Source organism: uncultured Metabacillus sp., assembly GCF_947503125.1.
GTDB lineage: Bacteria > Bacillota > Bacilli > Bacillales > Bacillaceae > Metabacillus.
The window spans coordinates 1-55,518 of record NZ_CANNCR010000027.1; the positions used below are offsets into that span (position 1 = coordinate 1).

At 37.5% G+C, this 55,518-nt stretch carries 51 protein-coding genes, 1 tRNA gene and 1 other RNA gene; 9 read left to right on the top strand and 44 right to left on the bottom strand.

The window, feature by feature from the left end; genetic code table 11:
• Nucleotides 1-70 precede the first annotated feature (70 nt).
• From Q1B07_RS16490 to Q1B07_RS16535, 11 genes are all read right to left on the bottom strand, one after another.
• Entirely contained in the window at nt 71-913 is an 843-nt protein-coding gene (locus Q1B07_RS16490; protein WP_299095539.1) for an SMEK domain-containing protein, read from the bottom strand.
• A gap of 95 nt (nt 914-1,008) precedes the next feature.
• Nucleotides 1,009-3,048, bottom strand: coding sequence for a hypothetical protein (locus tag Q1B07_RS16495; RefSeq protein WP_299095536.1), 2,040 nt, complete (start codon nt 3,046-3,048; stop codon nt 1,009-1,011).
• The gene (locus Q1B07_RS16500; RefSeq protein ID WP_299095533.1) at nt 3,035-3,523 is read right to left on the bottom strand and encodes a hypothetical protein; all 489 of its coding nucleotides are present in this window, start codon (nt 3,521-3,523) and stop codon (nt 3,035-3,037) included. Before Q1B07_RS16500 ends, Q1B07_RS16495 begins: the two co-directional genes overlap by 14 nt.
• A 20-nt stretch (nt 3,524-3,543) precedes the next feature.
• Nucleotides 3,544-4,485 (bottom strand): hypothetical protein, encoded by a 942-nt coding sequence (locus Q1B07_RS16505; RefSeq protein WP_299095529.1) that lies wholly within the window; start codon nt 4,483-4,485, stop codon nt 3,544-3,546.
• Between the two features lie 527 nt (nt 4,486-5,012).
• The gene (locus tag Q1B07_RS27055) at nt 5,013-5,261 is read right to left on the bottom strand and encodes a type II toxin-antitoxin system PemK/MazF family toxin (RefSeq protein ID WP_366945213.1); all 249 of its coding nucleotides are present in this window, start codon (nt 5,259-5,261) and stop codon (nt 5,013-5,015) included.
• Nucleotides 5,262-6,479: 1,218 nt separating this feature from the next.
• Nucleotides 6,480-6,819: a transfer-messenger RNA gene (gene ssrA / locus Q1B07_RS16510) on the bottom strand.
• A gap of 152 nt (nt 6,820-6,971) precedes the next feature.
• Nucleotides 6,972-7,439, bottom strand: a complete 468-nt coding sequence (smpB, locus tag Q1B07_RS16515) for an SsrA-binding protein SmpB (protein WP_299092391.1) — start codon at nt 7,437-7,439, stop codon at nt 6,972-6,974.
• Nucleotides 7,440-7,779: 340 nt separating this feature from the next.
• Entirely contained in the window at nt 7,780-10,116 is a 2,337-nt protein-coding gene (gene rnr / locus Q1B07_RS16520) for a ribonuclease R (RefSeq protein WP_299092389.1), read from the bottom strand.
• Between the two features lie 15 nt (nt 10,117-10,131).
• The gene (locus Q1B07_RS16525; protein ID WP_299092387.1) at nt 10,132-10,872 is read right to left on the bottom strand and encodes a carboxylesterase; all 741 of its coding nucleotides are present in this window, start codon (nt 10,870-10,872) and stop codon (nt 10,132-10,134) included.
• Nucleotides 10,873-11,071: 199 nt separating this feature from the next.
• On the bottom strand, nt 11,072-11,305 hold the full coding sequence (secG, locus tag Q1B07_RS16530) for a preprotein translocase subunit SecG (RefSeq protein ID WP_046514102.1): 234 nt from the start codon (nt 11,303-11,305) through the stop codon (nt 11,072-11,074).
• Nucleotides 11,306-11,486: 181 nt separating this feature from the next.
• A complete protein-coding gene (locus tag Q1B07_RS16535; protein WP_299092382.1) occupies nt 11,487-11,735 on the bottom strand; it encodes a hypothetical protein in 249 nt (82 codons plus the stop codon).
• A gap of 308 nt (nt 11,736-12,043) precedes the next feature.
• Between Q1B07_RS16535 and Q1B07_RS16540 the strand changes: the two genes are divergently transcribed.
• The 3 genes from Q1B07_RS16540 to Q1B07_RS16550 all read left to right on the top strand — a co-directional run bounded on the left by Q1B07_RS16540 (nt 12,044) and on the right by Q1B07_RS16550 (nt 15,098).
• On the top strand, nt 12,044-12,748 hold the full coding sequence (locus tag Q1B07_RS16540; RefSeq protein ID WP_299092380.1) for a FadR/GntR family transcriptional regulator: 705 nt from the start codon (nt 12,044-12,046) through the stop codon (nt 12,746-12,748).
• A 181-nt stretch (nt 12,749-12,929) separates the two neighbouring features.
• Nucleotides 12,930-14,138, top strand: coding sequence for a CoA transferase (locus Q1B07_RS16545; RefSeq protein WP_299092379.1), 1,209 nt, complete (start codon nt 12,930-12,932; stop codon nt 14,136-14,138).
• Nucleotides 14,139-15,098 (top strand): hydroxymethylglutaryl-CoA lyase, encoded by a 960-nt coding sequence (locus Q1B07_RS16550; RefSeq protein ID WP_299092378.1) that lies wholly within the window; start codon nt 14,139-14,141, stop codon nt 15,096-15,098.
• Between the two features lie 123 nt (nt 15,099-15,221).
• On the opposite strand, the gene aroD is transcribed toward Q1B07_RS16550, so the two are convergent.
• The 6 genes from aroD to Q1B07_RS16580 all read right to left on the bottom strand — a co-directional run bounded on the left by aroD (nt 15,222) and on the right by Q1B07_RS16580 (nt 22,844).
• Nucleotides 15,222-15,971, bottom strand: a complete 750-nt coding sequence (aroD, locus tag Q1B07_RS16555) for a type I 3-dehydroquinate dehydratase (RefSeq protein WP_299833094.1) — start codon at nt 15,969-15,971, stop codon at nt 15,222-15,224.
• A 201-nt stretch (nt 15,972-16,172) separates the two neighbouring features.
• The gene (locus Q1B07_RS16560; protein WP_299092376.1) at nt 16,173-17,471 is read right to left on the bottom strand and encodes an MFS transporter; all 1,299 of its coding nucleotides are present in this window, start codon (nt 17,469-17,471) and stop codon (nt 16,173-16,175) included.
• A gap of 250 nt (nt 17,472-17,721) precedes the next feature.
• Nucleotides 17,722-18,552: a TIM barrel protein gene (locus tag Q1B07_RS16565; protein ID WP_299092374.1), complete on the bottom strand. Its 831-nt coding sequence runs from the start codon at nt 18,550-18,552 to the stop codon at nt 17,722-17,724.
• A gap of 29 nt (nt 18,553-18,581) precedes the next feature.
• Complete coding sequence (locus tag Q1B07_RS16570; RefSeq protein ID WP_299092372.1) at nt 18,582-20,345, bottom strand: thiamine pyrophosphate-binding protein; 1,764 nt, start codon at nt 20,343-20,345, stop codon at nt 18,582-18,584.
• Nucleotides 20,342-21,340: an alcohol dehydrogenase catalytic domain-containing protein gene (locus tag Q1B07_RS16575; RefSeq protein ID WP_299092370.1), complete on the bottom strand. Its 999-nt coding sequence runs from the start codon at nt 21,338-21,340 to the stop codon at nt 20,342-20,344. Before Q1B07_RS16575 ends, Q1B07_RS16570 begins: the two co-directional genes overlap by 4 nt.
• 64 nt (nt 21,341-21,404) lie before the next feature.
• Nucleotides 21,405-22,844: an aldehyde dehydrogenase family protein gene (locus Q1B07_RS16580; RefSeq protein ID WP_299092369.1), complete on the bottom strand. Its 1,440-nt coding sequence runs from the start codon at nt 22,842-22,844 to the stop codon at nt 21,405-21,407.
• A gap of 438 nt (nt 22,845-23,282) precedes the next feature.
• Here Q1B07_RS16580 and Q1B07_RS16585 point away from each other — a divergent pair, with 438 nt between their 5' ends.
• Nucleotides 23,283-24,629, top strand: coding sequence for a hypothetical protein (locus Q1B07_RS16585; protein ID WP_299092367.1), 1,347 nt, complete (start codon nt 23,283-23,285; stop codon nt 24,627-24,629).
• Nucleotides 24,630-24,756: 127 nt separating this feature from the next.
• Nucleotides 24,757-25,305, top strand: a complete 549-nt coding sequence (locus Q1B07_RS16590) for a shikimate kinase (protein ID WP_299092364.1) — start codon at nt 24,757-24,759, stop codon at nt 25,303-25,305.
• 25 nt (nt 25,306-25,330) lie between these two features.
• Here the strand turns inward: Q1B07_RS16590 and Q1B07_RS16595 are convergent, their stop codons facing one another.
• From Q1B07_RS16595 to Q1B07_RS16640, 10 genes are all read right to left on the bottom strand, one after another.
• Entirely contained in the window at nt 25,331-26,368 is a 1,038-nt protein-coding gene (locus Q1B07_RS16595; RefSeq protein ID WP_299092363.1) for a LacI family DNA-binding transcriptional regulator, read from the bottom strand.
• A 515-nt stretch (nt 26,369-26,883) separates the two neighbouring features.
• Complete coding sequence (eno, locus tag Q1B07_RS16600) at nt 26,884-28,176, bottom strand: phosphopyruvate hydratase (RefSeq protein ID WP_299092362.1); 1,293 nt, start codon at nt 28,174-28,176, stop codon at nt 26,884-26,886.
• A 126-nt stretch (nt 28,177-28,302) separates the two neighbouring features.
• Nucleotides 28,303-29,838, bottom strand: a complete 1,536-nt coding sequence (gpmI, locus tag Q1B07_RS16605) for a 2,3-bisphosphoglycerate-independent phosphoglycerate mutase (RefSeq protein ID WP_299092361.1) — start codon at nt 29,836-29,838, stop codon at nt 28,303-28,305.
• Nucleotides 29,831-30,592 (bottom strand): triose-phosphate isomerase, encoded by a 762-nt coding sequence (tpiA, locus tag Q1B07_RS16610; RefSeq protein ID WP_299092360.1) that lies wholly within the window; start codon nt 30,590-30,592, stop codon nt 29,831-29,833. The genes gpmI and tpiA overlap by 8 nt, the downstream gene beginning before the upstream one ends.
• A gap of 98 nt (nt 30,593-30,690) precedes the next feature.
• A complete protein-coding gene (locus Q1B07_RS16615) occupies nt 30,691-31,875 on the bottom strand; it encodes a phosphoglycerate kinase (protein WP_299092358.1) in 1,185 nt (394 codons plus the stop codon).
• Between the two features lie 262 nt (nt 31,876-32,137).
• Complete coding sequence (gene gap, locus Q1B07_RS16620) at nt 32,138-33,145, bottom strand: type I glyceraldehyde-3-phosphate dehydrogenase (protein ID WP_299092356.1); 1,008 nt, start codon at nt 33,143-33,145, stop codon at nt 32,138-32,140.
• 110 nt (nt 33,146-33,255) lie between these two features.
• Nucleotides 33,256-34,275, bottom strand: a complete 1,020-nt coding sequence (locus Q1B07_RS16625; protein WP_299092401.1) for a sugar-binding transcriptional regulator — start codon at nt 34,273-34,275, stop codon at nt 33,256-33,258.
• Between the two features lie 144 nt (nt 34,276-34,419).
• The gene (locus Q1B07_RS16630) at nt 34,420-34,653 is read right to left on the bottom strand and encodes a glutaredoxin family protein (RefSeq protein ID WP_299092354.1); all 234 of its coding nucleotides are present in this window, start codon (nt 34,651-34,653) and stop codon (nt 34,420-34,422) included.
• Nucleotides 34,654-34,800: 147 nt separating this feature from the next.
• On the bottom strand, nt 34,801-36,090 hold the full coding sequence (rpoN, locus tag Q1B07_RS16635; protein ID WP_299092353.1) for an RNA polymerase factor sigma-54: 1,290 nt from the start codon (nt 36,088-36,090) through the stop codon (nt 34,801-34,803).
• Nucleotides 36,091-36,591: 501 nt separating this feature from the next.
• The gene (locus Q1B07_RS16640) at nt 36,592-37,878 is read right to left on the bottom strand and encodes an EAL domain-containing protein (RefSeq protein ID WP_299092351.1); all 1,287 of its coding nucleotides are present in this window, start codon (nt 37,876-37,878) and stop codon (nt 36,592-36,594) included.
• Between the two features lie 27 nt (nt 37,879-37,905).
• On the opposite strand from Q1B07_RS16640, the gene Q1B07_RS16645 reads away from it, so the two are divergent.
• Nucleotides 37,906-38,085, top strand: coding sequence for a Fe3+ hydroxamate ABC transporter substrate-binding protein (locus tag Q1B07_RS16645; protein ID WP_299092399.1), 180 nt, complete (start codon nt 37,906-37,908; stop codon nt 38,083-38,085).
• 27 nt (nt 38,086-38,112) lie between these two features.
• Here the strand turns inward: Q1B07_RS16645 and Q1B07_RS16650 are convergent.
• Nucleotides 38,113-38,188: transfer RNA gene (locus Q1B07_RS16650), tRNA-Arg, on the bottom strand.
• A 362-nt stretch (nt 38,189-38,550) separates the two neighbouring features.
• Between Q1B07_RS16650 and clpP the strand changes: the two genes are divergently transcribed.
• On the top strand, nt 38,551-39,147 hold the full coding sequence (gene clpP / locus Q1B07_RS16655; RefSeq protein ID WP_299092350.1) for an ATP-dependent Clp endopeptidase proteolytic subunit ClpP: 597 nt from the start codon (nt 38,551-38,553) through the stop codon (nt 39,145-39,147).
• A gap of 534 nt (nt 39,148-39,681) precedes the next feature.
• Here clpP and Q1B07_RS16660 read toward each other — a convergent pair.
• The 7 genes from Q1B07_RS16660 to Q1B07_RS16690 all read right to left on the bottom strand — a co-directional run bounded on the left by Q1B07_RS16660 (nt 39,682) and on the right by Q1B07_RS16690 (nt 46,603).
• Nucleotides 39,682-39,939, bottom strand: coding sequence for an HPr family phosphocarrier protein (locus tag Q1B07_RS16660; RefSeq protein WP_299092349.1), 258 nt, complete (start codon nt 39,937-39,939; stop codon nt 39,682-39,684).
• A gap of 28 nt (nt 39,940-39,967) precedes the next feature.
• Nucleotides 39,968-40,918 carry a DNA-binding protein WhiA gene (gene whiA, locus Q1B07_RS16665; RefSeq protein WP_299092347.1) on the bottom strand — a complete coding sequence of 317 codons (951 nt, stop codon included), beginning with the start codon at nt 40,916-40,918 and terminating at the stop codon, nt 39,968-39,970.
• A gap of 29 nt (nt 40,919-40,947) precedes the next feature.
• The gene (locus Q1B07_RS16670; protein ID WP_299092345.1) at nt 40,948-41,916 is read right to left on the bottom strand and encodes a YvcK family protein; all 969 of its coding nucleotides are present in this window, start codon (nt 41,914-41,916) and stop codon (nt 40,948-40,950) included.
• Nucleotides 41,917-41,919: 3 nt separating this feature from the next.
• Nucleotides 41,920-42,825 carry an RNase adapter RapZ gene (rapZ, locus tag Q1B07_RS16675; RefSeq protein ID WP_299092344.1) on the bottom strand — a complete coding sequence of 302 codons (906 nt, stop codon included), beginning with the start codon at nt 42,823-42,825 and terminating at the stop codon, nt 41,920-41,922.
• Between the two features lie 70 nt (nt 42,826-42,895).
• Nucleotides 42,896-43,354: an 8-oxo-dGTP diphosphatase gene (locus Q1B07_RS16680; protein WP_299833107.1), complete on the bottom strand. Its 459-nt coding sequence runs from the start codon at nt 43,352-43,354 to the stop codon at nt 42,896-42,898.
• Between the two features lie 516 nt (nt 43,355-43,870).
• Nucleotides 43,871-44,821 (bottom strand): thioredoxin-disulfide reductase, encoded by a 951-nt coding sequence (gene trxB / locus Q1B07_RS16685; RefSeq protein WP_299092342.1) that lies wholly within the window; start codon nt 44,819-44,821, stop codon nt 43,871-43,873.
• 327 nt (nt 44,822-45,148) lie between these two features.
• On the bottom strand, nt 45,149-46,603 hold the full coding sequence (locus Q1B07_RS16690; protein WP_299092341.1) for a tetratricopeptide repeat protein: 1,455 nt from the start codon (nt 46,601-46,603) through the stop codon (nt 45,149-45,151).
• 301 nt (nt 46,604-46,904) lie between these two features.
• Here Q1B07_RS16690 and Q1B07_RS16695 point away from each other — a divergent pair, with 301 nt between their 5' ends.
• Nucleotides 46,905-47,588 (top strand): DUF421 domain-containing protein, encoded by a 684-nt coding sequence (locus Q1B07_RS16695; protein ID WP_299092395.1) that lies wholly within the window; start codon nt 46,905-46,907, stop codon nt 47,586-47,588.
• Between the two features lie 59 nt (nt 47,589-47,647).
• Here Q1B07_RS16695 and Q1B07_RS16700 read toward each other — a convergent pair whose 3' ends face one another.
• The 9 genes from Q1B07_RS16700 to Q1B07_RS16740 all read right to left on the bottom strand — a co-directional run bounded on the left by Q1B07_RS16700 (nt 47,648) and on the right by Q1B07_RS16740 (nt 53,971).
• Complete coding sequence (locus tag Q1B07_RS16700; RefSeq protein ID WP_299092340.1) at nt 47,648-48,052, bottom strand: nuclear transport factor 2 family protein; 405 nt, start codon at nt 48,050-48,052, stop codon at nt 47,648-47,650.
• Between the two features lie 86 nt (nt 48,053-48,138).
• Nucleotides 48,139-48,789, bottom strand: a complete 651-nt coding sequence (locus tag Q1B07_RS16705) for a hypothetical protein (RefSeq protein WP_299092339.1) — start codon at nt 48,787-48,789, stop codon at nt 48,139-48,141.
• A 376-nt stretch (nt 48,790-49,165) separates the two neighbouring features.
• A complete protein-coding gene (locus Q1B07_RS16710) occupies nt 49,166-49,729 on the bottom strand; it encodes a GNAT family N-acetyltransferase (RefSeq protein WP_299092338.1) in 564 nt (187 codons plus the stop codon).
• A gap of 203 nt (nt 49,730-49,932) precedes the next feature.
• On the bottom strand, nt 49,933-50,514 hold the full coding sequence (locus tag Q1B07_RS16715; protein ID WP_299092337.1) for a hypothetical protein: 582 nt from the start codon (nt 50,512-50,514) through the stop codon (nt 49,933-49,935).
• A gap of 15 nt (nt 50,515-50,529) precedes the next feature.
• Nucleotides 50,530-51,021, bottom strand: a complete 492-nt coding sequence (locus tag Q1B07_RS16720) for a matrixin family metalloprotease (protein ID WP_299092335.1) — start codon at nt 51,019-51,021, stop codon at nt 50,530-50,532.
• 238 nt (nt 51,022-51,259) lie between these two features.
• Nucleotides 51,260-51,913 carry a hypothetical protein gene (locus Q1B07_RS16725; RefSeq protein ID WP_299092334.1) on the bottom strand — a complete coding sequence of 218 codons (654 nt, stop codon included), beginning with the start codon at nt 51,911-51,913 and terminating at the stop codon, nt 51,260-51,262.
• A complete protein-coding gene (locus Q1B07_RS16730) occupies nt 51,900-52,430 on the bottom strand; it encodes a sigma-70 family RNA polymerase sigma factor (RefSeq protein ID WP_299092332.1) in 531 nt (176 codons plus the stop codon). The genes Q1B07_RS16725 and Q1B07_RS16730 overlap by 14 nt, the downstream gene beginning before the upstream one ends.
• A gap of 171 nt (nt 52,431-52,601) precedes the next feature.
• Nucleotides 52,602-52,964, bottom strand: a complete 363-nt coding sequence (locus tag Q1B07_RS16735; RefSeq protein WP_299092330.1) for a VOC family protein — start codon at nt 52,962-52,964, stop codon at nt 52,602-52,604.
• Nucleotides 52,965-53,038: 74 nt separating this feature from the next.
• Nucleotides 53,039-53,971: a 1,4-dihydroxy-2-naphthoate polyprenyltransferase gene (locus Q1B07_RS16740; protein WP_299092328.1), complete on the bottom strand. Its 933-nt coding sequence runs from the start codon at nt 53,969-53,971 to the stop codon at nt 53,039-53,041.
• Between the two features lie 394 nt (nt 53,972-54,365).
• Between Q1B07_RS16740 and Q1B07_RS16745 the strand changes: the two genes are divergently transcribed.
• Complete coding sequence (locus Q1B07_RS16745) at nt 54,366-55,082, top strand: vanadium-dependent haloperoxidase (RefSeq protein ID WP_299092327.1); 717 nt, start codon at nt 54,366-54,368, stop codon at nt 55,080-55,082.
• Nucleotides 55,083-55,518: the final 436 nt, after the last annotated feature.

Sequence of the window (55,518 nt, forward strand, 5' to 3'; positions counted from 1 at the left end):
CTAAGGGTTGATATACTTATTTCTCTATCAGTCTGCTAGCCCTTAATTTTTTTGTCCAGCTAAGTGTAACCTATCCATTAATAACCAAACTAGAATATAAATCTTCTCGTCCATACTGCTTAATTGCTAATCCAATTTTATTTTCAACTTTGATGGATTCTTCATTTGATTCCTCTCTATTCCTATTATAAATTAAGCTATACAATAGCTCTCGAGATGATTTATCTATACAACTTAATTTTTTAATTAGAATATTTATATCCTTTACAATATCCATTGCATTGGTTGAATTTAATGACTCCCCAAAATAATCTACTATAAACGTTTTTGCATTTTTAAACTTTTTTATCTCTTCTTTCTCTTCTTTAGGTAAATATCCTGTATTATATGCCAATTCGTTGAGGAAATGGCCATCTATATTAGCACCTATATATTCAACTACCTCTTCAATTAATTCTTCTTTACTATTAATAATTACACTTATTAGGTCATATATATCAATAATTTGTAGTCGATACTTTTTTTTAATCACACTATCAAAAGTTTTATATTCCTTTTTTTCACCGATAATAAATACGTATAGTATTTTATTGTATTTCTTGTACAGCTTTAAACTTTCATCTTCAAAAGCTGTTATAGTATCTATAATCTTTTTCCTTTTAGTACTAGAAGTAATTTGCATTGCTATCGAATTTTGTTCGTCACCTAGATCTATACCTTTGTGATCCTTTTTTATCTTTTCAAGTCTTATAAGATTACTCTGTAAAACAATATTAAATAAACCAGCAAAAAATTCTTCACAATCTTTATTAATGTCTGTATAACCCGCTGATTTATTACGACTTTTTACATAGTAGTGTATTAGAGTGAGATTCTTTATTATTTTATCCACTTTTTTATTTCTATTAAACACTTTTAGCATCTCCTACCGACATTTTATACTGCATAGAATATAGTTTTGTTTGCTTTCGAATAGAGAAATTTAAGCTTTACTCAAAAAGATTAAAGTTAATTTAGAGGTTTTATCGCCTTTTCATCTAACATAATAATCTTGCTATTATCTTTATCTAACGATTTGATAGTTTTCCTAGTTTCTTCATCTTTTATAGTGATACCAATAATAACCTGGCACTTCTCTTGAGAATCTATGATATTCTTGAAAAAGTTCTTCATATCATTTGTAATGATACTTTGTTGATCCGGTTCATCAAAGATTAGTAAATTTGAATGATTACCACCAAATTGATTTGATGTTTTCATTAAAGCTAGAGTGAATGCCCATATAGCCCTAATATTATCACTAGCTGAAGAGTCAAAAGTCATATTAAACCCATCACTCGAAGGTAATAAGCTATTCTCATCAATCTGTATAATTGATTTATCTATAATACTTTTATAGCCAAAACTATTCAAATTATTGACAAAGCTATTTCTCAAATCCTTTATAATTTTTCTATCATTAATTGAATATTTGTCATCAGGTAAACTATTCTTATTCTCCATTAACTCTCTCCACTTAATCGATAAATCTTTTATATCTTTTAATAATTTATATATTTCTTGCTCAACTTTAAATAGTTTGTCTAACTCGTTTTCTATCATTATTTTTTCACGTATAACTTTTTCTGAAAGCTCTTCATCATTTGAATAAATGTCATTAACTATCGACTTTATAATTTTTGTCAAACTTAATATTTTATTCTTATAGTAAGCAACTGTTTCTTGTGCCCTTTTTAATTCCTGTTTATTTGTATTTAGTCCATATTCCAACAATAACTTTTGTGACTCTAAGTGTTTTATGTTCTCCTCAATACTCATAAACTCATAATCCACTTTTTGAGGTAAAAGACTATCACTAATTTCCTGATGGCAAACCGGACATTGGTTGTCGCTAGTAAACCAGTCAGCAGAAGATCCCATTTTTTTAAGTTTTAAAATATCCTTATTATTTATAATATCGTTGTTAATTATATCCAAGCTATTTAACAAAGAATTAATACTTCCTTCTTTAAATATTAATTCATCTTGTGTGCTTGCTAGTTCAGATTCATATTTTGATACTAAACTTTGTAACTTAATAAGATCATTTTGCAACTCATCATTTATTTCTCCAATTTTAATATTTCTCTGCATATAGTTATTTAATTTATTTTTTGTGTTATTGATATAATCACCAAGTTTTAATTCTTTACCTTCATCATTAATTTTGTATATACTTACTTTCTTTATTAATTCATCTTCTAGGATTTTCGGTGAAGTGGGCACTCCATAAAGTTTACAATTTATCTCATATAGTTCTCTATTAATTAGTTTAAGTTTGTTTGTCCATAGATTAGTTATATAGTTTTCTGTCTCTTTATACTTAATTCTCAATTTCTCATTCTTTAATGAATCTAACCCTAAAAGAAACTCGATAACTCTTTTCTTTGGTTCTTTAATTTTAAAATATGTTGGTAATGTAGCTAATATATTAGACCATCCTCTTTTTTGTTCAATAAACATAGCTGAAAAAACTACTTGTAGATACAACTTTCTATCATTGTCTTCATACGATGGTACTAGAGGTAGAGACCAACCAAGAAATTCTTCCAAATAATAATGGAACCCTTTTAAATTTGTTGCCGAACCTGGTGAGTGTAAATACATATCATCCGATTTTACAAAAGTCTGTTCAATTTGCTTAATATCACCATAATATACAGTTACTAAATTTGAATCCACATTCGGTTTATTAGCTGATCTATTTATTGTTATGACCTTTCCTAACTCGTTTTCGACTTCTAAGTAAAAATTAGACTCTATTACTGCAATTTCCTTACCGTTATACTCAACTGCCTTTTTGAAAACAGGTTTTAAAGTTTTCTCCTTTCTCCCCCCAATTAGTTCCTCAAGCCCAAGACAGTAATAGATAGCCTCCAAACAAGAGCTTTTACCTTGGGTATTTTCATTACTTGCAATAAAAGTTACTTTTTTATCAAAGATCTCATCAACTCCATAGTTACCATCTACTGTAACAACTACGATTTTCAACCTATTAATTTTTAACATCAAAGTCACTCCACACTGTTTTAAGTTGTTCAATTTTCTCTTCAGTAAGTCTATCTGCAATTATATTAAGCTGTTTCTTCTCTAATAAAAAAATCTCTTTATCTTTTATAATTTCGTTTATAAATATTTTCCCTTTATTTGACAACTTGAAAAGACCATTCTTTTGCCTGTGAATTATTTTTTCAGCAATCGCAAAATCAATCCCCCTATTTACAGAAGGATCAAACCTTATAATGTCTAAGGGGGATTTTCCATCATTCAGGAACGTTATTAATTTTTCAAATTCCTTTCGGGAACTAATCGCAGTTGAAATTATCTGGACTTTTAATAGTGAACTGGCTCGTTTCCCACCACATATATGTAAAATTAAACTAATTTGTGAAATCATATATAAAATCCTATACTTATAGGGAACTGAAATAGCCCTTTTATTTATACGAATAATTTCTACATTCTTGGGTATAATAGAATCCATACTAATTTTATGCCTCCAATTCACCTAAATTCTAGTGGACAATCAGCTAGCCAGGCACTAACCAAGTTATTCTTTAATTCTGAGATTGAAGTAGCTGTAATTACCTCTCCAAAAGCTTCTTTTAACTTAAGTTCGAAATCAACTAGCAACTGCTGAAATAAGGTATTATTTAAAGTCCTACTAATATTTAAATCACACTTCATTTGTGCTTCGACTTGAAGTGTATGAGAAAATTGAATTATATTTTCATACAAAACAGGACTATTTATACGTAAATTATCAAGTGTTTCTATTCCTTTTGTATAAAAGCTAACATATAAATTCACTAGTCTCTTATAAGGCATCTCATCAACAGTTCCATCCTCTTTTATCAATATTGCTTTTAATTTTCTCTGTATGTTTTCTAACTTTTCAGATGGACATAAACTCCAATCAACTTCTCCAGTATGTCTAAAAGCAAAATCTAATTTATAGTCTTTTTTTAAGTTTAACAACATTGATAATTCCTCAAAAAAGTCAGCTTCAACTTTTATTAGTATTTCAAAATTGTCCGAAATATGGGTTAGACCTTTTTCAATTTTACTTTTTATAACATCCTTTTTCTTATTTGTTCGATGAATCAATATCCTTTTATCCCTATATTCCGGTATAACAAAGTGCCATTCTCTAACTTTATTTATCCCTATACTTCTTAATCCGTCACCATTGTTAATTAATTTATTTAGGTCATCCGTCATCTTTTTTCTTTGATGTTTATATAGATCATCATCATTATATTCTTTTTCTGGATAGTAACACTGGTATACTATACCACTACTAGTAAAACCTTCTATACCAAAATCCCCTTTATAATTAGCTGGAACTGTGTGGAATCCCTTGGACTGATATCTTTTTCTATAACACTCACTACATATATCTTCCCATAAGTTTGCATCTATCTTCTTATCTAGCAAATTTAACAATTAAGACACTCCTTAGAAAACTTCCCCAGTTTGTAATGCATTAGAAATGAATAAAATAAAAAAATTAAGGTAAACTAATAATATTATTAGTTTACCTTAATTTTACATCATAGTCATTCTTAACTATTACTTCATTTAGTTCTAAGTAATTATTTTTGGGAATTATTAATTTTAAGGGACATATAATTTGTATATTATGGTTATCATAGATAAGACTAGTTGTTAAGAAACCCGACTGCCAACGATCATCATTTGCCACAAAGAAAAATGGATTCACTGAGAATTTTTCAGTGTTCCTTTTTTCGTTTCAACTACTTTATATATCCTTTATTTTTTTCTTGTTATAAATGAAAAGTGTTACAATCTTACATTTTACAAGTTTATATTATAGATAGATAATTTATTTAATAAGGGGGCAACATCTTCTCTAAGAAATAAATACTTCCGCACCCCATCAACTGATGGGCCAGTAACAGGCATATTTACTATAATTTTAAGCGAAAACAAAGTTCTCAGTGTTTCTTTAACTATCCTGTATTCCTCATCCGTTTTTTTACAAATTTCCCCTCCAAAAATTCTCCATTAATTGTAGTTATTTGATCTAATAGCACAGAACCATCTTTAAATGGATATAAATCACCAGTCATATTAATATGAGTTGCTATAGGGCTATTAATTGATCTTAATGGTGCTACAATTACTGAATTATTATTCGATTGGTCGTTAGATAAAACTAAAAATGGTCTTTTACCCGATACACCTGTATTGTCAGGTATATTTCCCCAATATTGATAGCCTTGTTACTTCCAAACACCTCTTAAGTTTTATATTATTTTAGATACTATCAAACATTAGATCCAATTTTTATCAGTCTCACCATTAAAATTTACTGCGGTTAACTTATGTGCATTCCTTCTCAAAAACATTCAAAAGTAAAGAATCTTATTAATCAGTATGTGTCTACTACGTATTACAGTTTTCGACTAGCGTATGGTTTAAAGCACTGATAAGGATCACCATAACAATCCTTGTTCAACTATTCTGCTCCTATAGTTCAATAATTTCTATATGAATAGGCATTAACCATACTTGGATCAACGTACCCATTAGTAAGTATGGAAGGTCAACATCTTTTCCTCTTATTAATTACAGTAGAACCTGCTGCAATAAATAAAACCCTGTTTGTATTTCATTAATATATTAAAGTTTATTGAGGATGGATATCCTGGTTTCTTGATTAAGGAATGATATTTAATATAAAATAAAAATGAACGTTAGTGCTAGCTAACACTAAACGTTCATAATTTAATTAATCAGTATTTCACAAAACATTTCTGAAATTCTTTCAGCTTTTAGAACACACTAGTTGGAAAACAGAATATCAAACCTGGGTTGATATAAAAGAGGTTAAATGACTAAGGAAATATTAAAGGAACACATTGATATAACATTTAATGTTTTTTAGAAATTGAAAGCAGCTTTAACTCTTTGGAATCTCTCTTCCACGATTATGATTTTTGAATGAAGGCATCCAAAAATATAAGTACAGAATCCATTTTATGCCAATATGCTTATACGATAGTAAGAGAAGAGCGAAGAATTATTACGGATATTTAAAAGATTTTTAGGCACTATAAAGTGGCCAACCGGCCATTATATGGTAATAAGCATAAAAAACAACAACCACCAAATTATGTATTTGGTGGAGACGGTGGGACGTGCTATTCCATGCTTTCGTCATGGCACTGACTATATCTTGAACCTGATCGTCAGGTCCTTCGGCGTCTTATACGAAAAGTAGATTTACCTAAAAGCTTTGGCAGATTTTCGTATCCTAGTACTACCACAAGTCATGGCAGCCTATAAGTCGATACACGGCTGTTGGATTGCTCCACATACCGCTCGGCATTGCCCTATCACAGTTACTGTGACTTAGGTTTCACCGATAAAGCCGAATTTTCACTTATGTGTTGCCACATAAGGCGACTAATAATTAATCGAACCCACGTCCAGAAATATCGCCACTTAAGCATCTACGAGCGTAGTCGATATATTTGCGGTTTCGCTAACTCCTATGCCTATCGACAGGCGTCAGAACAGCTAGTCTGATTGGTCTCTTCCATCATCCCCAGACGGAGGAATTAGGCGTAGTCCACTATGAGTGAGTCCCTTACCCTACCACATGGACGATGGAGGGAGGAACAGCTAAGCAGTTATTAAGCTGCTACAGCTAAGTTATTGTTAGTTTTGCCAGTTATTATTGGCGTGACGTTTTAACGAAGACGATCCCTTCGGCCCGCAACCTAAGCTCGATCTACCCCTGTCGAATCCGTAACGTCCCCATGATAAGCCGTATATGCCATCTTTGGGAATACGGGAAGTTATAAAAGTTAGATAAGCTTAATTGCTTATGAAATTGTGTTGTGATGTCTTACAAAATCTATTATAACAGACTTGGACGAGATTGCAATTGTAAGGTTTTACCTTTAGATCTTTTGTCGTTCTCTAAAGGCGCGTTCAATGTCACGCTTCGCTTCTTTTTTCTTCAGATCCTCACGCTTATCGTATTTCTTTTTACCCTTTCCAAGACCAATTAAAACCTTGGCATAGCCATTTTTCAAATACATTTTCAATGGTACAAGCGCATATCCTTCCTCTTTTGTAGCTCCGATGAGTTTAACTATTTCCCGCTTATGCAAAAGAAGCTTTCTTGTCCGCAACGGATCGTGGTTGTATCGGTTTCCTTGTTCATACGGACTAATATGCATATTGTGCAAAAATACTTCACCGCGTTCAACACGTGCGAAGGAATCCTTTAATTGGACACGGCCATTTCGAACCGATTTGATTTCAGTACCTTGAAGGACAATGCCTGCTTCATATGTTTCCTCAATAGTGTAGTCATGATTCGCTTTTTTGTTTTGAGCGACTGTTTTTCCCATTCCTTTTGGCATTGCGTAAGCCTCCCTTCAATAGCTATTACGTATAGCGATAACTTCTATTTTAGCAAAAATTGGACTTCTTCTCAATAATTATGCGTATTTGAAGGATAAACAAGTGTGGCTAACCTGCTTCATCTTTTAAATTGCAGCTGACTTTCATCATCTTTTAACAAGTTAAATGGTTTATTTTGCAACTTTTGACTATTTTTTTGCAGCTTCCCTTGTTAATCTTGCAACTTTCTTCGATAATTTTGCAACTTTAGCTATTTATTTTGCAACTTAAATAGTTTGAGCGATTTATAAAATGGAAGAAACCGAAACGAGGGACTGTGCTAGTCCCTCGTTGTTAAGGTCATCGTTTTTTCTTCTTTTTCCGCTTTGCCTTCGGTGCATTTTCATAATGTTTTTTCTTCTTTTTCTTCGGTGGACGTGTTGACCATTCCTCGTCACCATTGCGTTTGCCCCGGTCATCCTTCTTGTCTGATTTTTTTCGGCCTTGTCCGGCTAAAATAATTTTCGGTGTTTCCTTGGCCGAACGTCTTCTTGTTCCTTTCATGCCAACAATTTCAAAGTCAATAGAGCGTTCTTCTTTATTGACATTTACGACACGGACGGTGATTTCATCGCCAATCCGGTAAACATTGCCCGTACGCTCACCGATCATCGCATAATGACGTTCATCGTAGCGGTAATAATCGTCTGTCATATAGCTGACGTGTACAAGACCTTCAATTGTATTTGGCAGCTCGACAAACATTCCAAAGTTAGTGACAGAACTAATAATGCCGTCATATTCTTCACCAATTTTATCAAGCATGTATTCAGCCTTTTTCAATTCATCTGTTTCACGCTCTGCTTCAACTGCTCTGCGCTCCATATTAGAAGACTGCTCAGCAATAACAGGCAAGCTCTCTGCCCATTTCGTGCGAGTCTCTTCATCCACCTTGCCTTCTATTAAATAGGTTCGGATTAAACGGTGTACAATCAAATCCGGATAGCGGCGGATTGGTGAAGTGAAATGTGTATAATATTCTGTTGCTAATCCAAAGTGCCCGAGACTTTCCGGATCATATTTTGCTTGCTTCATGGAGCGAAGCATAACTGTGGAAATCACAGTTTCCTCTGGTGTTCCCTGTACCTCTTCTAAAATGCTTTGCAGGGCACGGGGATGAATTTCGTTTGATTTCCCTTTAACTGCATAGCCGAAGTTTGTAATAAATTCTAAGAAGCGCTGCAGCTTTTCAGCATTAGGATCCTCATGGATACGATAAATGAAGGGAACATTCATCCAATGGAAATGCTCAGCCACTGTTTCGTTGGCAAGAAGCATGAACTCCTCAATTAACCGCTCTGCTACAGAGCGCTCGCGGAGCACAACTTCCGTAGGGTTCCCTTCTTTATCGACAAGGACCTTTGCTTCTTTGAAATCAAAATCAATCGCGCCGCGGTTCATCCGCTTTGTTCGCAGGATTTGCGCAAGCTCGCCCATCAGTTCAAACATTGGTACAAGCTCATTATATTTTTCGATCAGCTTTTCATCGCGGTCCTCAAGGATTTTATTTACATCTGAATAGGTCATTCGCTCCGTTGTTTTAATCACACTTTGGAAAATTTCGTGCTTCACGACAGTGCCGGATTCGTCCACTTCCATTTCACAGGACAATGTCAATCTGTCCACCTTCGGATTTAAGGAACAAATTCCATTTGAAAGGCGATGCGGAATCATCGGAATCACACGGTCTACGAGATAGACACTTGTCCCGCGCTCCAATGCTTCGCGATCAATTGGCGACTGCTCTGTTACATAATGGCTGACATCAGCAATATGGACGCCAAGCTTGTAATTTCCGTTCTCTAGTTTTTGCACGGTAACTGCATCATCTAAATCCTTTGCATCCGCCCCATCAATGGTCACGATGGTTTCATTACGGAGATCACGACGATCCTTTAAATCTTCCTCGTTGATCGAATCCGGCACATCATTTGCTTGTCCAAGTGCCTCTGCAGGAAACGGACCAGGCAGTCCATGCTTATGGATTACCGATAAAATATCGACACCTGGATCATTTTTATGACCCAAAATCGTCACAACTTCCCCTTCAGCACTCATGCGGCCTTCAGGATAGGTCGTTAGCTTGACAACAACCTTATGGCCCTCAATAGCCCCGTTTGACGCATTTTTCGGAATAAAAATATCATTTGCGATTTTTTTATCGTCCGGGATCACAAAGCCAAAATTTTTGCTTTCTGTATAAGTCCCGACAACCTCTTTTACACCGCGATCTAAGATACGGATAATTGTCCCTTCCTGCCGTGTTCCGGATGTTTTTGGACTTACGCGAACTAAAACAGTATCCCCGTGCATCGCTGTTTTAAGCTCGGTAGGGGGGATGAACACATCATCTAAGCTTGCATCATCCGGGTCAACAAAAGCAAAGCCCTTTGCATGACCAATCAGCTTCCCTTTTATTAAATTCATTTTTTCCGGTAAGCCGTAGCGATTGCTCCGCGTTCTAACGACCAGCCCCTGATCCTCCATAGCGACCAAAGCTTTTACAAACTCTTTAAATTCTGTAGAATCCTCTATTCCAAACGCTTCTTCAAGCTCTTGGACTGTTAGTGGCTTGTAAGCCTCTTCCTTCATAAAAGCAAGCAGCTTATCGATATGTACTTGAATTTCTTGCTCCATCTAGTATCCTCCTTTTTACCAATCTAGGCTCTCTAAAAATTGGTAGACATCTTCGTGCAGTTGATCACGCTCCTTATCAAGCGTAATAACATGGCCAGACTCCTCATACCATTTTATTTTCTTGTGATCATTTTCTACCTCGTTATAAATAATATTCGCACTATCTGCGTTGATCATGTGATCATGTCTAGCTTGAGCGACAAATGTAGGGGAATAAATCATGTCAACATTGTTGCGGACATCTGAAATAAGATCCTGCAATGCTTTTAACGTATTCATCGGTGTCTTCGCAAACTCTTTCATTTCTTCTTCTATTTTCTCAGGTGATTTTCCCTCAAACTTCTTATAATTTCTAGCATAGTCAAGAATCCCTTGATACATAACCTCTTCACTTTTTATGTACATTGGGGCACACATGGTAACAATACCCTTTACAGGTACAGTGTAACCTAATTTTAGCGAAAACACTCCGCCCAGCGATAATCCCCCAACCGCAATATCTTCAAAACCCATGCTTTTTAAATGCTCATAGCCTTGCTGGACATCCTGCCACCAATCATCAGGACCCGTATGAACAAGCTTCTCAGGAGGAACACCATGTCCTTTATATTGCGGTGCATGACATGTATAGCCTCTTTCACTTAGGAAACGTGCAAGCATTCGAACATCTGCTGTATTTCCTGTAAATCCATGTAATAATAAAACGGCTTTGTCCCCGCCTTCAAATGTAAACGGTTTTGGTAATACTATTTTCATACTTAGTTACTCCTTTTTACGACAAGTTCTTTTCGTTAGTTTAACCTAAATATTCCGCAGTAGTACTGCTCATTATGTTCCATCTATTCTATTTAAACAAACCTTTTGGTTGTTTACCAAGATGTTTGCTTAATACATGATTTAGTCTAATTAATCCTAATAAAAAAAGAGCCTGAATCCAGACCCTTTGCTTCTACCATTACTCAACTATATAGGCTACCAAGATTGTCAAAATAAAAAATAGTACAGATAACACAATGGTTGCTCGGTGCAAAATTAAATCAAGTCCGCGGGCCTTTTGCTTTCCAAAAAGCTGCTCGGCACCACCAGAAATTGCACCTGATAAACCAGCGCTTTTACCGGACTGTAATAAAACAACAGTGATTAACGCGATTGATACTAAAACAAGTAGGATAATTAATGCTGTATGCATGAAATGACACCTCCTGATATGCGCACAAATAGATACCTTAAATGTATCATAAATAGTTAATCTTCACAATAATAAGTAAGAGTTTAGATTGCTGCCTTTAAATCCTACAAAAATTATTTATCAAATAAGTCAAAAAACCTTTAAAAACCGCAATTTTTCACCACATAAATAGAACTTGTTTTTAATTATTTCCTTTATGCTCATCTTTCAATAAAGAAAGTAACATTTCTTTTTTCATAGTATCACTATGATTTAATTCTAAAACCTTTTGAATTCTAGCTTTAATTATTTCATCTTTTTCTGATATGGTGAGCAATCGAATTAAATCCTTCTTTTCTCTCTCTTTAAATGGTTTTGTATTAATTCCAAATATAATATTTAATGCATCGTACCCTAACGTACTAAGCATTTCACTATAAGTGGGAGTCATCACATGTACCTCCTTCCCAAAAACACTAGAACACAGACTACCGATTCAATAACGGACTACTGGTTAGCCCAATTTATTTTTAAGTTAACTTTATCAGAATCCTCCCTTAAAATCAAAGTTTATTTTGAAAAAATTATGTCCGACTGAATAACTTGCCCTATTATATCCATAACAGTATATAGAAAAATCTAATTTTATCTAGAATTTAAATTATTCATCTTGACGTTCATTACTTTTATCCATATACTTTAGATAAAAGTGGACTAACCAGTGGACCAATACAATTAAAAATTTGAGGGGGTGTTCCCATGAGTGATCAAATGTTCTCTGGAGTACAAAATGAAAGACTGTACGAAAAGATAGTCGTCCAAATCAGAAAGCTAATCGATGATGGAAAGTTGCAGCCAGGTGATCGTTTGCCAGGTGAGCGTGTTCTAGCACAAACATTAGGGTGCAGCCGTACTTCATTACGTGAAGCCTGCCGTGTGTTAGAGTCAGAAGGTTTAATCGTTTCGAAGCCTGGCGGCGGAAGATTTATTCAGCAAGTCGATCAAAACATGAAATTAGAGTACAAATTTAATACTGTTGATCTGATTGAAAAGACAGCTGTTATTTATTTTTTGGAGGCAAGAGAAACTCTTGAACCTAAAATTGCCGAATTAGCTAGTCAAAGAGCCACTGCTGAGAATATAAAAAAGATGGAGCAAGTCTTGTTGAAAATGGAAGAAAAATTAAAATATCCAGATGAAATGGTAGAAGCCGATAGCAGTTTTCATCTTGCATTAGCAGAAGCAACTCAAAACTTTGTGTTTGTGTCTATGATGGAAACGAATTTAAATATGAATCGCCAGGTTCGAAAACAAACATTGCATTCAAAAAAGCGTTATTTAGAATCTTTAGCTGAACATAGAGCGATTTTAGAGGCAGTTAAAGCACGGGACGTAAAAGGAGCGATCGAAGCTACTCATATTCATTTGCTGCATCTTCGAAATAGTGTTTTAGGAATTAACTAATAAGAAAAGCGCAAGGCGCTAAGCATTCGGCGACAAGCATAAGGCGAATAGGAATAGAAGGTGTTCTTTACCTTCAATTCCTATTTGACTAGACCTTAGAGTCGATGGCGCCTGGAGCTAGACACAAAAACTAAGTACAAGAAGTTATACTACTTTAAACTAATAAATAGGAGTGAGAATATTGTCTCAACAAAATTATGGACCATTAACAGGTGTTCAAATATTGGATATTTCAACTATGATTGCTGCTCCTTTTGGTGCAACTTTGTTAGCCGATTTAGGTGCAGAAGTTACGAAAGTCGAGTTACCAGGAAAAGGAGACACGCTTCGAACAGTAGGACCTTGGAAAGGTACTGAGCCTTTGAGATGGCCTGGGTTAGCTCGAAATAAAAAGTCTGTTACATTAGATATTCGTTCAGACGAAGGAAAAGAAATCTTCAAAAAGTTGATTAGTAAAGTAGATATTTTAATTGAGAATTTTCGCCCTGGTACATTAGAAAGATGGAATTTAGGCTATGAAGAATTAAAAAAAGTGAATCCTAAACTAATTATGGTACGAGTTTCCGGTTATGGACAGACAGGTCCTTATCGAGAAAAAGCTGGGTTTGGGACTCCAGCAACGGCATTTAGCGGACATACAGCTATTCAGGGATATCCAGATCGGCCGCCTGTCAGTCCTTCGTATTCTTTGTTAGACTATATTACAGGTGTTTATGCTGCTTTCGCTGCTGTAAGCGCTCTCTACAACCGCGAAGCAAACGACGAGCCAGAAGGACAAGTTGTTGAAATGGGTTTATATGAATCTATATTCCGTATGCTGGAGTTTTTAATTGCTGAGTATGATCAAAACGGAAAAGTAAGAGAGCGAAGCCCTGGTTTAGCAGGTCATTCAAGTCCAGCCGGAACATACGAAACAAAGGACGGAAAATTTGTTGTCCTTGTTTGTAGTACAGACTCTACTTTCGACCGTCTGGCGGAAGCCATGGAAAGAACAGATATGTTATCTGATCCTCGTTATTATACAAATTCTGAAAGATTAAAGCATGATCAAGAAGTACAAGAAATTGTATCTGGATGGATCCGTCTTCATACGAAAAATGAACTGCAAGAAAAATTAGACTCATTTGGCGTTCCAGTAAGTCCGATTTTAACGATAGAAGATATTTTTAATGATCCACAATACCAAGCGAGAGAAAATATTGTAGAAGTTGACCATCCTCGTTTAGGTAAAATTAAAGTCCCAGGAGTTGTACCAAAATTTTCACATACACCTGGAGCAATTAGACATCGCGCTCCAGAATTAGGAGAGCATAACGAAGAGATTTTAGGCGGCAAGCTTGGTTTATCTACTGAAGAGCTTGCAGTTTTAAAAGAAAAGGGGGTTATTTAAATGAGTAGATTACTAGAAATGACATTACCTGCTAAAGTGACAATTTGTGAAGTGGCCCCTCGTGATGGCTTTCAAATGGAAAAGGAATGGATTCCAACAGAGGAAAAAATACGAATCATACGTGAACTTGCAAAAACCGGTATTCAATCTATGGAAATTACATCATTCGTTCATCCTCGTGCAATTCCACAATTAAGGGATGCCGAGGAGGTCGTTAAAAGTGTCCAAGATTTAACTTCTATTAAGTTTCGGGCATTAGTACCCAATGTTAGAGGTGCACAGCGTGCGATTGATGCAGGGATAAAAAAGTTAAAGCTAATGCTTTCTGCCACAGACTCTCATAGCCTTTCAAATGCCAACTGTCTTGTAGAGGAAGCGCAAAATGGCTTTGCTCCTATTATTGAATTAGCTGAAAAACATAGAGTGAAGGTTGGCGGTTCTATCTCAGTAGCATTTGGATGCCCGTACGAAGGTAAAGTTCGATTAGAGCGTATTGTTTCAATTGTTGAACGTTACACGACAATGGGAATTGATGAAATATCGTTAGCAGACACTACCGGTATGGCAAACCCTAAGCAAGTATTTGAGATGCTAGGACATTTAAAGTCCAGCTTTCCACAAATGACTTTTTCCATGCATTTGCATAACACTCGAGGAATGGCCCTTGCGAACGCTGTCGCTGCTCTTCAGCAAGGAATCGTCCATTTTGATAGTTCAATTGCAGGTTTAGGTGGTTGTCCATATGCACCTGGTGCGAGTGGCAATATTGCTTCAGAAGACCTTGTTCACAGTCTAGAGGAAATGGGCATTGATACAGGAATTAATCTCGAGGCACTGATCAAAGTAGCAAACGATGTCAAACATTCACTTGGGCATGATGGAGGCAGCTATATGCTTCAGGCTGGTCCATGCTCTCAATTGCATATGAAACCAGAAAGTCAAGAGAAGATTGAACAGTAAATAGTAAGAGGTTAATCCTTAATTGGATTAACCTCTTATTAGTTTCAAAAGTATGAATAGAACAAGTTACGAATAAAATCGAGCTATAGTACGCTTAAATATAATATTTTTCCTTTCCTTCTCCTACTCTACTGATTCTTTTACTAATTCTATGATTTTTCTAAGATTTTCTATTGGAATTTGACCTGGTGCTGAACTTGTTTCTCCGACGGCAAAGGTTACCGCAGAACCATAAATCCAGCCTAGCATTCTGCTAATTGCCCCCATGCCACCCATTGACATCGTAATGATTGGAATATTCAATTCATCTTGGGCATCTTTCGTCACTTCTAATAATGCTAATACATCCTTTTCATCTTTTGGCATAACAGCGAGCTTAGCTACATCTGCACCATAAGACGCTGCCGTCCGTAAGCGATCTAATAACTCAGGCTTTTCCGGTGTATATTCAAAATTATGATAGGAAAGAATGAATGTTTTCTGATGATTGCTTGAAACTTCTTTAAGCCGTTTTATATGTTCAAGCTTATTAGACACCTCAAAATCTATCATCTTTACAAAATCAGTCTGACAAATGTTACTAAGCAGATCTACTATCCCTTCTTCTGTTAAAGGAATTGCTTGTCCCCCTTCTTTATGGGAACGAATTGTAAATAATATCGGAATACCGTTACAATTTTTAAATATCTCTCCGGCAGTACGAATTACTTGATCAAACTGGTCAATTTGATCATAAAAATCAGCACGCCACTCAATTAAATCAGGTTTTTTAGGTACAATACTATTCAGTTCTACGATAAGTTCTTCAGTATTTCTACCCGTTAATGGTGTACAAATAGATGGCCATTTTTCCAATAACTCCCTTTCCATCATTACTCCTCCTCATAATGCTATTTCGTTTCGAACAATTTTTGTTTTTTCGTCATTTAATAATTATCCGATATTAATTTTACACTATTTTTAATATTAAGAATAAAAAACGATTTCAAATTTAAGGGTTGATTTCTATATGCATTATGCTGCCAACGGAAATAGAAATATGATAATACCCGCAGCAACTCACTTTTGAATTCCTTATGAAATTAACTCATTTTGCGATGATGATTCTGAGGTGGCACTTTCAATTGGTTCTAGATCTTTCAGCAGGAACGTATAGCTCAAAATTCCAGCGACTAGAAAAGCTGCTGCTAATAGGAATGCATACATAAAAGAACCTGTGGCCTGAACGATAAATCCTGTGGTAATTGGAGCTATGATTGCCATCGAATTGTTTCCAAAGGTTAGAAGTCCTGTCAACGTTCCCACACTCCCCTTAGGAGCAATAAAAGTAGGAATGCTATAGGCAACCGCAGATGTAACGACAAGACCACCAAGCGCCATCGAAATCCAAAATACAGCCATATTTGCACTATGGGTAAACGCTGCACCAATGATTGACAAACCGAAAATCATTCCCGTAACTAAAAACACTTTGCACACACGTGTTCGATTGTAGCCCTTATTGATGAGACGATCCACGAGCCAGCCGCCAATGACAAGTTCTGTGATTGTACCGACAATCCATGGAATCGCCGAGTACCATCCAGATTTCAAGATCGACATACCCATTTCTGTTGCAAGGTATCCAGGAAGCCATGTCAAGAATAAAAACCATGAATATCCATAGGCTGCAAATCCAATAAATACTGCCCACACTTTTCGTTTTGTTAATAGGTAACGTAAGTTTTTCATTGCACTACCAGTCGATTCTTTTGAACTTTGTGAACCACCTTCGGTAATATATTGATACTCTTCTTTCGTCAAACGTTTATCTTCATGAGGTTCGCGGTACCACACCCAAAACACGATGGCATAGACCAAACTAAGAATGGCAGTTGCTAAAAAACCGCCGCGCCATCCCCATTCAGTCACAATCAAGGCCAGTATAGGAGCACCAATTGCATTTGAAAGTTTAGACTGCGAATCATAGGCAGCTATGGCCCTCCCTCGTTCATTTCGAGGAACCCAGTGACTGACTGCTTTAGCAGCAGATGGGAAAAACGGAGCCTCCCCAATCCCCAACAAGACCCGAGATAATATGATTAATCCCCATCCATTAGCGACTGCAGTTAATAGGCAGGCTACTGTCCATATCACTGTAGCCACTCGCGTTACCCATTTGACTCCTATTTTATCCAGCAATGGCCCGACAGGAAGTTGAAGAAGAGCGTATGACCATGCAAAGGCAGATAAAAAAATCCCCATCTGACCTGCTGTCAAATCAAATTCCTGTTGTAATAACGGCATTGCGATTGACATATTAATTCGATCAAAATAGTTAACGATCACACCAATAGCAATTAATAGTACTATTGTCCAACGATGTTTTTTCATCCTTTTCCCTCACTTAGTTAAATTTTTTTATTCTTTCGTAAATATATCCTCTGGTAAACGTTTTCAAAATAAATTTCCTGTCAAACCAACATCAACATTAACTAAATCTCCCTCAATAAATCAAGTTACTTCAACAATAGACTCTATTAAAATTGGTGTAAAGCGAAAAAGGACAACGTAATCTCATGACACTTTTACGTAACGAGATTACGTTTTCAGGTTCTCATGTATATCTACTTCGTTTGTTAATTTATCTGATCTGTTGTTTAAGCGAGTGGGCCTCGAAATAATCCTTTGCAGATTGCAAGCAACGTCGCGCATGTTCCTCATAACCTAGCTCCTGAGCACGTTTATCGTGCGGCAGCTCAATCGAATATGGGATCTCGGGAATACGATTCACGATACTCGCAATATCAATGCCGCCCTCTCCTACATATAAGCGTGCCTCGCGAAGGATTTTCGTCATCTCTTCTATCGAGGTCGGAATTTCCGCAGGTGCATCGCAAAGATGAAGATAACGGAACCATTCACGCGGCACCGCATCAAGATCCTCCACCTTATCTCCTGAGCGATGGAAATGATGGATATCGATCATCAGACCGGCATTTTGCTGTTTTACTGTGCGAAGTACATTAAGTGCTCCCGCAAGATTTGTAACACTGGCAATTGGGACAAATTCTAATTCAATTGTCAGTCCGAAAGGTTTGGCTAGCTCGCAAAGTTCAGCAAAACGCTCAATATAACAATTGCGGTCGTTCGTCCAAATACTACTAAGAACATGACGTCCGCCAAGTTCCGCAGCTACTTCCATAGCAGGTACATATTTTTTCGGATCGATGTCATTGCTGATCCGTGCTAGTTCGATGTCAAGCAGCTTGACACCCGTTTCTCTAAGGGCGGCTTTCGTTTGCCGCAGCATCTGCTTGTTTTCTGCTAACGCGTAGTTAGGTTCGTCAGGCAGACCCATGTAAATGGGTCTGAGACTGACGAAATCATAGCCGGCTCTCGCTGCTAGGTAAGTCATTTCAGGTGGTGTACAACCAAGCGCGGTAAGGTGGGCTAGCGAAAATTGTTTTGTCATCTTGTATTCCTCCAATCTGGTATCTGACCTTAGGCTTCAACAGCTACGTGGTGAACCTTTTTACCAGGAGAGTAAATATCCATGATATTCCAATGCCCGGCAGTCGGAGTCGGGATATTCTGCATTTGAACATCAATGACAAATGGTTTATTAGCTTCAATTGCTTGCTTCAATGCAGGCTTAAATTGTTCTGCCGATTCAATTTTCACTCCTTCGATCCCATATGCCTTTGCGATTTGTGCATAATCTGGTGAAAAAGTTTCCCCATCCTTTTGGAAGATCGTTCCGAATGTTGTGCCAAAATGAGCTTGTTCTAGCCCTGCAATGGTACCAAATGCACAGTTATTCATTACTACCCAAATGACAGGGATATTCGATTCTGCTGCTGTTGCAAGGACCGCTGGATTTTGTCCAAAGCCGCCATCACCTACTAATGAAACAACTATCTTTTCCGGTTGTGCGAGTTTGGCTCCTAAAGCAGCTGGTGCTCCAAATCCCATTGTCGCAAAGCCGCCTGGTGTAAGAACGGTTCCAGCTTCATAAATCGGGAATTGCTGCCCAACTCCGTTTTTATTCCAGCCTACATCTGTCGTGATATATGCATCTCTAGGAAGCACTTCGCGAACCTCATGTAAAATACGCTGTGGTTTCATTGGGAAAGAATTGTCTGTAATATATTTTTTATTGCTGTTCTTAAATTCTTCTCTATTTGCAACAATTTCTTGTTTTAGCTCATCATTCTGCAGTCCGTTAGGCACCAATTCTTTTGCTGCTCGATTTAACACCGTTAAAGCCTGTTTTAAATCTGCAACAACACCGATTTCAACTGGATAGTTTCTGCCGATTTCACTTGGATCGATATCAATTTGAATTAATTTAGTTGGTGGAAAATTAAAGGTATATTCTGGTTCCCATGAACTTGAATCAGCTTCTGCAAATCGAGTTCCTAAAGCTAGAATATAATCTGCTTCCTTACATTTATCATTAATGAATTTTGTTCCCCAGAATCCTGTCATTCCAAGCGTCAATGGATTATCATCTGATACTGCACCTTTCCCCATAAGCGAATGTGCGACAGGAATACTTAAGTGATCAACCAATTCTCTTAATTCTTCAGCAGCATCAGCTAACATAATTCCACCGCCAACATAGAAGAGAGGGTTTTTAGCATTGACTAATGTTTTAATAATTGTTTTTGCAGTTTCATCATCAATAGAGGGTTTATGCAGAGATTTTGTGTTATGGTTTAATCTTTCAAATAAAGCGGTATCAACTTCTTTAGAGAAAATATCCATTGGTACCGAAACTAAAACCGGTCCAGGGTTTCCGCTTTCAGCTAACTGGAAAGCCTTTTCAATAATTTCCGGAAAAAGGTCTGGACGATCGACACGCCATGCGCGTTTTACAAAAGGACGATAAATTTCATATTGTGAGGCATCCGCATGTAAATTGACTTCTTGGTGTGGATGTTTTCCGTAATAATGACTCGGAACATCTCCGGCAATGACAACCATCGGTATAGAATCTAGGGCTGCGTTTGCCACACCAGTTGCAGCATTTGTTAAACCAGGCCCTAAATGACTTAAGATAACAGAAGTTTCTTTTTTCGCTCTTGCATATCCATCAGCTATATGTGCTGCAATTTGTTCATGTCTGGTGTTAATAAATTTAATTGAGCTTTTTTCTAAGGCTGAAAGTACGGCAATATTTGTATGTCCGCAAAGTCCAAAGATATGTTCTACGCCTCTATTTTCTAGGTATTTGATTAATTGATGTGAAATTAAATCTTTCATAGGTCACAGCCCTCCTTAAAATTTAAGACAATTTTTCCATACTTCCCTGAAACAGCCGCTTCATATGCTCTTTCATATTCTTTAAAAGGAATAATCTCTGAAATAATCGGTTCAACATAAAAATCATCCTTCATTAAATACTCAAGAGTCTGCTCAAAATCATCTGGGAAGTTATAAATGATCGATCCATATACAGTCAATTCATTTCTAACAATTCGTACAGCTGGGAAGTTTGCTTCTGGTGCAAGTCCGATGAGTACAACAGAGCCGCCAGGCCCCGCAATTTGCATCGCCTGTTCCACCGCTTGTTGTACACCAGCTGCTTCAATAACAACATCAAATTCTTCGTCCCCTATTTCTTCTGGATGTGCGGTTCTAATATCGCCAAAGCTTTTTACTTTATTTAATTTCTCTTTGCTTATATCTATAGCTGTTATATTTGCTCCTAAATAAGTGGCTAACGCAATAGCGAGCATACCCTCCGTTCCACAGCCGATCACTGCAACAGATGTCCCTTTTGTAATCACAACCTTTTTGAAGGCATGGACGATTACCGCAAAAGGTTCGATTAACACAGCTCTTTCATCTGGCAATTTATCAGGAATTGGTAATACATACTTAGATAAAATAATAAACTCCTCTGAAAATCCGCCGTCCGTGTTCACGCCTAACGACTTTTTATTCCGGCAAATATTGGTCTTACCTTTTAAACACAGGTCACATTTTCCGCAAAATGAATTAGGCTGCACGACAATTCTCGTACCAATTCCGTATTTAGAATCCTCGCCTGCTTCAATAATTGTTCCTAATAATTCATGACCTGGTCTGATCGGATATGAGGCATGTGGAATCTTCCCTTTGAATACACCAATATCTGATCCGCAAATTCCGCCATATATTAATTTGACTCTCACTTCATCCGCTTTTAAAGAGGGTGAAGACGGAAACTCTTTTAGTTCTAAATCACCTGGATTGTTTATAAATAATCCTTGCACCTTTTTCACCACCAGTTCACTACTTTCTTAACTCTTTTTTCGCTAACGTTTCATTTATCTGTAATCACTTATTTACAGGGAGATGTAATACAATCATCTTAGTTTCAGTCATATCCTCAATCGCATAGCGGGGGCCCTCACGACCAATACCACTGTTTTTGACGCCGCCATATGGCCAGTGATCCAATCTATAATTAGATGTTCCATTTATTACTACCCCGCCAACTTCAAGTGAGTGTGCTACTTTGTATGCTAAGTCCATTTGATTTGTAAAAAGCCCTGCTTGAAGTCCGAATGATGAATCATTTGTTTCTTCAATCGCCTCATCAATCGTTTCATAAGGGATAATGCTGACAATAGGCCCGAAGACTTCTTCACACACGACTTTACTTGTTTTTGGCGGATTGAATAACACGGTAGGTTCTACTGTTGCTCCATATTGTTTTCCTCCACAGATTAATTCCGCTCCCAAACCAACTGCTTCATCGATCCATTCCATCACACGGTTTGCTGCTTTTTTATCAACTAGACAACCTACATCAGAATCCGGCTGCAGGGGATCTCCAACTTTAAGCTTTAACACTTCTTGTTTTAGAAGTTCAGTGAACTTCGGAATGACTGATTGATGAACATAGATTCTTTGTACCGAAATACAGCTTTGCCCGGAATTACTATATCCAGTTCTCGCACACATAGCTGCAGCTCGGTCTAAATCAGCATCCTCATGAACGATCGTTGAAGCGTTTCCACCTAACTCAAGAAGAACTTTTTTCATACCGGCAAGTTCACAAATATTTCTGCTGGCCACTACTCCGCCTGTAAATGAAATAATGTTTACACGGTCATCTTTTACAATTTGCTGACCTGCTTCGACACCGCCTAAGACCATATTTACTGCATTTTCAGGAAACCCTGCTTTAAGCAATAATTTTAAAAGTTCTGTAGCGATTAAAGCAGTTTGTGGAGCTGGCTTTAAAATCACGCTATTACCAGCGGCAAATGCAGGGCCAACTTTATGACAAACTAAGTTTAATGGAGCATTGAACGGCGTAATAGCTGCTACTAAGCCGACTGGTACCCGGAACGTTGAAGCAATCGCCTGTGTTCCCCGCTCAGATGCGTCTCCAGGTAATGTTTCACCTATTAATCTTTTCGCTTCTTCACCAGACAGTTCCAATGTTTCAATTGAACGTGACACCTCATCAAGCGTATTTTTTAAAGGTTTTCCCAATTCTCTAGAAATCAGGTTTGCAAATCTTTCTTTCTCATCTTCTAATAAGCTTGCAGCTTTCTTTAAAATCTTCGCTCTTTGATGTGAAGGAATGCTTGCAATCTGCTTTTTCGCTTTATAAGCTGCTGCCAGAGCATTTTCTACATCTTCATTTGTTGCAAAAATTTGTTCGCCTATTACTTCCTGTGAATATGGACTGATGATAGGAGCACTCTTACCGCTGGAAGAAATCCATTCACCGTTAATATAAGGTTGTGCGATGTTTACACTCATGTTTTCCACCTGCTTTTCTTTTTATTAGATCGATCTAATTGTTGGCTGAAATAAATAGTACATGCTATGTACTATAGTTTAATCGTTTATTAGATCGATCTAATTATTCGATAGTAAATAATAACGTATTACAACTTGAACATTTTCGACTACTTCATCAGGGCTTGCCTTCTTTGCCGTCTACAAAATTTATTAGATCGATCTAATAAAACAGACTATCAAAATGAAAATGTTTATTGTAAACGTTATCAACATCTTACAATATAAACAAATACCTTGCAATACCTTTTTTAATATTCTCACTATTTCGATTTATTAAGATTGTTTTCCTCTAGACGATATGAGAAGATTTTGTTAGTATTCATCTAATATTTAATGCCTATTTAATAAAGTAAATGCTGTTATTGGATCGATCTAATTGAAAGGAGCAAATTTGAATTGACTATTTTTATTTATACATTGCTTATCATCTTATATATCGTCTCAAGATTTTTCACAGATCTTTTTTTCAGCTATTGTATAGGTATTCTTGCACTAGTTACACTACTACTTTCATTATTCCGCGCGAAAGGCTTATATTTAATATCTGGTATTTGCTTTCTTGCCATCGGCATTCTATTGTTTCTAACAGGTGATCATCCTTGGTATGCTTTCTTATTACACTTCGAATCTATGCTGGGAGTTCTTTCATTATTTTTAGTTCTACCTTTTATCAACTCTATTATTCGTGTTGGCCGGTACGATATTAATCTCGGTCTCTTATTAAAAAATGAAGTAGATCGTTTGAGTAAACTATATAAACGAAGCTTCCTGGTTACTCATTTTCTTGGTTTATTTTTAAATATAGCCACTCTTCCGCTATTGAAAAAATCATTAGATCGAACATTGTCCCAGCTGCCAAAAATAATGGCAGATAGATACTACACCCAAAATATATTACGCAGCTATGCTTTATGTCTAACATGGAGTCCGATGGAAGTTATGGTCAGTACATCCATTGATTTAACCAACAAAGGATATTATCAAGTATTTCCAATTGCATTTTCCATTGCCATCATCACAATCCTTTCAGATTGGTTGCTCTCATATTTCAAGTATCGGAATGTTTCATTAGTTATCGAAAACAGCTCAGAAATTTCATATAAAAAGGTTTATAGAAAAATAGTTGAAATGCTATTCATGCTGTTTCTCTTTATTGTTTCCGTTTCCTTATTACAAAAGGGGATCGATAGAGGCTTTCTTTTTGCAGTTGTACTTTTGATTATTCCAATTTCAATTGTTTGGGCACTATATATCCGTAAAATACGCAGATATTTTTCGATTACCATTCCCCATTGGAAAGAACGAACAAAAGGCTTGTCTAACTACTTTTTTATGTTTTTAAGTGCGGGATTATTTGTTGAAATGCTTTCACTTTCAGGACATCTTACGTTTTTACAATCAGCATTCCGTTCAATCACTGATCAATCATTCGTTTTTTATTTAATGGTTGGGGGATATTTTTTATTTACCTCATTTATAGGGTTTCATCCACTCGTATCACTGACACTCCTAGCAGAATTATTGAAACCTATTTTACCTGAGGTATCAACGATTTCCTTTACAATTGTATTAATATCTTGCAGTTTAGCAACTGTCATGTTCAGTCCTTTTAATTTATCTGTTTCGATCCTTTCAGACGAATTAAAAATAAATCCATACAGATTAGGTTTATGGAATATCGTTTTCGCTATTTTCTATATGCTATTAAGTATTTTTATTGCTTTTTCGCTAAACTCGATATGATAAAAGTCTTTTTACAAAATCGGAATTTTATACTATAATTTTAAGTGTCATTTTTCGAAACATTATAATTATTTCGTATATACTATGGAATGATAAACATTAAAAATAAATGAAAGAGGCTTACTAAATGATAAACAATAAAATGTCTCTTAGAGAAAAAAGTATCGTTTTTATAGGGTTCATGGGAGTTGGTAAAACCACTATTGGTGAACTAGTCGCAAAAAAACTATACAGAGATTTTGTTGATATAGATAAGGAAATTGAAAAGGAATATAATATGCCTACTTCAGAAATTTTCAAAACTGTAGGTGAAAAAGTGTTTCGGGAAAAGGAAAAAAGCATTATTAACCACTTTTCTAAGCAAAGATTGAAAATCATCTCAGTAGGTGGCGGCGCTTTTTTACAAGAGGAGATCCGGAAGATTTGCTTATCAAATTGTATTGTATTTTTTCTAGACTTATCCTGGGAATCCTGGAAAGAAAGAATCAGTTTAATCATTGACAGCCGCCCAATTTTACAAGGCAGAACATTGGAGGAAATAGAAGAGCTTTTTTATAAAAGGCAAGAAATCTACTCTTTACATCATTCAAAAGTCGAAACAGACAATCTTGATATCGAATCTGTTGCTGATTTTATTGTTGATTCACTAAAAACAGCATGGGAGCTTTATGATTAAAAAAGCTTGTAAAGGAATTTTTCCTTCACAAGCTTTTTTCTTTTGTGACCAATGAAGATTCACGAACAACAAGCTCTGGACTTAGGATAATACGTTCGTTTTCACGATCAAATTCCAAAATTCTTTTGTGAAGAAGCTCTGCAGCATTGGAACCAATTTGACGAGCAAAAGACGACACGGTTGTTAAGGGAGGATTTGCTAGTCTTGATTCTGGTATATTATCAAATCCAACAACAGCAATATCTTTTCCAGGGATTAAACCTGAATTTCTCATACCAAGCATAACGCCAAAAGCTACTAAATCACTAAAACTAAAAATGGCTGTCGGGGGATAATCAAGTTGTAAAACCTTCTCCACCGCTTCCATCCCGCCTTCTCTTGTTGGAGCTGAGTCGATAATTAAGGTTGGATCGATTTCTAAACCTGCTTGCTGGAATGCCCTGCTGTAACCCTCCATTCTGTGCTTCCAAGTAGAGGATTCAGAACGACCTCCTAGAAAGGCAATTCTATGGTGGCCTTTCTTAATAAGGTGACTGACAGCCATTTGTGCCCCGCTTACATAATCAACACCTACATAATCGCAGTTTGTATCAGATAGTTCTCTAACAGCATGCACAATTGGTATATCCAATTGTTTGATTCGATCAATTGTTTCCTTAGAAGTGCCTGAAACAGGACACAGTATAACTCCTCCAACTCTATGTTCAAGCATTGTAGAAAGAAGTTTATCCTGCTTTACATCTGAGTCAAAAGTGGTACCAAGCAGAACGGTATACCCTTTCTTCTCTAATGCTTGATGGACACCTATCAATAATTCTGAAAAGAATGTATTAGCGATATCTGTAATAATGATTCCTACTGTGGAAGAACGCTGTGAGCGCAAATTAGCCGCAACACGGTCGTAAACATAACCAAGTTCACGCATTGATGCTAACACTTTTTTTCGAGTTTTTTCTGATATATTTGGACTATTTCTAACGATAAGTGAAGCGGTAGCACGAGATACACCTGCATGTTCAGCTACTTGCTGCAAGGTAACACGAGGACGTTTTTCTCGTTTCATAGTAAAAAATCACCTGCTAACTGCAAAATTCATCTACTTCTTTCACTTTTAGATTTTTCAATTTCTTGCGCCTTAAATCGATTAAAACAAATCAAAAGCGACACCATTGCAACTAATTGCCTGCTAATTTTATGTTTTGTAAGTTATATTATATGTACGATTTAAGCCACCTGTCAAATGAAAGCAAGTACTCATGTAATGAAATAGTCTTCTCAATTAGCAAATAATTATTAAAAAAAGCGCAAGGCGCCTGCCTATCGGCGACAAGCATAAGGCGAACAGGAATAGAAGGTGTTCTTTACCTTCAATTCCTGTTTGACTTATGACCTCGAGCCGATGGCGCCTGGAGCTAGATTCAGAAACGCAAGCTATGTTAAGAAAATATATAAATTCTGATATTATAAGAAAAGCGCAAGGCGCCTGGAACGCAAGCTATGTTAAGTAAATATATAAATTCTGGTATTACAAAAAAGGAACCACCCTTTTCACCAGGCAGTTCCTTTATCGTTCTTTCCTTATTTCTTTAAGTTGTAGAATGTTTTAATTCCATCATACTTCGCAGCATCTTGAAGTTGATCTTCGATGCGAAGAAGCTGGTTGTATTTTGCAACACGGTCTGTACGTGATGGAGCACCAGTTTTGATTTGACCAGCGTTTGTTGCAACCGCAATGTCAGCGATTGTGCTGTCTTCAGTTTCACCAGAACGGTGAGAAACAACAGCTGTATAGCCTGCACGTTTTGCCATTTCGATTGCTTCGAAAGTTTCAGTTAATGTACCGATTTGGTTAACTTTGATAAGGATTGAGTTGCCGATTCCTTTTTCAATACCTTCAGCAAGCTTTTTCGTGTTTGTAACAAATAAATCGTCACCAACTAGTTGTACACGGCCGCCAAGGCGCTCAGTTAATAATTTGTGACCTTCCCAGTCATTTTCATCTAAACCGTCTTCGATTGAGATGATTGGGTATTTAGAGCACATCTCTTCGTACCAATCAACCATTTCTTCAGATGTTTTCACAACACCTTCACCTGAAAGATGGTATTTGCCGTCTTCTTTATTGTAGAACTCAGAAGAAGCAGCATCCATAGCTAACATAACTTGTTCGCCTGGTTTGTAGCCAGCTTTTTCGATTGCTTCGATGATTGTTTGAAGTGCTTCTTCGTTTGAACCAAGGTTTGGCGCGAATCCACCTTCATCACCTACTGCAGTGTTAAGGCCTTTGCCTTTAAGAACTGATTTTAAGCTGTGGAAGATTTCAGCTCCCATGCGAAGTGCTTCACGGAAGTTTTCAGCACCTACTGGCATAACCATGAATTCTTGGATGTCAACGTTGTTATCAGCGTGCTCTCCGCCGTTAACAATGTTCATCATTGGAACTGGTAATGTTTTAGCGTTGAATCCGCCAAGGTATTGGTATAAAGGCACTTGAAGGTAGTCAGCAGCAGCACGGGCAACAGCCATCGATACGCCAAGGATTGCGTTCGCACCTAATTTACCTTTGTTTTCTGTTCCATCTAATTCGATTAAGGCTTGGTCAATTGCAACTTGTTCAGTTACTTCGAAACCAAGTAATTCAGGAGCGATTAATTCATTAACGTTTTTAACAGCTGTTAAAACGCCTTTTCCTAAATAACGCTCTTTGTCACCATCACGAAGCTCAACTGCTTCATATTCACCTGTTGAAGCACCGCTTGGTACTAATGCGCGACCGAACGCACCTGATTCAGTGTGTACTTCTACTTCAACTGTTGGGTTACCGCGAGAGTCTAATACTTCACGAGCATATACGTCTACAATGTATGGCATTTTATTCGTCTCCTTTTCAATTAGAAATTTATTGTTTGAATTGCTTCTGCCCTGTACTCATTTTTCATTTTGATGTCAGAGGCCGGATTAGATACAATCGGCGATTACCGAATGTTTTTTTAAACATTATTTTTGAATTAGTGAAGTTCCTGTCATTTCGGCTGGTTTTTCAACTTTTAGTAGATCCAGCATTGTTGGTGCCAGATCTCCCAGGATTCCGCCTTCACGGAGGGTAATGCCGTTTTCTGTTACGATAACTGGAACTGGGTTTGTTGTATGAGCAGTCATCGGATTCCCTTCTAATGTCACAACCTCATCAGAATTTCCATGGTCAGCTGTAATAATCGCTTTACCGCCTTTGGCGATGATCGCGTCAACAACTTTTCCTAAACACTCATCAACTGTTTCAATTGCTTTAATTGTCGGCTCAAGCATGCCGGAATGTCCAACCATATCCGGGTTGGCATAGTTTAAGATGATTGCATCAAATTTGTCAGCCTCAATTTCAGCAAGCAACGCGTCCGTCACTTCATATGCACTCATTTCAGGCTTTAGGTCATAGGTTGCAACCTTTGGTGAATCAATTAAAATTCGTTCTTCACCAGGAAACTTCTCTTCACGTCCACCGCTCATAAAGAAGGTAACATGAGGATATTTTTCTGTTTCCGCAATGCGAAGCTGTGTTAAATTGTTTTGCGATAAAACCTCACCAATTGTATTATCTAGGTTTGTTGGCTTGAATGCAACATATCCGTCAACTGTTTCACTAAAATGTGTTAAGCAGACAAAATGCAAGTGCTTTGGATGCTTTTCACCGCGATCAAATGAACGGAAATCTTCATTTGTGAACGTATTTGAGATTTGAATCGCACGGTCCGGACGGAAATTATAGAAAATAACCGCATCGTTGTCTTTAATTGTTGCAACTGGTGAACCGTCCTCTTTTGTGATCACAGATGGAAGCACGAACTCATCAAAGATTCCGTTATTATATGAATCTTCAATACATTGCATTGGTGTGCTGTAGGTTGGTCCTTCTCCGTACACCATAGCACGGTAGGATTTTTCAACACGGTCCCAACGCTTATCACGGTCCATTGAGTAGTAACGTCCAGATAATGTCGCAATTTCCCCAACACCGTATTCTGTGATTTTTTCTTGTAATTCATTCAAGTATGTTTTGGCTGTTTGCGGACCAACATCACGTCCATCAAGGAAGCCATGAATATACACATTTTTAACGCCTTCTTTAGCGGCAAGTCTTAAAAGCGCATATAGATGGTGAATATGGCTGTGAACACCGCCATCAGATAAAAGACCAAAAAGATGCAAATTCGTTCCATTTTGCTTGACATGGTTAAGTGCAGCGGTGAACGTTTCATTTTTTTCAAATTCACCTTCACGAATCGCTACATTTACACGTGTTAAGCTTTGATAAACAATACGACCCGCACCAATATTTAAATGACCAACTTCAGAATTACCCATTTGTCCTTCAGGAAGACCAACAGCTTCTCCTGAAGCAGTTAAAGTAGCATGCGGGTACTGGTTCCAGAAACGGTCGAAGTTTGGCTTTTTAGCATGTGCTACTGCATTTCCTTTTGTTTCTTCACGGCAAGCAAAACCGTCAAGAATAATTAATGCAACAGGGGCTTTACTCATTGTTACTTGCCTCCAAGAGCTGAAGGAAGGATTGTGGTTCAAGGCTTGCTCCGCCTACTAAAGCACCATCAATATCTGATTGTGCCATATATTCTTTAATATTCTCTGGCTTTACGCTGCCGCCATATTGAATACGAACTGCTTGTGCAGCATCTTGTGAGAATTGCTCTGCCACCACTTGGCGGATATGAGCACAAACTTCGTTTGCATCTTGAGCAGATGAAGATTTTCCTGTACCAATTGCCCAGATCGGCTCATAGGCGATAACCGTTTGTTTTACTTGGTCATCTGTTAAGCCATCTAAAGCTTTTTTCACTTGGTCGCCAACAAGATCATTTGTTTTGCCAGCTTCACGCTCTTCCAACGTTTCACCACAGCAAACAATAGGTGTTAAACCATGCTTGAATGCAGCTAACGTCTTTTTGTTAACTGTTTCATCTGTTTCAGCAAACATTTCTCTTCTTTCAGAGTGACCTAAGATCACGTAGCTTACACCTAAATCTTTAAGTGCAACAGGACTAACTTCACCAGTAAATGCTCCGCTTTCTTCAAAGTGCATGTTTTGTGCACCTACTTTTAGTTCACTGCCTTCAGTTAAGCCAACAAGGCTTTCTAAAAATAGAGCTGGAGCACAAACTACTGAGTCAACTTTTTCTGCGTTAGGTACTAAACCTTTTACTTCCTCCACAAAGCTTCTCGCCTCAGAGGAAACCTTATTCATTTTCCAGTTACCTGCGATAATTGGTTTTCTCATGTTTTACACCGTCCTTATGGCATTCGAAAATGAGCAAAAAAGCAATCAAGATGTCGCGACAAATCTTGAGCGTATTTCACAACTATTTCCGAATGTTTTTATTTATCGTTTAATGCTACAACACCTGGAAGCTCTTTACCTTCCATAAATTCAAGAGAAGCTCCGCCGCCTGTAGAAATATGGCTCATTTTATCAGCCAAGTCAAACTTTTCGACAGCAGCAGCCGAATCTCCTCCTCCAATGACCGAATATGTATCATTTGCTTCGGCAAGTGCTTCGGCAACAGCTTTCGTTCCACCTGCAAATGCATCTAATTCAAATACACCCATTGGTCCGTTCCAAATAACTAATTTGGATTTATTAATAACATCCGCATAAATTTCACGTGTTTTCGGACCAGCATCAAGACCTTCCCAATCGCTTGGAATGCTGTCGATTGCAACGATTTGAGTGTTTGCGTCATTTGAGAAATCATCTGCTACAACAACATCTACCGGCATATAGAAATTAACGCCTTTTTCTTTCGCTTGATCAAGGAAAGATTTTGCTAAATCAACTTTATCTTCTTCTAAAAGTGACTTACCAACATCATGACCTAACGCTTTAATAAATGTATAAGCCAATCCACCGCCGATGAGTAAGTTGTCTACTTTATCAAGTAAGTTTTGAATAACACCGATTTTATCTTTAACCTTCGCACCACCGATGATAGCTGTGAATGGACGATCAGGGTTTGATAGAGCTTTACCTAATACTTCAAGCTCTTTTTCCATTAAGAAGCCGGCAACAGCTGGAATATGCTTTGCAATACCTTCAGTTGATGCATGGGCACGGTGTGCTGCACCAAATGCGTCATTTACATAAACATCAGCTAATTCAGCAAAAGCCTTCGCTAATTCTGGATCATTCTTTTCTTCGCCAGGATAGAAGCGTACATTTTCTAATAATAAAACGCCGCCTTCTTCTAATTTAGCAATTTCAGCTTTCACTGTTTCACCGTAAGCTTCATCTGTTTTAACAACATTTTTGCCAAATAGCTCTTGAAGTCTTTCAGCAACTGCATTCAAGCGAAGTTCTTCCACTACTTGTCCTTTTGGACGGCCTAAATGGCTTGCCAATACAACCTTTGCCCCTTGCTCAGTAAGGTACTGAATCGTTGGCAAAGCAGCCCGGATCCGTGTGTCATCTGTAACTTGTCCATCCTTCATCGGTACGTTGAAATCAACGCGACAAAAGACGACTTTCCCTTTAACATCAATGTCTTTAACTGACTTCTTGTTCATGAAAAGCCCTCCTATTCGAAATGCGGAAGCGCCTTGACCAGCTCCGACAAGCATAAGACGCATATGAATAGAAGGCGTTCTTTGCCTTCAATTCATGTGTGGCTTATGACTCGAGGAGCTAGGCGCTGCAGCTAGACACCAAAACTTCAGTGTCAAAACTTAGAGTCAAAAACAACAAAAGGAAAGGGGATGAACCCCTTTCCCCGTTTATGATTATACCCTTATTTAGTTCATTCTTAAAACAAGAATTTCTTCTTAAGGATTATAGACCTTTAGATGCGATGTAATCAGCAAGATCAACTACACGGTTAGAGTAACCAGTTTCGTTATCGTACCAAGAGATAACTTTTACCATTTTACCTTCCATAACCATTGTAGATAATGCATCGATTGTAGAAGAGTTTGTGTTGCCATTGTAGTCGCCAGATACTAGAGGCTCTTCGCTGTAACCAAGAACTCCTTGAAGATCGCCTTCTGCTGCTTCTTTAAGAGCTGCATTTACTTCTTCAACTGTAACTTCTTGATTTAACTCAGCAACTAAGTCAACTAAAGAAACGTTTGGAGTCGGAACACGAACTGCTCCACCGTTTAATTTACCTTTTAATTCAGGTAATACTAGAGATACCGCTTTAGCTGCACCAGTTGAAGTTGGAATCATGTTTTCAGCTGCTGCACGAGCACGACGGTAGTCTTTGTGTGGTAAATCTAAGATTTGCTGGTCATTTGTGTATGAGTGAATAGTTGTCATCATACCGCGGTTGATACCGAATTTATCATTTAAAACTTTAGCAAATGGAGCTAAACAGTTAGTAGTACAAGAAGCGTTAGAGATTACATCGTGGCTAGCTGCATCGTATTTGTCTTCGTTAACACCCATAACGATTGTAATGTCTTCATCGCTTGCTGGAGCAGAAATGATAACTTTTTTAGCGCCTGCTTCTAAATGTTTCGCAGCGTCAGCACGTTTTGTGAAGAAACCAGTAGATTCAACAACGATTTCAACGCCTTGCTGGCCCCAAGATAATTTCGCTGGGTCACGCTCAGCTGTTACTTCGATTGTTTTTCCGTCAACAACAAGGTTATTACCGTCAACAGAAACTTCAGCATCTAATTTTCCGTGTACAGAATCATATTTTAAAAGATGAGCTAACATGTTAGCATCTGTTAAATCGTTAACAGCAACTACGTCAACGTTAGGATTTTTTAAAGCTGCACGGAATACATTACGACCAATACGACCAAAACCATTAATACCGATTTTTACTGCCATGATAAATTTCCTCCTTTAATTATGTTCAAGGCTTAAACCTTTGAACGTTAAATACAAAATTAGTTGTTTGATCCCTTAATTAGGAATAAAACATATATAATTAGGGATAATTAATCCCTTATTAACTCATTTGCGGCACCTTCATCTGTAACAAGAACAGAATCTAACCCTTGTTTCATATAGGCTTTTATTGCCTTTGCTTTAGATGCACCGCCGGCAACTGCGATAACATCCGGCACTTCACCAACGTCATCAAGCTGAATCCCCACCGTTTGCACCTTATGTACAATTTCACCCTCTTGATCAAAATAATAGCCAAACGCTTCTGCAACAGCATTTCCGTTTATGATTTTCAGCATATCCTTTTCCGAAGTTCTCCGGCGCTCTGCCATTGTCTTAGCGTCTCCTATTCCATGTATGACCATACTTGGGGATTTCATTGTCGTAAGAAGCTCTTTGATTGAGGGTTCCTCAATAATCGATTGGTAAGCTTCCTTGCTTAGCTGGTCTGGGACATGCAAAAGCCGATAATTTCCGCTAGCACGTTCAGCCATCTTTGCACAGATTGTGTTCGCTTGATTCTCCACTGTCTCTCCCAGCCCGCCTCGTGCAGGGACAAAAAGAATTTCACGATTTTTACTGTCAGGAGTCATCATTTCCGCAACAGCGGCTAGTGTGGTTCCTCCGGTAACAGCGACGATATTATTCCCGTCCAATCGTTTTTTTATACATGACACACATGCTCTTCCCATTTCTTTTTTAACCCATGGGGATTGATCACTATCTCCAGAAACGACGATCACTTTATTAAGATTAAATTTCTCCTTTAAGGTATTTTCCAAAAGAGATAATCCTAAAACATCCTTCATCATTTCTTCGAGATCCGACAAAAGAGATTTTCCTTCCTTTGTTAAGCTCATACCTGAAGTGTGAATATCAACCAAATTCTGATCTTTCAGAAATTGAACTTCATTTCTAAGTATTCGTTCACTTAACCCAAGGCTAGTTGAGAGACTTCTGCGTCCAATCGGCTGCATTAATCGAATGTATTGCAGAACTTGATAGCGTTTTTGCATAACCTCTAAAAGGTCAGGCAATAATTTTTTTTGTACTTCTATTAATGATTTCATTTTGCTATCCCTTTCTGAGTCGAACTGGACCAATATCGTCCCGCTATGACTTATTATGTCCCACTCACTCAAAAAAAAATCTCCCTGCTACAATTTCATTTTAACAGGGTAAAATCGGAGTTTCAAGAATTGTTTCTTAAAGTTTTAAAGTAAGCGTTTTCTAATTGCATCTTTTTCCAATATTCCATATGAGACAACCTCATCATCAATTTTCACGACCGGAATCATAATTTGATAAAGCTCTAATAACCGATCATCCTGATAAATGTCCACAATCTCATATTCAAATGGAAGATCTTTTTGAATGTCCTTTAAAATCCCAAGGCCCTTATCACATAATGAGCAATTTTCTTTTGAGTAAAAAATGACCTTTTTCATGTTAACTCCTAGCCTTTCTCAAATTATGTACTGTTTATGGCTTTGTATAACTTGCAAGCTTGTTGTCTGTTTCCTTCGCTCACTGATATATGGTCCGGGAGTCCCAACAACTATGCACCTGCAAGGTCTCCCCCTTTTCCCGCCAAGCTAATACTGTCTTCTTATTGCAGATGTAGGAACATTCAGCTGTTCGCGGTATTTTGTAACCGTTCTTCTTGAAATAGTTATACCATACCTCGTTTTTAGCTCATTTGCAATTTTTTGATCTGAAAAAGGCTTCTTTTTATCTTCAGATTGAATTAATTCCTGAAGCTTCATTTTGACAGATGCAGTTGAAATTTCTCCATTGTCTTCATCAAGCTTATTGGAAAAGAATGATTTCATGCTTAGTAGCCCTTGTGGGGTTTGAACAAATTTATCCTTGATTGTTCTACTGACTGTCGATTCGTGAATTTCTAAAATATCTGCTACATCTTTAAGCGTTAACGGCTTAAGGACCGTTTTACCGTGAACGAAAAATTCCCTCTGTTTTTGGGCAATGACCTTCATCACATTCATCATGGTTTCTTTTCGTTGCTCGATTGCTCGTTGCAGCCATTTCCCTTGTGATAGTTTTTTAGAATAATAATCTTTCGTTTCTGAATCCAATACTGGATTAGATGGTTCTAAGGGCTCACTGACAATTAATTGTGGAAGAAGTTCATCATTAAAGATGATCTGCAGCTTGTTATTTGCCCTTTTCACAATAATATCAGGTGTCACATACCCTTCTTCATCACTTTCATATTTCAACCCCGGCCGCGGCTCAAGCTTTTTAATTTCATCCTGAATTTCTTGGATGTCACTGATCGAAATATTTATCTTCTTTGCGAGGTCTTTCCATGATTTTTCTGCAAACGAACGGAAATGATCAGAAATAATCGTTTCAGCAAGCGTGTTCCTGACCGGCAATCGCCTTAGCTGCAATAAAATGCATTCTTGCAAAGAACGGGCCCCAATACCTGCTGGCTCCAGGCTTTGGAGAAAATACAGCTTGCTTTCTAACAATTCTTCCTGAACATTTAATACTTTTGCCAGGTCAGCAAGATCATCCTTTAAATACCCATTTGCATCAAGCGCGTCAATTAATAAATCAAGACAAGCGCGTTCGGTCTTATCCAACGAAAAATCAATTAGCTGATTACGCAAATGGTCTCGTAAACTCGTTTTCTCTTTAAAAGTATTTTCAATAAAGGATTGTTTATCAGATTTGGCACTTTTCTTCCGAAAACGCGAGCTATAGGTTTCTTTCACTTCAATGAGAGGATTTTCCATTGTAAGTTCCTGGACATAAGAAAGGAGATCAGCAGAGGAATACTGCAATAGAGTAATAGCTTGCTGCAGTTCTTGAGTCATCTTTAGTTTTAACGTTTGTTCTTGAATTAACCCAATTTTCATTTTAACTCCTCCTATAACTACATTTTACTCAAAATTATGAAAAAACGTACTTCGTTAAGCGTGATCACCTTGATCAGCAGCATACTAACCAAACAATCTGTAAAAAGTCCCAGGCATTTGAGCTAGGGCAAAAGTAAAACGCTTACAATTTACTGAAGCTAAATAACAGCTTTCTAAGCTAATCTAACTACCCATCATTAATTATCCTACTACATGCTTATGTTTTTGTCATAAAAAAATGCTGAAATTAGAAGAATTATCGCTAAAACGAGTATAATTTTTAGTCTGGTTCTTCTTAAAATTTCTTGAATTGTTACATTGCTATAAAGGAATGTTTAATAATGGAAACATCCAGTTTGCCGATTGCTTCAAAGTGCAAAAATTGTTTGAAATCATAATAATTTAATCGCATCAAAGTTTACGAAAACAGCCTAAAATAACGGGGCTGCCTAAAGGTGGTTCAGCCCCGTTATTTACTTCTCTTTGTCTAGTCGTTTAGCTTTATTGTCCAAAAAATGAATCAATGATCTCTTCAAATAAGCTTGAAGGGACAGGCTTACTAAAGTAATAACCTTGACTTTCATTACAAAGATGTTGCTGAAGAAATTCAAGATGTTCCCTATTTTCTATTCCTTCTGCAACCACGTTTAAATTTAAGTTATGGGCCATGGAAATAATCGTTTTTACAATCGTTTCATCGTGATAATTATTGTGAAGCTCTCGAACAAAAGACTGATCGATTTTTAACGTATTAACAGGAAACCTTTTTAAATAATTCAACGAGCTGAATCCTGTTCCAAAATCATCGATGCTAATTCTGACGCCCAGGCATTTTAATTCCCGTAACGTAGTGATGGCCCGTTCAATATCTGCTGTCATGCTTTCTGTTATTTCAAGCTCTAAATACTGCGGTTCCAGTCCTGTTCTCTTTAGAATATCTGCAATAGCATCAACAAGATTTGCCCTGGAGAATTGTCGTGCTGATAAATTAACAGATATGATAAATCCTGAAAAACCTTTCTTATGCCATTCCTTCGCCTGGATGCAAGCAGTATACATGGCCCATTCACCAATGAAAAGAATTTGCCCTGTTTCCTCTGCTATTGGAATAAATTTCTCAGGCGGAATCATTCCCCATTTTGGATGGTTCCAGCGTATTAAAGCCTCGGCGCCAATAATGCGGCCTGATTTAAGATTAACCCTTGGCTGATAATGCAAAACGAGTTGTTTTTTATCGATCGCTTTATGCAATTCCATTTCCAGTTGTAAAGAATTATAGCTGCTGTCTTCCTTTATCAATGAGTAAAATTTATATGTTTTCTTACCGGCCGACTTTGCCTGGTACATCGCAAAATCGGCATGTTTGATAACTTTCTCCACAGTATCGCCATCATCAGGATATAAGCTGATTCCAATACTTGGAGAAGTAAAAACATCATATTGATTTATTTTATGCGGCACTGATAAAACTTGAATCATTCGTTCGGCCACTTTAGCTGCCTCATCACGATCGGCATCCTCCAAAATCACGATAAACTCATCTCCGCCCTGACGGAAAATTTCATCCTTTGCTTTTACAGAACCTCGCAATCGTTTTGCTACTTCTTTTAATAAAAGATCGCCCATCGCATGCCCCAATGTATCATTAATTACTTTAAAACGATCAAGGTCAATAAATAAAATGGCTTTTTTAACCTCTTTGTTTCCTTCATGTTCCAAACAAGTTGAGAGATATTTTTCAAGCATATTTCTGCTAGGTAAATCTGTTAAATAATCGTGGTATGCCAAATGTTGAATCATATCCTGAGCAAAAAATTGTTTCGAGAAGAACCTAATTGTTCAACATGTGGCAGGGCAATCAAAGGTGATGAGCTTGTTTATGTAAAATTGCGTTACCCAAAACGGCGAGGTATGACTGAAATAAAAGCCTATTTAAAAAATGAAGGAAGATTTATTTGTGAAGAATGTTTCCAAAATAAAAATAGCAAGAGTTGAGCTAATCTCAACCCTTGCTATTTACGACGCGCTCGGAGGGATTCGAACCCCCGGCAGACGTGGTACCGGAAACCACCGCTCTATCCAACTGAGCTACGAGCGCATATTATTGTCAGTAAGGAAAATTATACGGGAAACAGCAGAGAATTTCAACTGTCTTTTTATAGTAAAATAACGAAAATATGTGTTATTACGTTAAACACGGATTTTCATGATTTAATCTGTTTGAAATACTGGAAATGTGGGAAACATGATTACATGTTATGATGATGTAGTACATATTATAGGATAAACATGGTTAAAAAGGTTTTTATAGTCTTTTCGTTTGACCTTTATTGACCATAGTTGTATGATGGAATTACATAAGCAATACAATTGGTAGTCACAGAATTATGTTCTAAAGGATTACATAAGACAGATTTTCCTTTAGTACAATCTTTCTTACTTTTAAAGGAGGAATGGAGAATGAATTTAATCCCTACAGTTATCGAACAAACAAATCGTGGTGAGCGTGCGTATGACATTTACTCTCGTTTATTAAAAGACCGTATCATTATGCTTGGAAGCGGTATTGATGATAATGTCGCAAATTCAATCGTGTCACAGCTATTATTCTTAGAAGCAGAAGATCCAGAAAAGGATATTTCTATTTATATTAACTCACCAGGCGGATCCATCACTGCTGGTATGGCAATCTATGACACAATTCAATATATCAAACCAAGCGTTTCAACGATTTGTATTGGAATGGCAGCTTCTATGGGTGCATTCTTGCTTGCTGCTGGTGAAAAAGGCAAACGCTATGCCCTTCCTAACAGTGAAGTTATGATCCACCAACCACTTGGCGGAGCACAAGGTCAAGCAACTGAAATCGAGATTGCTGCAAAACGCATTCTTTTCTTACGTGATAAATTAAACAGAATCCTATCTGACCGCACAGGCCAGCCTCTAGAAGTAATCGAACGCGATACAGAGCGCGATAACTTCATGACTGCTGAACGCGCCCTTGAGTACGGCTTAATTGATAAAGTGTTAGAGCGTAACATTCTTGGTGGGAAGTAATTTCTGTAGGAAGTCCTTCATCTTAATTGATGAAGGGCTTTTTGTTTGCTTTTATTGAACGTTTAAAAGAATTTGTATGATCGCAGTATCTGAACTTGCATGTTAAGCAGCGGAAGAGATCTGAGTACCCCTTTTCACCTTTTATAAAAAGAGGTAGATGCTGATATATTGGAAGAGCGCTGATAAAAGTGGGAATCACAGATATATGCTCGGGAAACGCTGATTTATAGTCAGGAAGCGGTTTGGCCCCCTTATTTTGGACACCAATCTTTTGTTTTCTCGTTCTCTCTTAGTTTTTCATTTTCTGTTTTTCTTTGTCCCGAATAGCGATGATAAATCCCGAATAACGCCGATATATTTCGAATAACGCTGATATCTCTTTTAAAACTCGTCGATATATCGACTAAAGTCAATCCTCTAATAAATGTTCAAGAGAGAGCCCTGATAGAATTCACTTCTCTTTCTCCAACACAGTTGCCAAAAACAATAAAAAATAAGCACACCGTCAATTTCCTAAACGGTGTGCTTTTCACTTTATCCTTCTTGCTGGACATATTTTGCTAAGGTTTCTACGGCGTCCTGCTCGTCATTGCCTTCTGCAATCAGGGTGATGATGGAGCCTGAGCTGATTGCTAAGCTCATGAGTCCCATGATGCTTTTCGCATTTACTTTTTTACCGTCTTTTTCCAGAAATATATCTGATGCAAAACGGTTTGCTTCTTGAACAAATAAAGCAGCTGGACGAGCTTGTAAGCCCGTTTTCAGATGAACTTCAACTTGTTTTTCAACCATAATGATCTCCTCTTCTCTTTTTGTCATTTTATTTTAATGATAGCGGTTGTCCTGATCTAAGTTGTTCAGCAATTTGGTCTAGTTTTCGCAAGCGATGGTTTATACCAGATTTGCTAATTGTTCCGCTTGATACCATTTCTCCAAGTTCTTTTAAGGTGACATCTTGAAATTCGACACGCAGCTTGGCAATTTCTCTGAGTTTATCAGGCAATGCATCCAAGCCGATTTTATCATCAATAAATCGAATATTCTCCACCTGTCTTAGTGCAGCACCTATTGTTTTGTTTAAATTGGCTGTTTCACAATTGACGAGGCGATTGACTGAATTCCTCATATCGCGGACAATTCTCACATCCTCAAAACGCAGCAAAGCTTGGTGTGCGCCGATGATATTAAGAAATTCAGTAATTTTTTCAGCTTCCTTTAAATACGTGATAAAGCCTTTTTTTCTTTCTAGCGTTTTGCTATTTAAATCAAATGTATTCATTAACTCGCAAAGAGAATCATTATGCTCTTTGTATAGCGAGAAAATTTCAAGATGATAAGAGGAGGTTTCCGGATTGTTTACGGAGCCGCCTGCAAGAAATGCACCGCGGATATAAGAGCGCTTGCAACACTTTTTCTTGACGAGTGATGGCGATATGTTCCGTATTAAGGAAAAATCTTCCTCTAAAATTTGTAAATCCTCTAAAATATCTTTAGCTTTTTCAACAAGGCGAACAATATAAACATTGTTCTTTTTTAATTTCATTTTTTTCCGAACAAGCAGTTCGACTGAAACTTCATATTGCCTTTTTAATAACGTATAGATACGCCTTGCGATTGCAGCATTTTCTGTTTGAATATCCACCATAATCATTCGATTAGAAAAGAAAAGCGATCCATTCATTCTAATGAGTGCAGACAGCTCAGCTTTAATACAGCAAGGCTTTAGATCTAAGTTTGTGAGTTCTTTTTTTGTTTCAGATGCAAATGACAACCTCTGCACCCCCATTCTAAGACATGCACTTATGTTAATTCCTGCTGAAGAATTCCATATAAAAGTTTAGCTACTTTATTTGTATCATGCCTAATCACATTATTTTCATAACTTACAATTTTGTCTGTTATGACTTGAAGTCCTAATGCCTTTAGATTTTCAATATCATAGTGGACAGGCTTGGCAAGCTCCTCTTCATATAATGCTTTAATATGATCAGGAATTTCTTCTTTGTTGACAAGAATGGTATCCATAAATGTGCACTTCATATGATCGTATAATGCTCTGACATGATCACTGGCAGAATAATTTAATGTTTCTCCTGCCTGTGTCATCACATTGCAAATATAAACCTTTTTGGCTTTTGCCTTGCAAACCTCTTCTCCTATTTTTGGAACAAGAAGGTTTGGTAAAATACTTGTGTACAGACTACCCGGTCCGATGATAATTAAATCCGCTTCCTGAATCGCATCAATAGTTTCAGGCAATGGTTCAATCTCATCAGGGCTTAAAAAGACCCGTTTTATTTTCTTTCCAGAGAACGGAATTTTCGATTCACCGGAAACGAATGTGCCATCTTCCATTTCCGCATGTAAAATCACGCTTGTATTAGCAGCAGGTAATACTCTGCCGCGTACATTTAACACCGTGCTCATTTCTTTTATTGCATGGACAAAATCACCTGTTATGTTTGTCATCGCTGCCAGGATAAGATTTCCCAGTGAATGTCCTATTAGGTTATTCCCTTTATTAAAACGATGCTGAAAGAGCTCCTCAACAAGAGGCTCCACATCAGATAAAGCGGCCAATACATTGCGAATATCACCAGGAGGAGGGATGTTCAATTCATCACGGAGCCTGCCGGAGCTCCCGCCATCATCTGCGACTGTCACAATAGCTGTTATGTCAAGCGGGAACTGCTTTAATCCCCTCAAAAGAACGGATAAACCAGTTCCGCCGCCTATGATGACAACCTTTGGAATATGTTCCTGTCCCATTAATTAACGATGCTTCCTCTTCTCAATATCCCGGTGAGATACTTGAGTATGATAGTCATCCTTAAAGTAGTTTGCAATGTATTCGGCAAGTGTAACTGAGCGATGCTGTCCTCCTGTACAACCGATCGCAACCACGAGCTGGCTTTTTCCTTCCCGCTTATAATTAGGAAGCATAAATGTCAGCAAATCAATGAGTTTTTCTAAGAACTTTTGTGTTTCATTCCATTTCAGCACATAGGAGGACACTTCCTCCTGCAAACCAGTTTTTGGTCGCATATGCTCGATATAGTGCGGATTTGGCAAGAATCGAACATCAAATACAAGGTCTGCATCAATTGGAATACCATATTTAAAACCAAATGAAGTAACATTCACGGTGAATGCATGCTCAACACTTGATGAAAATTGCTTCAAAATTTTTTCTCTTAAATCTCTTGGCTTCAGGTCGGACGTATCATATATAAGCTGCGCTCTGCCTTTTAGCTCCTCAAGAAGTTCGCGTTCTAATCCAATCCCCTCTAAAGGAAGTCCTTTTGATGCTAATGGATGTGACCTGCGCGTTTCTTTATATCTGGTTACAAGCGTTGCATCTTTCGCATCAAGGAATAGAATCTGCGGTGTGAGCCAAGTGCTTTCCGCCAAATCATCAAGAGCCTGGAAAAGATGATCAAAGAATTCCCTTCCACGGAGGTCCATGACCAAGGCAACCTTATTCATTTTTGCTCCAGATTCCTTCATCAACTCTAAAAATTTAGGCAGCAGCGTTGGAGGCAAGTTATCAACACAAAAATATCCTAGGTCCTCAAAGCTTTGAATGGCAACGGTTTTACCTGCACCTGACATACCTGTAATGATGACCATTTGTACATCATTAGGTGTTGTTTGCTGCTCATCTTTTTCATTTGTCATCGTTTATTCCTCCTCTCTACTGATACCTAGCTCTTTTTTAATGTATCGTGAACTCTTCGAAGCTCGGTGATTATTGTGGATCCAAACGATAAGAAATCAAATGATATTCAGGTGTATATGTAAAGGTTCCATATAGCATGCCCGTCCCTTTAATGACATAATCTAAAATATGATGATCACCAGGAGCCATCGGCAAATGCTGTATGTCTTCCTTTTCATGCCACTTAATCGTTCCTTCCTCAGATTCCAAGACATTTGTTCCTTGATAATCTGTAGCCAGGAACGTAAACATCATCCATTCAGAAACGATCTCTTTTCCATCCTGAATGATGAAGGTAAATACGCCCTTCAACTGAGGGTTTTTAATGTATATGCCTGTTTCCTCACGATATTCACGGGTGACGGTATCCTTGATTGACTCCCCAAGCTCCATTTTTCCTCCTGGAGCTACCCACCAGCCTCTTTTTGGTTTTTGCAGGAGAAGAACTTTGTTTCCTTCTACTAAGACGCAATTTGTCACTCGCTGCAACTTCTTCACCTCAATTTTCACATGAAATCAAAAACATAATGAAGCTTTTTATCTTCTGTCAAAAATAACCGCTAAAATCTAAGGAATGATTAGCTGAGAATGATCGACATTCCCTTCTAACGGATGACATTGCATCCCTTTAAGAAACATTTGTTACGTTCTTCACTTTCTTTCATTTATTATACTATTTTAATTGTGTCTTAACAACGAACACGTCATTAGATGTTTTTATATGTATGTACGTCTGAAATGGAAAACAGTTTCAATAATTTTAAAAAAGTTGTTTTAAAAAAGAAACTCAGATAGATAACCTGTACTAATACATGGCCAAGCAAAAGTAAAACAGCTGGAGGACAAAAAAGGGAGCATGGGAAAGGGCGCCCATGCTCTAAAATAAGTCTATTTATAAAAGGGGGTCAATTACTAATTATATAATAACTTATAATTGTTTCACCCATGTTACAGGTAAGTTAAAACAGAATTACGAATTTGTAAAACAAGCTTCATAATCGTTTCTTACTTAACTGCCTTTAGCTTTTCAGCTAGTTCTTCAACATAATGCTGAGCGCTTTGAGCAGCTATACTACCATCACCAGTTGCTGTGACTATTTGGCGCAGCATTTTTTCACGAATATCTCCAGCAGCAAAAATTCCTGGAACCTTTGTTTCCATACGATCATTTGTTTCAATATAACCATTTTCATTTGTTATTCCAAGGCTTTCAAATGGCTTTGATAATGGGACCATGCCGATGTAAATGAAGACACCATCTGTTTTAAATTCTTGCTCTTCCCCAGATACTGTATTAACTAAGGTTACTTTGCCGACCTTGCCATCTTGTTCATGGATTTCTTTAACTGTATGGTTCCAGATGAAGTCGACTTTTTCATTATCAAATGCACGTTGCTGAAGGATTTTTTGTGCTCGTAATTCATCACGGCGATGAACGATTGTAACTTTAGAAGCGAAGCGTGTTAAATAAACTCCTTCTTCAACCGCCGAATCTCCGCCGCCAACTACAACAAGCTCTTTGCCTTTAAAGAATGCACCATCACAAACCGCACAATAAGAAACCCCGCGACCGCCTAGTTCTTTTTCGCCCGGTACACCGATCTTCTTATATTCAGCACCTGTTGTGATAATAACAGCACGTGCTTTATATTCTTTTTTCCCAGCTTTTACAATTTTGTACTCTTCGCCATCAACAATTTCTTGAATGTCGCCATAAGCATATTCCGCGCCAAATTTCTTCGCATGATCAAACATTTTAGTTGAGAGCTCAGGTCCTAAAATATGATCAAAACCTGGATAGTTTTCAACCTCTTCCGTGTTGGCCATTTGTCCGCCCGGCACTCCGCGCTCAATCATCAGCGTTGAAAGATTTGAACGTGATGTATAAACAGCTGCCGTCATCCCTGCTGGCCCTGCTCCTGCGATAATTACGTCATAAATTTTTTCTTCAGACACGAATGTTCACTCCTCATACGTTGTTTTCTTAAATAACTTGTTATGTTAAGAAGACATCATCTTCTAATAGCTCTTTCTTCGTAATAAGTCTTCTTTTAGTTTACCCTACAAACATCCTATAAAATTACAACGAATCTTGCCATTTTTTTGCTCATGCGAAAAGCGGAAGCGCCTTGTTCAGCCCCGACAAGCATAAGCCGCTCAGGAATAGAAGACGTTCTTCGTCTTCAATTCCTGAGTGGCTTATGACTCGAGGGGCTAGGCGCTGCAGCTAGACATCAAGACTAAGTACAAACTTTCATGTCTCAAACTAAAAGCATAAGCTCCTTAATCCGCCAACCTTCTCACTTGTTTTACATATTTTCCTATCGTCGAAACAGAAACACCGTACAATTCTGCGACAGCTGTTTGGCTTATAGGTTCGTCTTGCTGGTCTTTCCAAATATAATGCAGTGCTGCGGCCCAGCCAAGATGATTTTTCATTGAAGTCCCATTTTTAAACGCTTTGACAAGCGTGCGAAAAACAAATAAGAAGAACTCATCATCCTCTTCGTGAACAAATAATACATTTGCGATATGATAAATAGAGGCTATTTTATCATAAGCGTTATAATCCTTTGATAAAGCCATCTCAATAAATTCTTTTTCTAATTGAGATTGTGGGACATTCGCTGTCTTTAGCCCAAGAATCTGATCTTCATTATTCGTTTGTACAGCAAGAAAAACTGCATACAATCTCTCTTCAAGTGTCAAGCTTTTCATACGCTGTTCGCTAGGATCTCTTTGTTGATTCCACGGCTCAGAGCCAGCCTTGCTTTTATTTTCTTTAAGGACCCGCTCCCACATTTGCTCAGCAAACGTGATGTGACCGGTAAAATAAGCGGCATAGGATAGCCAATAATAAAAAGTGTCATCCCCTTCAAAGCCTTGCTTATAAAGGGAACGAAGCCATTTATATGCGAGCGGATAATACCCGACCAATGCGAAGGTTGCTCCAAGCTTATAGCGATGCTCGTATAGAAGCGGATGGACAGATGACAGCATGTTTGCAAGCTCCTCCACCTTGTCATCCTGGCGTTCATAATAATAAAAAACTAATAAATTGCAGTAAGCATGAAGATTACCAGGATTGCTCCGGAGAACAGTTTGCAAATATTCCTTCGCTTTATCAACCTCTCCAATATAGAAATAAGCGAGCGATAAATTATTATGAGCAGACCAAAATTCAGGGTATTCTGCGACAATTTCTTCAAGCAATAAAATCGCCTCTTCAAATTGACTGCTTTCGAGGAGTGACTTTGCTGCATCCTGTTTTAAAATTAAATCATCAGGATCTTTTAAAAATGGATCATCATCATCATCATCTTCCATTGTAAGAAGCTCAATGAGATCTTCGTTTTCTATCGTAAATTCACCAAATGGTTCCTTATTTGCATATTCAGTTGCACACTTGTATGCTTCCTGAAATAATCCAAGATGTGCGTAATTGTTTGCCATAAAGTAGTGACATTCATTCATGTCTTTATCAACTTCATCAAGTATATAGGAAAGCAATTCATTTGATTGGCTGTACTTTCCCATATCGGTATAAATAGTCGCGAGCTGGGAGAGCTTTACAGAGTCCTTTGGATCTAACTCGATTGCCTTTTGCAAATATTTGCTTGCTTTTTGAAGGTTTTGTTCTCGATAAGCCTTTAGGCCTTTATGATAATAATATTGTCCATCTTGGAGAAACGGGACAACCTGTGCTTTTTGTTGTTGTTTGCTCAATTGTTTTCCCACTGAAATCCTCCATTTCATTCATTTCACCGTAGGTTAGTATACCACAAGATAAGCAGGGAACAATAGTATGAATAGAACAGACTCGGGGAGATTTTATAATTGGAAAAAGAAGTAAGGGAAATTCAAGAGGCTGTTTTCATTTTTTTCTCAGAGATCAGTCAATACCTTTTTCTATAGAACCGCTACCTTGCTGAAGTTCCTGCAAATGCTATCAAGGCATTCAAACACATATTTCATCCTTTCTTGGTTATAAATAAAATTAAATTATCATTCGTTGGATCAGATTGGAGCTTTTTAAATGATGAAGGTGGCATCTATAACTGTTGAACTGATCATTGGTTTTTTCCTATTGTTTATCCTTGTTAAGTTCGTGGGCAGAAAAATTATCACCCAAATCACTCCATTTACATTTATTGCTGCCGTTGTATTAGGCGATTTGCTTGGAAATGCCTTATATGACCACCACATTGGTGCAGGCTATATTATTTATTCCATGGTCCTTTGGGGACTATTACTCTTTCTTGTTGAGTTTCTTGCACAAAAGATTTTATTTTTAAGAGGAATTTTCGAAGGGAAGCCGGCCGCACTCATAAAAAACGGGGTAGTCGATCAGGAAGCCTTGAAAAAAAGCCGGATGAATCTAAATCAACTGCAAAGCCTGCTGCGCCAAAGCGAAACATTTTCTATTCGGGAAGTCGCCTTTTGCTATTTGGAGGCAAATGGTTCAATCAGCATCTTAAAGAAATCTCCTTATCAGAAAACAACCCAAGAGGATATGAATTTGTCAGTAAAGCCAGTCTATGTTCCGGTCACCCTCATTCGTGATGGACAAGTATTATGGGATGAACTAAAAGATCTCGGCTTTGATGAAAACTGGCTAAAGATTCAGCTGTTATCACAAAATATCTCAGATTATAAAGATGTTTTTATTGCTGAATGGCTTGAGGAAGACGGGATTTTTGTACAGACTTATGTGAAGGCGTAACTGTATTTCATTTCTCTGAAATAAAAAAGAGCATGGATAAGCCCTTAATTTTTGATTCATTATCCTATTTCAATCACATACGACGTCATTTCTTTTATTTTCGAATTCTTGCCTGCACTTGTAAACATGTAAACGTCACAGAATTCTAACTTTCTATTGTCTTCTAAAAGTAGCGTACCGTTAACAGCTCCGGACCGTCCATGGGTGATGATGTTGCTAATCTGAATTTCCCATACGGGGCTATCGTTTATTTGTTGCAAAGCTTCAGCAAAGTGGTCTTTCCCTTCAATTTTTTCACAACCGATTTTATTCCACAGAATATCATCAGAAACATTCTCAAGAATAAAGCTTATATCTTTTTTGGCCAAGGCAATGATAAATTCCTTAAGCACGACTTTTTTAGGGGCATTTCCACAATCCTCTGGGCAGACAACATTTATATTATTGTAATTCGCATTATTCAAGGGTTTATTCTCCTTTTATGCAACGATTAATCGTTTAGGTCTATTGTGGCCAATCACTTTTTTGATCCTTAAAAAATTCGCTCTGATTATTCCGTTTCTTCCGCTGCGTTTTCCAATTTTAATTCGGCTTCCGTTTTCACCGTTTGATCAATGTCTTCATCAAAAACTTGTGACCAATCTTCCTCTGGATCAAATTTCCCTTCTTCCAGTTCATATTCATTTACTGAAACATGCAGATTGTAAAGGGTTTTATAAATATGGTACACATTTTTTTGACTTTCAGTTTTACTTGCTGCTTGATTAATTCTTATTAACACGTTTAACAAATCTTGAGATGTGGAATCAGTTGATGAAATTTCTTCTGGCAAAAATTCATCAATCTCTACAGCACGCTGGTGAAGCTCATCTACAACTTTTGCTGACACCCAGCCGTCAGAGTAATTTCCATCTGGTCCATTCCTTCTGGCATTTCGAAAATAATTTCCATTCACAAGTGAATCAAAATATTCAAATTGATTTTCCACCAGTTCTTTTAATTCTTCTTCTCGTTCTGCTTCGTCATTTTCATTTACGATTTTTTCAACCTCAGGTTCAGCAGCTGTTTCGATTTCCTCTGGAACACTTTCTTCCGTTGTATTTGAGCCTTCCGTTTCTTGAGAAGGCGTATTTATATTCATAAGTAATAAAATACCAATAATGATAACACCACAAAAAACTCCAAGAATACCTTTTTTCACGTTTGAACTTCCCCTCTAAATTCCTTTGACTAATAGTATTATTTTAAGATAAAAACAAGTAAATTTTAAAGGAAAAGCTATGAATTTTACTTTTCCTCTATTATTCCTTTTATTTTACCATATTGCACCATAGCCCTTCCTATCTATTTTTCCAATCACATGAGAAAAGCGCAAGCGTCTTGATTAGCCTAGGACAAATAAGCCAATTTAGAAAAGAAGGCGTTCTTTCCCTTCAATTCTAAATTGGCTTATGACCTCAAGTGGCTAGGAGCAGGAGCTAGACACAAAAACTATGTTAAAATTTTATAGTTTCCTTTTGAAAAAGGATCTTCCTTCGAAGACCTAAGCTGTTTTTTCTAGTAAAAAATCTCTTAATCTATCCCTTATATTTTGCAAAAACACAAGTATCCCTTAATTCCTGTGTTCCTGGTGATATTCCATCATTTTTTAGAATTCCTTCTAATGTAAACCCTAATCTCTCCGGTATCGCTCTGCTTCTGACATTATTTGAATCACAGCGTCTCTCTAGCCTTCTTGCATTTAGTTTATGAAAAGCCAAATCGGTAATACCTTGAACCGCCTCTGTCATATAACCTTTTCCGCTATAACGAGTATCAATCCAGTAGTCAATTTCAAATTTGGGAATCGACCAATTGATTCGATGTAATCCAGACGAAGCCACAAATTCACCCGTTTCTTTTAAAAAGACGTGAAGGCGCAAATCGTCTCTTTTCAAAAAATTTATATGTGCCTCTCTGACGTTAAGCTCTACATCCTGTTCCGTTTGCTCGTATTGGGCAAATGGCATCCACGGCTTTAATTCATTGATAGACGCTTGAATCGCGCGATATACCTCAGGGCCGTCCCCAGGCCTTGGCATCCGAATGAGTAATCGTTCTGTTTCAACTTTTTCAGGGACATCAATTAACAATGGATTCAAGCCGATCTCACCTCATCATCTCATGTTACTGCTTCATTGAAAGCTTCAGTCAACTACTGGGTTTCCTATTTCAATTAAGACCATGTCTATTCCTAAAAAAGTGGATAGGACAATGATCAGTAATCCTGTTTCATCAACTTGAGATTGAACGAGTTTCAATACGAAAGACCGCCAAGAATAACGGTCTTCCTAAAACTTATAAATTAATTATTACCTGTATCAGGCCCAGGTCCTGGATCAATCTTAAATGGAACTTGTTTTGTTGAAACTGTTTTAAACTCTTTTACTAGTTTATTATATTTTACATCATTTTCAATGAGAAGGTCACCGTATTCCGGAACAAGGGTATGGAAGTTCTGTTCTTTGTTGTGTTTCGTAACGAATAAATATTTTTTTCCTTCCTCTAAAAGCTTATCATGTTCAATAACGTACGTTTTCTTTTCTTCCTCATCATAGCCACCTTGCTGGTTGACAACAATGGTACCAGTCAATTCGCCTTTAAGATTTTTCTTTACTTCAACAGCGAATTGCGTTTCGGGTAATGTGTTTAATTTTTTTGAGCCTTTTTTCTTTACAACTTTTCCAACAAATACATTGTCGGCCCAGCCAACTAATTGATTACGATCAGACAAATCAAGGGCAGAGGTTGTGTGGACAATAACCGTTTCTGGCTCTTGTTTGTTTTCAAGAGCTTGATCCTTAAATGAATTGGCATTAGCATAAGAAAAAATACCAACTAAGGCAAGGATGATGCCTGCTGTTATCATGAGAGCTTTTTTATTCATTATCCTTTCCCCTCCCTACCATAAACTGCGGTAATCGCTTTTGTCATGTGATTGCGGTGTATGGGCCATGTCGCTGACATATTTGGCCATAACCTGACCTGAGTAACTGTGGGCAAGACCTAGCGCATGCCCCGTTTCATGAATGCCGACAATTTCTTCTTTACGATCCCCATAAGGCACCATATATTTCTTGTTGAAATAGATTTCATCTGCACCTGATGTATTTGTATATAAACCAGCCCATGTTACGTCATTTCTGGTTGTGCTCATATATGTGACATCTTCATAAACCCAAGAGTCGTCTGGGGCGATATTAATTCTGCCGACACTATTCCACTGACTGCGAGCATGACTGATCGCATTATTGTAGCCAGTCTCGTCACCATAACGAATTTCTCCATCATCAACAGAGTCATAACCTAAAAAGTGAGCCTTCGTACTAGTTGGAACTAGCAGCATCGTAAAAACTAAAGCACCAATGACAAGGGTGTACAGCTTTGCCTTCATTTCATCCCTCTCCTTTTGATCATTTTTGTATGCTTTTAGTGATAACAAGAAACTGAAAACTATGTAAAATAATTCCCTCTCTTTTTATCACCTGTTTACAGTATTCAAAAATTTCATCACATATCCTGATTAATTGTAAAATATTGAAAAATAAGGATAATATCTCAAAATGTCCAAATTTTGTAGTGCTTTTTACATAAAAAAACAGTCCAACCAAAGAAGCTGGACTGTTTGCTTTTCAAGGCTCAATCTTATAAGGAATTTGATTTTCATACGCTTTTTTATAGGTTTCGATTAACTCTTTCTGCTTCTCCTCATTTTCTATTAATACATCACCATAAGCAGGCACCAACGTATGCCAATTCTCTGATTCAAGGTATTTTGTTGCAAACAAATAAGTTTTTCCAGGCTTTATGAGGGAATCTCCATTTATAACCGTTAATTGATTTCCATCATAGCCGCCATTCTGATTGATGATAATGGTTCCGTTTAAATCACCTTTAATCGTTTCGAGCACCTTTACGTTGAATTGGGTTTCTGGAAACCCGCTGATTTTCTTTGTCCCAGCTTGTTCGATGACTTTACCAATAAATACATGATCGGCATAACCTACCAGTTTACGAGGATCACTTACATCTACTTCATAACCCACATCCATGTTTATAATTTCTGTTTCCGATGGTTGATTGACCATGTAATAAGTTCCAGTAAATAATCCAATCATCAATATTGCAGCCGATATCAAATAAGAGATACTATATTTTATCCTTTTTGAGTTTTTCCGTGGTAAATTTGCAAGTGTTTGATCGATTTTAGTAGAAATAGAATCTGGTACCTCAATTTTAAGGTGCTCCTCTTTTAATCTGGATAATTGCTCATCAAGCTTGTTCATGTATATCCACTCCTTTCTCCGAACTCAAGGATTTTTCCAACTGTTTCTTTGCACGGTGAAGTCTTGTTTTGACAGTCCCTACGGGTATATCCACAATATCAGAAATTTCCTTTATAGATAAATCTTCGAAATAAAATAAAACAATAACGGTACGTAATTCATTTGACAGTTTGTTGACGGCATCCCGTATTTCAACATGGTGGTAATCCTTTTCAACCCTAGGATAATCCTCCCACGTATCAGTTGGAATCACTCGCTTCTTCTTTCGTAAAATCGCATAGCACTCGTTTATGAGAATACGTATGATCCAAGTTTTGAAATAATCTGGTTCTCTTAAGGTTTTGATTGAATCAAACGCCTTTAAAATCGTTTCTTGAATCGAATCTTCGCATTCAACCTCTGATCTTAAAATAGATAAAGAGATACGATACAATTGTGCTTGATGACTTTTTATCAGCTGGCTAAATGCTTCTTTATCACCTTTTTGCGCCCTTATGACGTTATTATAGTCTGACAACAAGAACCCTCCCTTCTGTTCCTACACGTTAGATAATGCAAACACCTTAAAAGTTCATCTTAATTTAAAAAATTTTTTTAAGTTAGTTACTCTTATAATAGGATAAAATTTCCTCACAGAGGCTTTTTTATATCTTAAAAAGAGCGCTGATGCATAATCAGCGCTCTCACTTTACATTTCTTTTATCATCTCTACTCGGTTACCGAAAGGATCTCTAAATTCAAAGCGTTCATAACTAGGGATCGGAACAGAGTCGATTATTTCTATATGATGTTTCTCTAATACTCTTCTCCAATATGACACATCTTCTACTTCGTAGGCTAAATGGGCTTTTGTTGTGAATCGATCAAAGCCTTCTTCTGTTCCTACATGTACCTCAAGATTCCCAACTTGCAGCCAAAACCCTCCTCTTCCTTTAAGGGAGTCCGGCTTTTCAATTTCCTTTAATCCTAGGATACGAAAATAAAAATTCTTCCCTTCTTCCTCAGCACCTTTTGGAATCGTGATTTGTGCTTGATGCAATCCGATGATCATTTACATTCCCCCATTTTAAATTAACTCCATTATAACCCATTTAGAATTAACAGGAGGGTCATTGGATTGTAATGTTACAAAAGATAGCTTATAAATAAGCCAATTGAGAGCAGAAAGCCAAAAATGGTATTCGTTTGGCCAGTTGCTTTCATCGCCATCACCATATTCAATGGATTATCTCTGCGTACAAACCCCTGTATAGCCTGAATCGGCTTTGGGATACTCAGGAAAATAAGAAACAGCCACGGACTTATATTCGTCGTAATGACTAAACCTGTAATCCATACATAAGCCAGAACAAATAAAAATGCCAAGAAATAAATGGCTCTTTTTTGTCCCATCAAAATCGCTAGCGTCTTGCGTCCGCCCTTTATATCCTCTTCTATATCACGAATGTTGTTCGAGAGATTGATAGCACCAACAAGAATCGCAATCGGAATGGAGATTAAAATACTTTGTGTATTGATCATGCCTGTTTGAATAAAGAAAGAAATCAGTACGAAAAATGAACCCATGCAAATCCCTGCAAATAGTTCTCCAAAAGGTGTATACGCAATTGGATAAGGTCCTCCTGTGTACAGGTATCCAATCGCCATACCTCCAAGTCCAACCACAGCCAACCACCAGCTGCTATTGCTGCAAATATAGACGCCTAGCAATAATGCAATTCCGTATGAAGCTAACGCTAATTGCAGCACCGTCTTTGGCTGCATCCCGTGACGTACGATCGCTCCTCCAATACCTACAGAGTCTTCCGTATCAAGCCCGCGTTTAAAGTCATAATATTCATTAAACAAATTCGTAGCAATTTGAATAAAAAGACAAGAAAAAAGCATCGCAATAAAAAGCCAAATATCTATCTCCGCATAAAACATCGCTAAAACCGTTCCAATTAAGACAGGTACAAATGAAGCCGTTAATGTATGAGGACGAGTTAATTGCCATAATACTTTTCCTGTACTATGTTCTCCTGTATGTTTATGATTTTTTAATTTCTCCTGACTCATTAATCTTTTCCTTTCTATAAAAATAAATCTAACTGACTTCATTATACCTGTATGTTCATTAAAAAAGAAGATATTGCCGCAAAGCTAAGAATAGCAAAACTTTGGGACTATCCCTGAGTTCTTTGGGATTGAACCACGGCTCCTCTTTTTTGAACCACTTCTCTCATTAATTGATCCGCTTCTCTTTTTTATTGAACCACTTACCGATTTTTTGAACCATTCACCTGTTCTGCGACCACTTATTCTGTTGATTGAACCACTCTTCTCATTAATTGAACCTGAACCACTCCTCTGTTCTGTGACTACTCATTCTCCTACTTAAACGACATTTCATGTTATATTTTCTTCCCCCTTCTCATATTGAAAAAGTAGAAAATTGAAAGGGCTGGTTGTTATGAGGACAAATTATCGAAGGTGGTCAGAGTATCCTTATCAAGGAGAGCAAACCCCGCCTAAGGCTTATCAGGCTCCCGCTTATTTTCCGATGTTTTTTATTAAGAGACAAGGAAAAAATATATTTCTTGATCCCTTTGGGCAACGGATTCATTGGCAAATTAAACATCCTCTTGAGATTGATTGGGGTAAGGAGTTATCGATTGTTGAACAAACTTTAGCATCGTTAACACCTCAGCAAATCCGCCTCGCACAATACTGGGGAACGGTCGAAGCAACGGAGAACATGATACCAATGATTTTCAGCTTTGCAAAAAAATACCGGCTAGGCTCTCCGCATCTTGCCAGAGCACTTGGATATTTTCATGCTGCTGTTAATGATGCCTTTGTGATGTCCTGGTATTTTAAGTATCTTTGGGATGTGGCACGACCGAATCAATATGGCAGGAACCTTTCTCCTGTATTGACAACACCGCGTTTTCCAGCCTACCCTTCTGCACACGCCACTGTTGCAGGATCTGCTGAGTCGATCTTAAGCTATTTCTTCCCGCCAGAGGCCGAAAATATTAAAAAGGTGATGGAAGGATGCGCCCTGTCACGTTTGTACGCCGGTGTTCATTTTAAAATAGATAATGATGAAGGATTAAGATTAGGCAGGCAACTTGGGAATATCGTTGTACGCCTTTTAAGGACACAAAATGTAAATGATGCTTTATGAACAAAAGTGCAAGCGCCTCGTTCAGCCTAGGGCAAATAAGACGATTTAGAATAGAAGGCGATCTTTGCCTTCAATTCTAAATTGCCTAGACCCTAGAGGGGCTAGGCGCTGGAGTTGGATGTCGAAGCGCTTATCCACAGTTCAAGAAATTTATAATTTCCTGGCAGAGAAAAACCGAGAAAATGGAACAGCCCATTTTCTCTCCCCTCTTCTTCCCACTTCTTCCCTAAAGAAATTTACAAAAACCAAATTATTTTCACAAAATCTTTACTTGACATCTACCTGACACATTTCACCTTTAGACTAACTATTGTGTTAATCAACTAATTGATTACTATCTCCTTTAAAAAGGAGGTTTATAAGTCTGAAATGAATACTCTGGGCACCCAGTTAAAAAATGGGCATAGCAAAACAAGCCATCGATCGATGACTCAAC

What these genes read in the sequence shown, in the direction of transcription:
- Q1B07_RS16495 (WP_299095536.1), bottom strand. Translation starts at nt 3,048, where the DNA reads ATGTTAAAAATTAATAGGTTGAAAATCGTAGTTGTTACAGTAGATGGT.
- Q1B07_RS16500 (WP_299095533.1), bottom strand. Translation starts at nt 3,523, where the DNA reads ATGGATTCTATTATACCCAAGAATGTAGAAATTATTCGTATAAATAAA.
- smpB (WP_299092391.1), bottom strand. Translation starts at nt 7,439, where the DNA reads ATGCCAAAAGGAATGGGAAAAACAGTCGCTCAAAACAAAAAAGCGAAT.
- rnr (WP_299092389.1), bottom strand. Translation starts at nt 10,116, where the DNA reads ATGGAGCAAGAAATTCAAGTACATATCGATAAGCTGCTTGCTTTTATG.
- Q1B07_RS16525 (WP_299092387.1), bottom strand. Translation starts at nt 10,872, where the DNA reads ATGAAAATAGTATTACCAAAACCGTTTACATTTGAAGGCGGGGACAAA.
- secG (WP_046514102.1), bottom strand. Translation starts at nt 11,305, where the DNA reads ATGCATACAGCATTAATTATCCTACTTGTTTTAGTATCAATCGCGTTA.
- Q1B07_RS16535 (WP_299092382.1), bottom strand. Translation starts at nt 11,735, where the DNA reads ATGACTCCCACTTATAGTGAAATGCTTAGTACGTTAGGGTACGATGCA.
- Q1B07_RS16540 (WP_299092380.1), top strand. Translation starts at nt 12,044, where the DNA reads ATGAGTGATCAAATGTTCTCTGGAGTACAAAATGAAAGACTGTACGAA.
- Q1B07_RS16550 (WP_299092378.1), top strand. Translation starts at nt 14,139, where the DNA reads ATGAGTAGATTACTAGAAATGACATTACCTGCTAAAGTGACAATTTGT.
- aroD (WP_299833094.1), bottom strand. Translation starts at nt 15,971, where the DNA reads ATGATGGAAAGGGAGTTATTGGAAAAATGGCCATCTATTTGTACACCA.
- Q1B07_RS16560 (WP_299092376.1), bottom strand. Translation starts at nt 17,471, where the DNA reads ATGAAAAAACATCGTTGGACAATAGTACTATTAATTGCTATTGGTGTG.
- Q1B07_RS16565 (WP_299092374.1), bottom strand. Translation starts at nt 18,552, where the DNA reads ATGACAAAACAATTTTCGCTAGCCCACCTTACCGCGCTTGGTTGTACA.
- Q1B07_RS16570 (WP_299092372.1), bottom strand. Translation starts at nt 20,345, where the DNA reads ATGAAAGATTTAATTTCACATCAATTAATCAAATACCTAGAAAATAGA.
- Q1B07_RS16580 (WP_299092369.1), bottom strand. Translation starts at nt 22,844, where the DNA reads ATGAGTGTAAACATCGCACAACCTTATATTAACGGTGAATGGATTTCT.
- Q1B07_RS16590 (WP_299092364.1), top strand. Translation starts at nt 24,757, where the DNA reads ATGATAAACAATAAAATGTCTCTTAGAGAAAAAAGTATCGTTTTTATA.
- Q1B07_RS16595 (WP_299092363.1), bottom strand. Translation starts at nt 26,368, where the DNA reads ATGAAACGAGAAAAACGTCCTCGTGTTACCTTGCAGCAAGTAGCTGAA.
- eno (WP_299092362.1), bottom strand. Translation starts at nt 28,176, where the DNA reads ATGCCATACATTGTAGACGTATATGCTCGTGAAGTATTAGACTCTCGC.
- gpmI (WP_299092361.1), bottom strand. Translation starts at nt 29,838, where the DNA reads ATGAGTAAAGCCCCTGTTGCATTAATTATTCTTGACGGTTTTGCTTGC.
- tpiA (WP_299092360.1), bottom strand. Translation starts at nt 30,592, where the DNA reads ATGAGAAAACCAATTATCGCAGGTAACTGGAAAATGAATAAGGTTTCC.
- Q1B07_RS16615 (WP_299092358.1), bottom strand. Translation starts at nt 31,875, where the DNA reads ATGAACAAGAAGTCAGTTAAAGACATTGATGTTAAAGGGAAAGTCGTC.
- gap (WP_299092356.1), bottom strand. Translation starts at nt 33,145, where the DNA reads ATGGCAGTAAAAATCGGTATTAATGGTTTTGGTCGTATTGGTCGTAAT.
- Q1B07_RS16625 (WP_299092401.1), bottom strand. Translation starts at nt 34,275, where the DNA reads ATGAAATCATTAATAGAAGTACAAAAAAAATTATTGCCTGACCTTTTA.
- Q1B07_RS16630 (WP_299092354.1), bottom strand. Translation starts at nt 34,653, where the DNA reads ATGAAAAAGGTCATTTTTTACTCAAAAGAAAATTGCTCATTATGTGAT.
- rpoN (WP_299092353.1), bottom strand. Translation starts at nt 36,090, where the DNA reads ATGAAAATTGGGTTAATTCAAGAACAAACGTTAAAACTAAAGATGACT.
- clpP (WP_299092350.1), top strand. Translation starts at nt 38,551, where the DNA reads ATGAATTTAATCCCTACAGTTATCGAACAAACAAATCGTGGTGAGCGT.
- Q1B07_RS16660 (WP_299092349.1), bottom strand. Translation starts at nt 39,939, where the DNA reads ATGGTTGAAAAACAAGTTGAAGTTCATCTGAAAACGGGCTTACAAGCT.
- Q1B07_RS16670 (WP_299092345.1), bottom strand. Translation starts at nt 41,916, where the DNA reads ATGGGACAGGAACATATTCCAAAGGTTGTCATCATAGGCGGCGGAACT.
- rapZ (WP_299092344.1), bottom strand. Translation starts at nt 42,825, where the DNA reads ATGACAAATGAAAAAGATGAGCAGCAAACAACACCTAATGATGTACAA.
- Q1B07_RS16695 (WP_299092395.1), top strand. Translation starts at nt 46,905, where the DNA reads ATGAAGGTGGCATCTATAACTGTTGAACTGATCATTGGTTTTTTCCTA.
- Q1B07_RS16715 (WP_299092337.1), bottom strand. Translation starts at nt 50,514, where the DNA reads ATGAATAAAAAAGCTCTCATGATAACAGCAGGCATCATCCTTGCCTTA.
- Q1B07_RS16720 (WP_299092335.1), bottom strand. Translation starts at nt 51,021, where the DNA reads ATGAAGGCAAAGCTGTACACCCTTGTCATTGGTGCTTTAGTTTTTACG.
- Q1B07_RS16725 (WP_299092334.1), bottom strand. Translation starts at nt 51,913, where the DNA reads ATGAACAAGCTTGATGAGCAATTATCCAGATTAAAAGAGGAGCACCTT.
- Q1B07_RS16735 (WP_299092330.1), bottom strand. Translation starts at nt 52,964, where the DNA reads ATGATCATCGGATTGCATCAAGCACAAATCACGATTCCAAAAGGTGCT.
- Q1B07_RS16740 (WP_299092328.1), bottom strand. Translation starts at nt 53,971, where the DNA reads ATGAGTCAGGAGAAATTAAAAAATCATAAACATACAGGAGAACATAGT.
- Q1B07_RS16745 (WP_299092327.1), top strand. Translation starts at nt 54,366, where the DNA reads ATGAGGACAAATTATCGAAGGTGGTCAGAGTATCCTTATCAAGGAGAG.